This window comes from Kordiimonas aquimaris (genome assembly GCF_025574485.1).
GTDB lineage: Bacteria > Pseudomonadota > Alphaproteobacteria > Sphingomonadales > Kordiimonadaceae > Kordiimonas > Kordiimonas aquimaris.
Genome location: NZ_JAOBPO010000001.1, coordinates 870,530 through 927,274, shown reverse-complemented (window position 1 = coordinate 927,274; position 56,745 = coordinate 870,530). Strand labels below are relative to the sequence as shown.

The window sequence follows — 56,745 nt, the reverse complement described above, 5'->3', positions numbered from 1 at the left end:
GCTCAATACCGCGCATATAAGCCGGACGCGCCTGCATGCGCTCGACATATGCAACCAAATTCGGGAAATGAACGAGTGCGCCGCTGGAATGCATCGCCTCTATCGGGAACAGCATTTGAATGTCTGCACCAGTAAGCTTACCACCTGCAAAAAATTCCTTACCCCCCAAACTATTGGCAACATAGCTGAAATGGTTTGCTATCTCACTTTGGATACGCGGCTGAAGCGGTGCTGCAGCATCCCCCAAACGGCTGGTGTATAGCCGCAGCAATAAGGGCAACATCAACGACCCTTCAGCATAATGGAGCCATTCAAGGTACGCATTGTAGTCAGCATCACTTTCTGTCAGTGAAAACTGGCCATTGCCGTATGTACGGGCTAGATACTCAACGATAGCGCCGGATTCAGCAATTTTCACATCGCCGTCTTCCAACACAGGTGACTTACCAAGCGGGTGTATTTCTTTTAAACTATCCGGCGCCAAGCTGGTTTCCTGGTCGCGCTGATAATGAACGATTTCATATTCACAACCCAGCTCTTCAAGAAACCACATCATACGCTGCGAACGGCTATTGTTTAGGTGGTGAATTTTAATCATAACATATCCTTTTTGTTGCTCTTAGGTGAACTAGAGCATTCCGTGAAGAGGCAAGGTGCATCCCCTTTTTTACTTGGGTATATTTCCGAAGGTGCTCAACAGATATACTGCAAGCGCGCGGCTTTCTTCTTCAGAAAACTCAAATGAAGGCATGGAACTTGGCGGCACTTTAAATAGTTGCTGTAAGGCAGGCACATCATAACGTACTGCGAGGCCCTTCAGCTCTTTAACTGCAACACCTTCAGCACTTGCCGATGCATCATGGCAACTGGCACAACCATAATCGCGAAATGTTTCACTGCCTGCCTCTGCAAGGAATTCAACATCGGCATCACTATAATCAGCTAGTGGGTCCACAACCTCTTTAGCCACAGCCTCAAAGCCCGGCACGACCATGTCACCCCAGCCAATTTTATAGATTGATCCTGAATAATCATCTGACACATAAATCGCACCATCTTTGCCTTGAATGATTTCAACGGGTCGACCAATCACATCTTCATCTAACTCAAAGCCTGTCAAAAAATCGCGTTGCTCCACCGCACCATCTTCTGCGAAATGAAGAGAAACAACTTTATAACCTGCAAGTGTGCTGCGATTCCATGAACCATGTAATGCAACAAGTGCTGCATTTTCATAACCTGAAGGCGCATTTTCCGGGTTTAGAAATCGTATGCCAAGCGGTGCACGATGCGCGCCAAAGCCGTGATACATAGGGCGAGAGGCAGCAACGCGGCTTTCATTACCTATACCGTAATCAGGGTCAATCTGACGGTCATCATACGCAAAGGGCCAGCCATAGTCTGCCCCCTCTTCAATTAGATTAAGCTCACAGTGCGGTGTATCATCACCGAGAAGGTCGCGCCCATTATCGGTTGCAAACAGGTTGCCTGTACCTGGCTGCCAATCAAACCCCACACTATTGCGAAGGCCTGTAGCGTATGTCTGCACGTCATTACCTTCAGGCGTCATGCGCAACATAGAGGCACGGTATGGTTCTTCCTCGATGCACACATTGCAGCTTGAACCAACAGTGATATATAACATCCCGTCAGGTCCGAAAGCGATTGTCCGCGTTGTGTGGTTCCCCCCAAGCGGCATACCCGTAAACACCGTTTCCTCTTGACCAACCAAGCGGGCAGCAGCGTCAAACGGAAAACGCACAACCCGATCCGTATCCGCCGCATACAAATACCCATCATGCAGTGCAATACCATGCGGGTGATTACGACCGGCAGATAAAACTGTTCGACCATCAGATGCGCCGTCACCATCTTCATTGCGGTGCAGTAGCACAATTTCATTGCCACGCATGCTGGCAGCAACAATATCGCCAGTTTCTGTTATCTGGAGTGAGCGTACATTATTAACATTCCCTGCAAAAAGACCGATACGAAAACCAAGTGGTAAGTTAAAGCGTGTACGCATGATTTCTGTTGTTGGTGTTTCCGCTTGTTTGCCTGTTATGAAGTCAAGGAGCGGACCATTAACCGCGAAATTCTTTGGCCAAAACACCCACAGCCCTGCGATAGCTATAACGAGTATAATTAACACTGATTTCGGAATTTTCTTCAACATGTTCGCTCCTTAATCATTAGTTATAGCCCAATCACACAGCTCATTTGTCACAAGAAACCGCTCAATTATCTCAATGCCATTGCGGTACAGGTATTTTACATTACATGATACTTACCGGAAGAATGCACTATCCAAGAATATAAGAAAACAAAACTATAGCCTCAACGAAGGCGCACGACATAGAGGAAACAAAATGAACATCTTATCCCAGACAATCTTTAATGATGAGCAAGCTCAAGGTTGGCTACCTTGGGGTGCTTTGGCCCCAATCTTGGCATTTGCCATAATAATTCTAACATTGGTTGGCACTGGCAAATTGATACTTGAACCACTTGGTTTCGTGGATAGTGAACTTGATCACATTGGCCCAATTGGCCTATTCGCAATGCTAATTGTATCATTTGGTTTCACCGGCATTCTGGTCATTCTATGGGTAAAGTTCATCGAGCGAAGGTCTCTTGCCAGCATTGGTATGTCCGCTGGCAACTGCAATAAAACATTCTGGTACGGGCATGGTATCGGCATGGCTATGATGGCCGGTATTGTTGCTACAATTTGGATGCTCGGCGCATACGAAACAGGCACAACTGCCCCCGCTTTCGCCTCGCCAACTTCTCTACTGTATATTTTTATGCTTTTAATTGGCTTTGGTATTCAATCGAGTGTTGAAGAGCTGATCTTCCGTGGTTGGTTACTTTCTGTGCTTACGAGAAAATTTAACCTGCTTAGTGCAATTATTGTGAGTTCGGTGCTCTTCACATTAATGCACTTTAACCCTGCCAACCCTTGGTACGACAATATTCTGACTGCCGTTTTCTCTCTGTTTGCCTGTGCCTGGGTTATTCGCACGGGCAACATCTGGGGCGCAATGGGCTGGCACGCAGGATGGAATTGGTTCACAGCTGTCGGATTTGAATTACCCATAACCGGGCTTGATACTGGCACACCTGCCCTGTTTGTTCAGCTTAAGCCGGTAGGAGACCGCCTACTGCACGGCGGAAGCACTGGACCAGAAGGTAGCCTTGTGTGTATGGCAGCACTTGTACTTGGCACGCTATATCTGCTTTGGCAGAAACAAATGCCGACAGCATCAGGAACAACACCAAGCTAACACGGCGCAGCAAAAACAGAATGTGTGCCCTGCCTACTTTAAATGAATAGTTGGCAAGGGCACCAAATCGGGGTGTAGCGTATGCGCCAACAGCTCCAAGCTATCTATAATCCGTGGTCCCGGATTGGAAAACAGCGACTTGCCATCAAGGATATGAACAATCGTTCCCTTCACGCGCAATTCTTCAATAGCTGTTTCGGCCTGCGTGCCATTGATCTCACGCAGTGTGCGATCTAATGGAAAACCACAACATGCAACCATGAGAACATCAGGTGCTTGCTCAATAATGTGCTCCCATGTCGTCTCTACACTAGGTGCGCCAATGTTGGACATAATGTTGGTAGCACCTGCATATTCTATAAGATCATGCGTCCAATGCCCGGATAAAAACGGCGGGTCCGTCCAGTCGATAAACATTAACCGAGGGCGCGCACTTGCGTTCGCTGTCGCTTCTCGCACCGCATCAATACGCGCTTGAAATGCACTGACAACTTCTGCTGCTTTAGCGGAAACATCTGCTGCGTCGCCAACTGCCGTTATGGTTGCCAGCACATCCACCAGTGAAAATGGCTCAAGGTTAACAAGTACCGGTCGCGGATCCAGCTCGGAAAGCACCTCACTTACCGTACGACCTGAGACAGCACATACATCGCACACGCCTTGGCTGATAATCAGATCAGGCTTCAATTCTTTAAGTTTGGGCGTTTCCAAAACATATATGGATTCTGTCGACGCCGCATCTGTTTTAACTGCTGCATCAATCACCGCAGCAGGTGCATCAACATCAATCCGGCAGCGCGTCAATTTTGGCAACGGAATAACCGAGGCAGGAAAATCGCATGAATGCGACACCCCTACTAACTGGTCCGCCAAACCAAGCGCATCAACAATCTCTGTTGCACTTGGTAAAAGCGAAGCAAGCCTCATGCTTGATGCCCTTCCTCTGATGCCTTGGCGCTTTTGAGAATGTACTGACCACCAAACAACACTGTTGCATATACACTGTCGCCAACAAGGCTCACGCCCAGATACGGTAAGCCGTTAACATAGCAAGTGATTAAACCAGTCATTGAATGTTCGTAGTAAGTAATAAAAGAGCCAAAGTTTGATATCAGATAAAATGCAACAGCGTTTAACGCGACCCCACCAGCTACGGTCGTGATGCGAATCCGCCCGGCGATCAGATAACGGCCGATCAATGGTGCACACATATGGCCGATATATACCGCGATAAATACACGCAAATCATAAAACCCGATTAACGCATCACCGATAAACAACGGCACGAACGGTATCAGCAGCGCCATGCGCAGCGACACATTTGCACCTGCAAACAAACCGACACCACCAAGGGGCGTGAAGCCCCATGGATGTGGTATCGCGCGTCCTATTGCTGCTAGCATAATCAGAAAGATATGCATGATGTATCTCCCTAGAATTTCACTCTTACGCCGCCAAACACGCCGAGACCCGGTGTATTAAAGCCAAAAACATTCTCATAATTTGTATCAAAGAGGTTTTCTGCGCGACCGTACACAGTGACAGTTTCATTTACAGCATACTGCCCCGTGATGTTCACAAGTACATAGTCATTAAGAGTCACTCGCTCACTTGGCTGCGGGAACGGAGGGAAGAAAGTGTCAATCGCTTCACCGGTGTAGCTTGCATTGGCTGTAACACTGAAAGCGTCCGTTGGCTGGTAGCTTACAAAGACATCCGCACTATGACGCGGGCGCCGCACTTCTTGCTGCAACACGCCGCCAGCATCTGGTTCGCGTGAACGAAGATATGCGTAGTTAGCGCGCAATGTCAGCGCCTTATTAACAGTCGCATCAAGCTCCAGCTCAATACCTTCTCGCGTTGAGCGACCATCAACATTATCTGCCGTAAACTGGAATGTTACAGGGTCAAAAACAAAGCCGTTAATTTCATTACGCAAATTCGCTGAAAAATACGTTGCACGTGTCATAACACGACCATCCAACCACGTTTGCTCAATACCTGCTTCATAGTTGGTTGAGCGTTCAGGCTCCAGATTTGGATTACCAATAAATTGATCAGCAAAAAAGCCAAATAACTCAAGGAAGGTTGGTGCTTTTTGACCGCGCGCAACATTTGCAAATAGGCGTGTACCAGTTTCAGGGTAGCTATATGACGCACCAAAACGCCAACTTGTGAAATCGTCCAACCCATCATTATCATCGCGGCGGATACTTGCTGTAACCGTAAAGTTAGGCACCCATTGCCCCGTATAATCGGCACCGTAACCCGTTACAGAACGCTCCTGATCCTGATTAGGATCACCAAAAGGCGAAGCAACACCGCGTTGACTGAAGTCGGACTCTTCATGATCGAACAGCAAAGTGAGTGCATGATTATCGTCAAGCTTCAACCGGGCATCGGCATAGAAACTGAAACGCTCTGCAGCTGTTGCACCGTTTGGAGCACCACCAGCAGTGTTTTCTATTTCCGTGTCTAACCATGTTATGCGTAAACCTTGTGTCCAGGCGCCGTCCAGGAAAACACCTTTTACACCAGCACCAAATACAGTACTGCGCGTGTCGGTTACATTGTCACTATCAGCCGGAAGGCCTGTGACCAGAAAATCAGCTGCATCAGCCTCATTTTCTGCGTCTGTATGCCGGATACTTGCATCAAAAGATATTGTATCGGTTATATCGAACCCACCGCGTACATTCGCTGTTACATTACGGTAGCCGTCATCTTCATCGCCAACACGTGAAACGTTCGTGCCTGATGCGTCAAGATAATTAAATCCGCCATTCAAGTGCCAACCGTCACCGCCACCGCTAGCAGTGAAGCCACCATTGAAAGTACCAAAACTGCCTGCTTCAGCATGTGCACCAAGTGACAAATCACCAGTACCCTTTTTGGTAACAATATTAATGACACCAGCAAGCGCATCACTACCCCATGCAGCAGACTGCGGCCCGCGGATAATTTCTATACGCTCAATACCTGTTGTAACAAGGTGCTCCAACTGTACTTCATCGCCTGCAGCCGGATCATTGGCTTCAACACCATCAATAAGAATGAGTGTCTGATTTGCTTCAGCACCGCGCAGTCTTAATTGCGTTTGACCACCAACAGAACCTGTGCGCTGCACAGCAATGCCAGGGAGTGTTGCAAGCACATCAACAAGCCGAACAGTCTGGCGTGCTGCCAGTTCTTCTGCTGAAATAATGGTAACCGGACTTGCAATATCAGAGACCCGCGTTGGAATGCGTGTACCGGTTACAATGACATTTTCTACATTATCATCTGCCGCGTCGGATTGCTGCGCACCTGCAGATGCGGCGCAGAACAGACTCAGTACACTTAAAGGATACGATAGAGAGTATTTCATTAGTTGCTCCTCAAGAAGCTTTAGGCCGCATTTGCAGCCAGGCTTTAAAATACCGCGAGGAGATATGGAGTTTTGGTCCAGAACCCGCACGCGACAACACATAAGTATCGTCAGTACGGTTGGAACCGTCCCTCTATTGACTAACCCGGCCAGAGGATCGACGACGGCGTGGCAGGCTTCCTGACTTACGGGTCACGGTAAATTTTTCTGCCTTCCCGGATAAATCCAGTGGCATATATGAAAAACTCACTCGCCGCTTACAGTTGCGGGTACAGTCGCGGATTTTCACCGCGTTTCCTCTTAGCCTAAGGAGAATCTGCCCAAGGCACCAAGCGAGGTCAGAAATGGCATAGATCACAGGCGATGACAAGCACCCTGTTTTGGCTAATCGCTATACAGGTAACAAAAAAGCCCGGCAAATGACCGGGCTTTTTCATAATGTCATATACGAAAGAAGGTTACTTCACTTCCCACGTTTGGCCAGAATAGATAATATCCTTCAGGCTACGCTTACCTTTGACAGCTTCTACCTGGCCAATAACAGCGTCTGTATAAGCAACTTCGGCTTGCTCTGCATACAACACACCCATGGCCATTGGTTCACTAGGGTTACCTCCTAGTTCAGCAAGCATACGCGCAAGCTGCAAGTTGCTTTCATCGTGGGTCAGCACATCGTCTTCGGTGATGCCGCCTTCGCCAACCACCACAACTTCAAGGGCGAAAGTGTCCGCATTGAAACGAATGCCTTTATTGCCTTCGGCGCCAAACAACATTTTTTCGCCGTGCTCAAGCAGCAATTGCTTGTCTGCAACAACAGATTTTTCGGTCACGCCTGCCCACGTTGCGTCATTGTAAACAATGCAGTTCTGCAAAATCTCAACAAACGCTGCACCAGTGAAACCGTGCGCACGCGTAAACACACCTGGCATATGTTTCAACGCTGTATCAACAGTGCGCGCCACAAACCTTGCACCAGAGCCCAGTGCAAAAATGATTGGGTTAAGGCTTGGATCAACAGAGCCTTGCGGTGTGGACGGCGAGCGCGTTCCAACATCAGATGTTGGTGAATATTGCCCTTTTGTCAGGCCGTAAATCTTATTATTAAACAATAGAATATTGATATCAACATCGCGGCGCAGCACGTGCATAAGATGATTACCACCGATAGACAAACCATCACCGTCACCAGTGATCATCCATACATCAAGCTCAGGATTAGCAAGCTTAACGCCCGTTGCCACCGCAGGTGCGCGGCCGTGGATTGTGTGAAAACCATAGGTATCCATATAATATGGGAACCGGCTTGAGCAGCCGATACCTGAAACAAACACCGTATTTTCACGGGTAACACCCAGTTCTGGTAGTGTGCGCTGCATGCATTTCAGGATGGCATAATCACCGCAACCAGGGCACCAACGTACTTCTTGGTCACTGGTGAAGTCTTTGATAGTTAATTTCTCATTTGGAGCAGTCATCTGGTTCATTTCCCTTACTCCTTCACGAACTAACTTCAGCGCGGATAGCGCTTAAGATATCTTCAATTTTAAACGGCAAACCTGAAACCTGATTAAGTGGTTTGGCATCAATCAGGAACTTGTCACGTAGAACCGTTTTTAGCTGACCTGCATTCATTTCAGGTACCAGTACTTTATCGAAACCACGTAAAACACTTTCAAGATTACGCGGGAACGGGTTCAGGTAACGTATATGCATATGACTAACGTTCAGGCCTTCTGCGCGTGCGGCTTTCACCGCTTCAGAAATTGGCCCGTATGTTGAGCCCCAACCAACAACAACCAGTGTGCCTGTATCATCGCCTTGTTCAATAGTTTGCGGCGGAATATCGTCAGCGATATTATCAATCTTAGCAAAGCGCGTATCAGTCATCTTCTGGTGATTATCAGGATCATACGAGATATGCCCAGTATCGTAGCTTTTCTCAATGCCACCAATACGGTGCTCCGTGCCTTTCACGCCCGGAATGCCCCAGTTGCGCGCCAACGTTTTATCGTCACGTTTAAATGGATTAAAGCTTTCGCCTTCAGCGGGTGTTGCTGCGAAATCGACCGTGAACGGCTCAAGTGCATCAATATCAGGCAACTTCCATGGTTCAGCAGCATTTGCGATGAAGCCATCCGTTAGCAACATAACTGGTGTCATGTATTTAACTGCCAACCGGCATGCTTCAATAGCGGCTTCAAAACAATCACCCGGACTACGGGTTGCAACAACCGGCAGCGGCGCATCACCGTTACGACCATAAATTGCTTGATAAAGGTCTGATTGTTCAGTTTTTGTTGGCAAACCGGTTGATGGGCCACCACGCTGGCTATTGATAACAACGAGCGGCAGCTCTGTTGAAATGGCAAGACCTAGCGCTTCTGTTTTCAGTGCGATACCTGGCCCTGATGAGCTGGTCACACCTAGCGCACCTGCGTATGAAGCGCCAATGGCCGCACATATTGCAGCAATTTCATCTTCAGCCTGGAACGTCGTAACACCCAGTTCTTTCATCCCCGAAAGGGTATGCAAAATTGGCGATGCCGGTGTAATCGGGTAACTACCCAGCATAATATCAAGGCCCGCAAGCTCACCGCCAGCAGCAATACCCCATGACAACGCCTGACTACCTGTCACTGTACGATAAAGACCAGCTTCGGTTTTATTTGCGCCAATTTGGTAACGTTTAATGTGTGCAGACAATTCAGCTGTTTCACCAAACGCATGACCAGCATTGAGCGCAGCGATGTTTGATTGTGCAATTTCAGGCTTTTTGGCAAACTTACCGTTCAACCAGTCAACAACTGGAGCACGGTTGCGCGAGAACATCCAGAGCATAAGGCCAAGAGTCCACATGTTCTTACAGCGCAGTGCCTCTTTGTTACCAAGGCCAAACTCTTTAACTGCTTCCAGAGTCATCTTTGATATATCAAGGTCGATGACCTGATAATTATCAAGCATCGGCGTACCAAGCGGGTTTGTTTCAAAGCCAGCTTTTTGCAAGTTACGCTTGGTAAATGCACCAGAGTCGACCACCAATAAACCACCAGCACGCAAATTAGCGATATTGGTCTTCAGCGCTGCTGGGTTCATTGCAACCAAAACATCAGGTTGATCACCAACCGTTTTAATTGAACGCGCGCCGAAATTAATCTGAAACGCAGACACACCAAATGTTGTGCCCACTGGCGCTCTGATCTCCGCCGGGAAATCAGGGAATGTTGCCAGATCGCTACCCGCAAGTGCGGTGGATGTAGTAAACTGACTGCCCGTCAGCTGCATGCCATCACCACTATCGCCCGCAAAGCGAACTACCGCTGATTCCAATGTTTGAATATCTGATGCCATCCAACCGTCCTTTGCATCCGTTTAGCGTATTCCTATACGCTTTTCATATGCCGCTTTTGAAGCGGAAGCAATCTTTACACTGCCCCACCTCGTATGCACGACATATATTTTCTATCTCTTGGCTATAAATAACCTTTTGAAGAAAATATATTCTAATAAATGCGAATTCTTCTTACTAAGATCGCGAGTTTCGCATTAAAACAAACTCTTCAGCCGATGAAGGGTGCACCGCAACCGTCTGGTCAAACTGCTTTTTGGTTAACTCAGCCTTCACCGCAATACCAATTCCCTGAATAATCTCAGAGGCATCCAGTCCAATCATGTGTGCACCAACAACCTTGTCCGTTGCCTTATCCACAATCAATTTTGTAAACGCACGTTCATCGGAACCTCCAAGCGTATGCTTCATTGGACGGAAATCAGAAGTGAATACTTCGATTTCATCGTACTTTTCACGCGCTTGTTCTTCGGAAACACCAACAGTACCAATAGGCGGCTGGGAAAACACAGCAGTCGGAATGGCGTCGTGCTCAGGTGAAGTTGGCGTATCGCCAAACACAGTCAAAGCAAACGCATGACCTTCCTTAATCGCAACCGGCGTTAACTGAACCCGGTCAGTTACATCCCCAACCGCATAAATGCTATCAACATTTGTTTTACCGTACGCATCAACTTTAACAGCACCGTTTTTATTAAGCTCAACGCCTGCAGTCTCCAAACCAAGACCATCAACCTTAGGCTTACGGCCTGTTGCATACATAACGGCATCAGCTTTCATCGTCGTGCCATCCGTTAATGTGAGTGATAGACCATCATCTGTTTTTTCAATGGCGGTAATGTTCAGCTCAGTGCGCAGATCAATGTCTTTTTTACGCATCTCATCGGCGAGGTGATTTCTGATTTCATCATCAAAACCACGTAGGATTTGCTCGCCGCGGTACAGTTGCGTAACCTTCGCCCCCATACCGTTAAAGATACCTGCAAATTCAACAGCAATGTAGCCGCCACCCACAACAACAACATGATCCGGCAAATCTTCCAGATGCAACGCCTCGTTAGAGGAAATTGCATGTTCGATACCTGGCACATCAGGCATTGTGGGCCAGCCACCAACCGCAATCAAAATAGTTTTTGCTGTATATACCTTATCGCCAACACGGACACTGTGCGGACCTTCAACAGTTGCGCGTCCATTGATAATTTCCACACCTGCACCGTCGAGGGTCTGAATATAAAGACCGTTCAGACGGTCAATTTCAGTATCCTTGCGGGCAATCAGCGTTTTCCAGTCAAACTTGCTTTCACCAACATCCCAGCCGTAGCCGCGTGCGGTTTCAAAATCCTCGGAGAAATGACTTGCATAAACGAGCAGCTTCTTGGGCACACAACCTCGGATAACACAGGTACCGCCGACCCGGTATTCTTCCGCTACAGCAACACGCGCACCAAACTGGGATGCAATCCGACTGGCGCGAACACCACCAGAGCCTGCCCCTATCACAAATAGATCGTAATCATATTCCATCGCTTTTCTCCGCATCGGCTTGAGCTAATCGCCCTTACCATATTTCACTGTGCCATATGGTATGCCGCATCGTATTACCAAGGATAAACGCGACAACATGTCATCACATTTATATGATCACGGCCTTTGCTTAATGTCTATAACGCGTGTGAATACAGAAAGAAAAACAAGATCATTCAATATTAGTAATCTACCGCTTGATATCTGATGCCCTGCACCGGTATGGTCGCGCCGTAATTATGCATGCATCAGGAGAGCTATCATGGACATCAAAGGCAAAACAGCGCTGGTTACTGGCGGCGCATCCGGGCTGGGACGCGCTACGGTCGAAGCATTTGTTGCAGGCGGTGCTAACGCAGTTATCGTTGATTTGAATGATGAAGCAGGTAATGAGCTAGCAAGCCAACTGGGCGCAAAAGCAGTCTACGTTAAAACAGATGTGACAAGCGAAACTGATGTCGAGCAAGCCGTGGCCGCAGCAATCGAGACATTCGGTCAATTAGATATTGCCGTAAACTGCGCTGGTGTCGCAACACCTCAAAAAGTTCTTGACCGTGAAGGCAAGCGCACATCGCTGGATGTGTACCGCAAGATTGTGAACATTAATCTTATCGGCACGTACAATGTTTCGTCGCAAGCTGCTGAGGCAATGGCGCGCAACACAGCTGGCGAGGACGGCGAGCGCGGTGTGATCATTAACACAGCATCTGTTGCTGCTTATGAAGGGCAAATCGGCCAAGCAGCTTATGCATCATCCAAAGGCGGCGTTGTTGGCCTGACATTACCTATTGCGCGTGAGCTTGCTCGTTACGGTGTTCGCGTAATGTCTATTGCACCTGGCTTTATACATACACCGCTGTTTGATGGCCTACCTGAAGCAGCTGTTGAAAGCCTCACAGGTCAAGTTGTGTTTCCGAAAAGACTGGGCAAACCAACAGAATATGCAAAACTTGCTCGCCATATCGTTGATAACATCTATCTTAATGGTGAGACAATCCGGATGGACGCAGCAGCACGCATGGCACCCAAGTAGGTATTTTGCCTGAATAGCGTTTCATCTAACTGAACACAGAGGGAATGATGGGACCGTTAGCAGGCTACCGTATTATTGAAGTTGTGGGCATAGGCCCTGGCCCATTTGCAGGGATGATGTTTGCCGACATGGGAGCGGATGTTATTGCTGTTGATCGCGCCGGGCAAGACGCCGGCATCCTCAGTGTAGACATTAACCGGCGCGGCAAACGCTCCATTGCACTTGACCTGAAATCTCCAAAAGATAGAGAAATCTTCCTAAAACTATGTGAAACGGCCGATGCTTTGTTCGAAGGTTTCCGACCTGGTGTTATGGAAAAATTAGATCTTGGTCCCGATGATATTGCAGCCATAAATCCAAAACTTATATACGGCCGCTTAACAGGCTGGGGCCAAACCGGCCCGCTATCTGATACTGCCGGTCATGACATAAATTACATCGCACTCTCGGGCGCATTGCACGCAATGGGCCCCAAAGACGCACCCCCAACGGCCCCGCTAAATCTGGTTGCAGACTATGGTGGTGGCGGCATGATGATGGCGTTTGGTCTTGTATGTGCGCTGCTTGAGGCGCAAAAATCAGGACGCGGGCAAACCATTGATGTTAGTATGGTCGAAGGTTCATCCGCGCTGATGTCAATTTTCCATTCCCTGAAAGCAAGCGGGATGTGGGCACCAGCACGCGGCGTTAACCTGCTTGATGGCGGGGCACATTTCTACGGTACCTTTGAAACAAGTGATGGAAAGTATGCATCGTTTGGTGCAATCGAGCCTCAGTTCATGCAGGTGTTTATTGAAAAAATCGGTCTGGATACTACTTGGATGAACAAGCATATGGACCCTGCCGAATGGCCTGCATTGCGCCTTGAACTTGAAGAGATATTCAAGTCAAAAACACTAGCTGAATGGGAAGGCTTGCTTACAGGCAGCGATGCGTGCTTCGCGCCTATTATACCGTTTTGGGAGGCACATGAACATCCGCACAACCAAGAACGTGACAGCTTTATTAAAGTTGACGGCGTTAGACAACCTGCGCCGACACCAAAATTTTCACGCACTGTAGCGGAAGTGAAAAACTCCCCGGCAAGACGCGGTCAAGACACAGATGCTATTCTAAAAGAACTGGGGATCAATAGCGAAAACTAGTTTTCGCTTCCAGCACCTCCTGAAGCACCCTCAATGGAGACACCCTGCGTTTTGAGAAAATTGTCATACCGCCCAAGTAGCTGACCAGCTAGCGCATTAGTTACAGCTAAATGGCGTATAAACTTTCGCGTTGCAGTTTGGGGTGCAGCACTTTCTTCGATGTCCGAGATCAGATCAATATAGCGTTGGAAGAAGAAATTGAGGTAATCCGCATAATACGCCTGCGTATCATACAACGCAGCAAGCTCGACAGTGACCTCTGGTGATATGCGACTAACTGACGTTGACATACGCGCTGACTGCCATGCGGCATTGCTTGTTGTACCACCATCAACTTTTAAATGTGGGGCCAACAAATTAAACGACAAAGCCTCTTCATTTAAGGCAGCACTTAAAGCCTGAATATAAGATTTATGAAGAGCGATTGAAGCCACAAGGTCTGCTCGGTTTTGAGTAATCTCTGTTACCACACGGTCCAGGTTTTCCTGCGCCAGATACTGTTGTTCAGTGTCTTCACGCCAACCTTCCAGCCAAAGTGCCAGCAAAACAGCAAATACAATGCTGGCAACTTCAACACTTGCTTTGCGCCAATTAACCTTTGCCGTTTTATCCACTATTTTCGCTCCCCACAGTATAAAGCCAATTACACTATACAATAGGTTGGACTTTCCAAGTCGAATTACAACTCCATAATCCGGTCGATATCACGTGGTAGGGGTTTTGGTTTCTCCATTAACGATACGCCAATGAACAAAATCATTGAGGTTAACATTGAAACAAAACCGCCGGACATAGCGTACGGGATTTGTACTTGCCATATCTGAAGTGCAAAATTGATAAGCAAGCTAACGGATATCGCAACAATCGCCCCTCGGGCGGTTGCTCCTTTCCAGTTTAACCCAATTATGACAACAGGCACCAAGGCTGCGGCAAACGTTCCCCAGCCAAAAGCACCAAGCAACGCAACTAGTTGATCACTTAACAAAGCAATTGAAGCCGCAATGATTGAAAGAACGATGGTGGCCACGCGTGCCCAAAACAACTCGTTTTCGAGGGAGCGCCCGCGAATAGCCTTCGGGATATCGTGTGTGACAGCCGCGGCGCCAATGTTGAGAAAACCATCTGCCGTTGACATGATCGCGGCAAACAAGCCTGCAAACACAACACCAGCTAAAATTGGATGTGCATAAGTTGACAGGAATACCGGTGCAGCCTGATCAGCAGAGCCAATAGGCAATTGCACATCACCAAGCACCAATGCACGCATGACAATGCCTACAGAAATCCAGAGCATTGCGGCGATCAGGTAACCAAACACCGTCATTGGCAAAATGACGCGGTTATCTGACAGGTTGCGGTTCATCATCATTTTGGTCGCCACATGCGGTTGCCCCGCAAGACCAAGACCAAACATGAAATACCATGAAAGGGATGCCATAACACCCAGTGTTCCAAAGGGCATAATGTCTGCACCGTCATTAGTGAGCAACACACTGGAAGCTTCAGCAAAACCACCTTCAAAAACATTAGCTGCGGTAATTACCACGAGTGCACCAGCAAGAATCATAACGATCCCCTGCACCAAGTCTGTATATACAGAAGCCAAGATACCACCCGTAACACAATAGAAAATAAGCACGGCAGAAGACACAACGACACAGGCAAGCAAACTGATATCTGCGAACATTTCCGTCGCTGACAAAATGGATTGCAACACCAGCGCCATAGCGAGAATTTGGGTGGCCAGATACCCCAAAACACCCAGTAATATCGTTCCTGCTGTCAACAGTCTTGCAGCTTCGCTGCCGTAGCGCGCGTAAACCACATCGGGCAAGGACATCGTATCCCGAACCTCGGCAACCATTCGGATACGTTTCGCGACCAGATAAAACCCAGTGGCGTAGCCAAGCGCAGAACAAACTGCCATCCATATCGAACTAAGCCCTGTCGCATAGACAAGGCCAGGCCCACCAACAAAACCAAATCCCGATAATGTAGATGAGAACACCGCAAGGCTGACAACAACAGGCCCCAAGCCACGGCCTGCAACAAAAAAATCACTGGCGGATTTTGTGCGGCGCATAGCCCAAATACCGACCCATATGCATATGCCCATATATAATGCGACAAAAGCCAAAATGATTGGTTGGCGAAACTCTTCCATTATAAGGCTTCCTGTTCTGATTTGATTTCACGAACAAGCGCATCAAAGGCGGCTTCATCCTCTTTAGGCAAAAAATAACGCCGAAATGCCACTACGTAAAAAAGATCAAACACAACAAAGCTACCCCAAATACCCCAAAGCATCCATGTTGTGGGTACAGGAAACCCAAAAGCAATGTTACTTTCACCAGTGGCGAGGTATGCTTCATATCCTGTGTAGACCATCGTCCAGACAAAAAGCGCAAACCCTAACCCAACAGCAAAGAACAGTTTTAACTGTGCATCACGCCTATGCGGCGCAATTCCCATATAAAGCATGGCACCAGCAAGCAAAATTACAGCAACTTGAAAGTAATACGGCGCATTGCCAAGCGCACTTACCTGACTGCCTCTGTCGCCACCGACAGATAGTCCGTTAATGCTTGTATGCTGCAATCCCGTTGCACCGGGAGGTTGCTCCGCCATGAATATATATGCGGTAATGCCAGCAATTATCAGCAGCAGTACAAAGACAAAATGTATAGATTTCAAAGCGGCCTCCCTCCACTACCACCGTAGGTACGGAGGATTTAGATGTTGGGATGAACCTAAAAGAGTTTTTAGCAACGGGTCAAGGGTGATTGATGTAATTTTTCAACGATCGTTCAATTTTGCGCACTATAAGCCTGTATTGGGGTCAATGCGTAGTAAATCAATCTTTTTCTGTTCTATCGTTGCAACCGCCTGCAACACTGCCCTGTATGGTTCTTCGGCTTCTTCAATATTGTCCAGCCCGACAACAAGGCGTTTATGTAAACCATGAATCCGCCAGTCATTTTCGGTCCGGAAAACATACACGAGCTCTTCGGGTGTTGTCATAACATAGTAAGGGGCTTGAGAGGTCAGCGGTAAATTACGCGAATACCGCGGGAAGAAGAAAGCCACCCCAGCCGGGCTTACAGGCCCACGTATACCACCGATGATACAGTCAGTAAAAGTGGTGTCACTGACAAATGACCCCTGCAAGTCACAACACGTCATATTGCAAGAGATAAACTCACAACCTTCAATGTCACATGCACGCAGTGATGCGCCGGAAAAATCGCATTGGAAGAAAATTGCGCTGGATACCATCATTAGATGAAACTGCGCTTCAGTGAAGTCACAGTTAACAAAGATGGTATCAGACCAATTAAGCAGCGTTTTCGTTTTAAGCGTACTTATATGTTCCTGAGCATACTGCTCGTTCATCACAAGCTTATGCGATGGAAACATATTGGTCAGCGTCTTTAAGTCCATTAAACTTCCCCAAAAGCCAATGAGTAGGTGTTTCTTTAACACACACATGATTACAGGGCAAAGAATACCAAAATCCTATTCACGTATCGTAAATATTTAACTCAAATTTTAGCTAAATTAAGACAAAACATAACAATGTACGCTGTTCATAAAAAAACCCGTTACCTAGGTAACGGGTTTACATAAATTGAACCGGTTTTATTTTCCCAAGCGCTATTCAAAAGCGTTAGATCCGGATCGTATCTTCCGTCAAACCAGCAAGTTCGGCTGAGGTTAAAGCAAGTGCACCGCATACCATATTAAAAAACTCAACTTCAAACGGACTGACTTTGCCATCCACTTTAATTAAGTGAGCCAAGGAACGTGCTATCATCTGGCGTTCGCTAACATCAAGTTTGGCGCGAACTTTAGCAAGATACTTATCAACGGTTGCTTCTTTAAACATATCAGAAAGTGCGGCAACACGAATATCAGCCAAGCTAACGTCTGCACCCGTAACTTCTTTCATGATTGTTTGAACAGTCGCAACTTCAACCGAATCGATGTTGCAATCAGCGCTTGTCGCGCGTGCAAGCGTCATCAATAAAGCTTCTTCTACAAGTGCTTTCTTATCTTCATCAGACATACCTTTATCGCCGAACTTAAAAAACTCTACGATATGACTAAGGCTGGCAATACCCACAACAGTTTCCTTCCCCTGAAAATAACATCTTAGACCCTATCAACCTTCACTTAAGGCCAAACAATTCGGATCAAGGTAATAATTAATCGCTAAAGCACTCAGCTTTGCGCCCCAGTTTCCACAACTAGATACCATCTTAAAAAACGTGACGGGTCAAGTATAGGTCTGACTAATCTTTAATTTTTCTCAAAAAAACTTATAAATCGAGCATCTTTTTGCTGATATCCCACAATTTTTCCGCTCCGCTCTCATCAACAGCCCAAGGTGCCACGCCGATATATCGCGGCGTATCTTCATCAGCCAGCACAGCAATATCGCAGTCTTCGCAGTAAACACCGCCCTGTCCTGTCAGAGCCTCTGATGTCGCACACCACACGCTTGTTGCAGCACCGCCTTCAGGTGATTTAAACATTTTTGCGGCCACTTCAGAAACACTGCCATCTGCCTGTGTCCACCCCAGCTCCATCATTTCATCGTTAGTAAGATGGCGCTGTAAAGGCGTTAAAATACCGCCAGGATGCACAGCAAAAGCATCCAGGCCTTCGCTGGAAAACTGTTGCTGCAGTCCCAAAGCAAATAATGAGTTAGCCGTTTTTGCTTGTCCGTAAGCAGCCCATTTATCGTACGCGGATTGTTCAAAATGGATATCATCCCACTGGATACCGCTGCGCTTGTGACCAATGGACGATAAACTAACCACCCTTGGGGCATTAGCTTTCAATACTGCAGGCATCAGAAAATGAGTCACCAAAAAATGACCGAGATGATTGGTAGCAAACTGTGCTTCCCACCCTGCACCAACCCGTGTTTCAGGACATGCCATAATGGCAGCATTATTGATCAAGATATCAAGCGCAGCATCTGTAGCAACGAAATCTTCCGCGAATCGGCGCACACTGGCAAGGTCAGATAAATCCATGGAGCCAACAGATATATCGCCCTGAATATCTGACAAGGCAGCACCTGCAACATCTGGTCGTCGCGCAGGAACAATGACTTTTGCACCCGCACCTGCCAGCGCTTTCACTGTTTCCAGCCCCAAGCCAGAATAACCACCCGTGACGACAGCTGTTTTCCCATCAAGGCGCATACCTGCAATCACCTCAGACGCTGTAGATTTCGTGTCGAAGCCAGAAACTAATGCTTTTTGCTTCTCTGCTGCCATATCCAACTCCTCATTATTCAAAAATGATATAGAACGGCACTTGCCTTTTTAAAGCACTATTACGCAGGCCAGCATATCTCTTGCATATCAGCCTGTTAATGCCCATGTTTTGTGTGCATAAGGCAATCTATGGAAGAATGAACAAAATGACGCGACGGTTACCTGATATCTTCGAAGACATGCGGCAAGCATTGCTTGGCCAAAAAAAGGATCATTCATGGACATCAAGCGCTAATGACGCTTATTCAGCAACAATTGGCGGCCTTAAAGAATTCAGCGGCGACACACTGACAAAAACTGCAACACGGTTTAATGAAGCGCTGCCATACATCGAACGCGCAGGCTATGAAGTAACCGAAATTGAAGTTGGCTTGGGCTTATCCCCCAAAGTTGTCCCTCACTTGCGCATGCGTGAACTCATTAGCGACGAAGAGCAACTTGCCTTGCTTGCGGAGACAAAAGAAAAGAAGCTTGTTAATACTATCCTAAGTTCACTTTTCAAAGCCAGTGCGGCGCGCAGCAAACTTAAATTCAAGAAATTTCATTTCACTGACATCGAACTTGAGCTCAGTATTCTACCAACTGTTGTGTTGAAATTCCGCCCCAATATGGACGCAGAAATTTCTGAAATGCTGTCCGACCAAACCAATGACACAACAGCATTAGAGAAATAGAAGCTCATTGTTGTTTCTGTGCTCTTTAACAGCGACCTTATGCGCAGCCGCTTCCTCAACATAATAGCGTGCACCAGCCAGCATACCCAAATCTTCGCCTTCCTTCAGGTCACGGAACTTACGTGCTGGCAATCCAGCCCACATCTCACCTGAAGGTAATCGCTTGCCACCACCAAGAAAGGCACCTGCAGCAAGAAAACCGCCCGATTCTACTACGGCACCATCAAGCACTGTTGCACACATGCCGATAAAGCCACGATCTTCAATCGTGCAGCCATGCAACATGCATTTATGACCAATCAATACGTCTTCACCAATAATACATGGCAGACCATTCTGTGATGGCTCGTCCACATGAACGATTGTACCGTCCTGAATGTTGCTACGAGCGCCAACAACAATTTTGTTTGCATCACCGCGCAGCACCGAACCATACCAGACACTCGCATCTGGACCGATCTCAACATCACCGATAATAACAGCACCAGGAGCGATGAAAGCGCTTTCATGAATTTTGGGCATTTTGTCATGAAACGGCATAATTAAAGGCTGCATAGTATGTCTCGGCTTGTTGGATTACATGAACTCAGACTATGCGAACATTCACCATGAAACACAAGCATCCCTTATGGGCATTATTGCCTGACTACTTGCTATCAACCCTCACTCGCATGAATGTGAAACAACCGTCATTCGCGCCTATTTCATTATTCTGCTTTACTCAAGGCACTGGTTTACCGCGTAAAATAAGGGCCACAGAATGCTACATGCTACGATAATAAAACAAGTAAAGCGCAGCATAAAAGAACAGTTACATACGATAACCTTGATTGCTGTGCTTATGATTGCGTGCATCCCCGTGGCAGCACAGCCTTTGAAATACGAAAAGCCGGAACCTTATAAAGTTGACGAAGCTTACCTTGAGTTTGCATTCTTGCATTCGTTGGCAAGCATTACCGAACCGGACGCGATTGACGCGGCCATCATTCGCATTGATGCAACATGGAAGCCTTCGCATACGTCCGCCTTGTTGGAGAGTGCCATTTATGCCGCTTCACGGCGATTATCGGCAGAAATCCTGTTTATTCTGGAGCGCAAACACAACGTCAAAATCGGTGGTGATATCAACGATTGGTACCAATGGCTATGGAACCAGCCCGAAGATATTATTGAAGGATACGCTGACTTCAAAGCAGGCCTGTACCGCGTTATTGACCCGCGTTTTGAAGCATATTTTAATGGCCGCCAAAACACTGCACGGATCAGGCTGGATGAAATTCGGTGGGGCGGTGTTCAGCAAGACGGCATTCCGCCACTACGTAATCCAGAGATGATTACAGCATCAGATGCGAGCTATCTCGATGATAGCAATGTTGTTTTTGGTATTGAAATTAACGGCGATGCCCGCGCTTACCCCAAACGCATTTTAGCATGGCACGAAATGTTTGTTGATACTGTTGGCGGCGTTGACATTGCTGGTGTTTATTGCACGCTGTGCGGGACCGTTATTCCCTATAAAACTGAGTTTAACGGCGTTAAACACACACTTGGCACCAGCGGCTTCCTCTATCGCTCCAACAAATTGATGTATGACAAAGAGACACAGTCCCTTTGGAACACTATTAAAGGAGAGCCTGTGCTTGGACCGCTTGCAGGTAAAGGTATCGCACTGGAATTCTTGAGCGTGGTTACAACCACATGGAGTGAATGGAAGCGACGCCATCCGGAAACAACCGTTTTGTCGCTTAACACAGGTCACCGCAGAAACTACGGCGAAGGTGTTGCTTACAACGACTATTTTTCCACCGATGAACTCATGTTTAACACACCCTTTAACGACACTCGTCTTGAAAATAAGCAAGAGGTATTGGCGTTACGGTTTTTCGCAAGCCCAAGTGACCAGCTGGCAATAGACACTAACTTTTTAGACAATACCCCGATTTATACCGATCAGGTAGGGCAACAAAAGCTGGTAGTGCTGACAGATGCATCTGGTGCGAACAGAGTTTATGACCCTAAAGGCGTTGTATTTACAGATTACGACCGTCAATCCATGGCAACAGATACTAATGGCAGGAAATGGCGACTGAGCGAAAGCAAATTAGAAGCTGATGACGGCACTATTCTCAATCGCTTGCCGTATCATAGGGCCTTCTGGTTTGGCTGGCATGCAACCTATCCTGAAACAAGACTGGTCAAGTAAAACAAACATTATCGAATCAAGTTGGACCAAAACCAAGATACAATGCTGTGATACTCCAGGTATCTATCAGGCCGTGTGCAACAATGGGTGCAAAAAGGTTGCGTCCCGAATACCGGAACAAAATAGCCATTAGAAAACCAACAATGGCTGTTCCGATAATACCCGTTAGCCCTTGATAAAAATGCAAGGCACCAAAGGCCCCTGCCTGCAACGCCGCAGCCAGCCACCAACCACCAGTTACACCAGCAAAAACGCGTTCCATCCGGTTAAGGAGAAAACCCCGCGCAAACATCTCTTCGCCAATAGCTGCACTGCCCCAAACGACAAGCACCATAAATTGAATATAATTGAGTGAATTACCACTCAAAAGATTGCTCAGCACAGATACATCAGGGCGCGGCAAACCAAAAGAGGTAGTTATGGCTATCATGGCTGCAAACAACACAAAACCAACAATCATACCAAGAACACCAATACCGATCGAACGCATTATACTCTGGGGTTTTTTCAACCCCAAGTCAGCCCATCGGCCACCACTGCGCCATAAAAACACATTGGCGATCAACACAGATATAAGGATACCCAAAGGCGGTAAAGCAGGGCTGTTGATGCCTAGAGATTGCGCAACGAAAGTGATGAAAAATATAGCGAAAGGAACCGAAGCAAGCACAACAAGTGCCTGAATGAGAGCACCACTGCGACCAACGGTACGCGTTGTTTTTAGCTCTGTATTATCCTGCATGGTTATTTCCCCGACCATTATTGCTTATCACTTTGGTTGATATTCAGAGATAGCTGATAATCAGGAGACGCAAATCACAAATCGTCAGAATGTTGCATAGTACGGTCAAACTGTGCCCCGCAAAGGTCATACTAACGGGCGATACCGCTACTTAGAATTCGAAAATAACTTGCCATGCAGCTATTGCATGAGGAATGATGCCTTCAGGTTGTACTTCAGGGGGAAGTGATATGACCGAAAGCTATCGCTACAAGGCATTTATCAGCTACAGCCACAGGGACAAAGCCGCAGCTGATAAATTATTGAAAGACATCGAAAACTACCGCATGCCCAAACGGTTGGTTGGTAAAGCCGCTTTGGATGGCACAATCATTCCCGATCAGGTTGGGCAAATATTCCGGGACCGCGACGAATTACCTGCTGCAGAAGATCTGACGGCAGAAGTTAAAAAAGCACTGACACAGTCAGAGTTCATGATTGTGCTCTGCTCGCCCGTTGCCGCTGCCTCGCGCTGGGTTAACCGTGAGATCATCGAGTTTAAAAAACTGACCGGTGAACGGCGTATTCTGTCCGTTATTCTATCTGGCGAACCATTTGCATCAAACCAAGACCGTCCTGAAGAAGAATGTTTTCCGCCAGCACTGCGGTTCAAACTGGGTAAAGGGGGGGCGCTTACAACCAAACCCGCAGAACCATTGGCCGCCGATTTCCGTGCGATGGGGGACGGCCCACGCCGCGGCAAACTAAAACTGATTGCGGGGCTACTCGGCATAGGCCTTGATGCACTGATCGAACGCGATCTGCAAAGAAAAATGCGCCGTGTGATGGCGGTCACAGCAGCGAGTGTGCTGGCAATGGTAGGCATGGCATCACTCACTTATGAAGCCGTAACCGCCCGGCAAGATGCCGAGCGCCACCGCGGTGAAGCCGAAGGACTGATTGAGTTTATGCTAACCGACCTCAGAGATAAGCTGGAGCCCGTAGGACGGTTGGACGTGCTTGACGTTGTCGGCGAAAAAGCGGTCGAATATTATGATACGCAACCACTCGATGAAATGCCAGATGATGCACTGGGCCGCCGCGCGCGCGCCTTTCACCTACTGGGCGAGATCCAAAACCTACAGGGGGCGAACGACAACGCACAAAATATGTTTGAAAGAGCCTCGATGGCAACGAAAAATATGCTGTCACGAGACCCTCACAACCCACAACGTATCTTTGAACATTCTCAAAGTGTATTTTGGGTCGGGTATAGATATTGGCAAAACGCCGATTACAGTAACGCAGAAGTCGCATTTCTTGACTATAAGCACTTAGCGGAAAAACTAGTTGAGGTGGATTCGAATCAAACCCGCGCCTACCTAGAACTATCGTATGCAAATAGTACACTCGGCACCCTTTTTCTCAGACAAAAAAGAAACCTAGATGCCGCCATAATGGCATTTGATAAAGCTCGCACTGCTCGGCAGCTCAGCTACAATTTGATTGTGGTGCAAGGCATCAATGAAGCTGAAAAAATTAGCCTTGTAGACGACCTTTCAGACTATGACGCATGGATCGCTGACACATATTTAATTCTTGGGGATTTTCAAAAAGCTCGCGAATTTAGATCGAATGAAATTGTTCGTTATGGCAGTTTACTAGAATTAGACCCTTATGATTTAGACGCTCTTCAAGAAAACGCACCCGATAACCTTGAGGCAAGCATTCAACTCCTAAATGCTCGTTTAGCAGCATCACAGATTGATTTCATTACAGGTAAACATCAAGCAGCCCAACGTGATATACGTATGGTTACCGATACTATGTACTCCATAGTGGAACAGCAGCTTGCATTATGCAAAACTACCTACTGTATAAGCAGCGAATGGCTCAAATACAGCGCGCTCAGTTACGTAGCAATGGCTGATGTCAATGTTTCTTTAGGCCGCTTAGAGGAAGCCATCACTGATCTGCAAAAAATCAAACTACTGCTTCAGAAAATGGGCAATAATTATAGTAACTTAGCCGAAGTAAAAACCCGCATAAGCTATCCGTATGAATATTTTAATGCAAAAATCGATTATCTTAAAAGTAATTATGCTAACGCGAACCTGAGACTCGACGCACTTTTATCTAAGTTAAACGAAAACCAGTTAGATCTTCACACAACCAAAGGTGGCACATACATTTGGGCCCGTTCCACAATGCTTGAGGCAAATCTACATAGCACAGCAAACGAGATTCGCGCGTCATGCGCTGCATGGAACAACATTATCGAGAGATTAGGTGCCTCTAGGCAAACATTATCCCCATACAACAAACATATTTTAGCAAACGCACTCATCCAAACAGGCAAGTCTGGCAACGATCGTGATCGTGCTTCAAAGATTATTACCGAGCTAAATATAATGGGTTTTTCACACCCTAATCCCATGTTTGATCCACAAGATATTATAACAACATGCTCATAGGAGAGTCAAAATGCCAACCCATAAGAACTGGAATCCGGCACATCAAACCCCTTCCCCTTCTTCTCATGATGAAGACCTTAACTACACGCCAGCAGAGCCCTCTGTAAGTGAAGAAGAAAATACTGAAGAAGCATGCAAAGATGACGCAATACCAAATGGTCAACAGCCTTGTAAATTAATCGTGGTTAAAATAGGAACAGTAACATGGTCCAGAGGTGATACCGAATTCGAAATCGACGTCAACCCTAGCAATGACGACCTCACGCCAGCAATTCGCAAACACATTCTCAGGCGATTTCGGCACCGCACCCCTACAGGGACTGTAGGGAAGGACCTAATTCATGACTATGAAGATGCGATGGATAAGACAAAAGCAAAAATAACTCGTTCAGTAAATGGTGGGTCAGTTTTCAGTATCTCAATTAAAGAACCAACCTATATCATCTATACTACGTCAGTATATAATTGGTATTTTCGAACAGAAAAAGACGAACAGATACCACCAAAGCTAATACCTCCAATGGTTCCAAAGAAACACCCCCTTGGCCAATATGATCCAGACCCAAAATGTTTCGATCCTGTAGATATCATAGAAAGTGTGTGGGAAAGCTATAAATCCAACGACCCCGATAATGGAATCTTTTCATATGGAATTAATGTGAAAGAGGCACCTGACCCAAAGCATAATGATGAAGAAAAATATCAATTCGACATCAATATGTCAGTATTCCAATCCTTCCATAATCCTGAAAATGATGAACTCGTTTTGCAAGAAACTAAAATCATTATTGATCCGAAAATTGGAAACCCATAGCCTAAGGTTTGACCTTTATGTTTGGTAATTTAACATCAGATGCCGCATAAAATTACATACTCTTCATGTTTCTCAACTCTTATATTAAAATAATAACTAGCAATTTTATTTAACATGAATTCACAACATGATCACATCCTTACCCTTCTCCGCTCTGGTGCTCTTGAACAAGCGGAGAAGGAATATCTAAGGCATGGCCTAGACACTGACCAGTCCAGCGAGGATGTCATGGCGCTGGGTGGGCGCATTCTAAAAGCTCGCGCGCTGGAACATGACGGAGTTGAGCGCCAGCGCCTGGCCCTGCAAGCGGCAGAAAAATACGAGGCGGCACACACAAAATTCAATGGCACTTTCAGTGGTATCAACACAGCCGCACTCTATTTAGTTGCAGGACACATCGAGCAAGCGCAGAAGATTGCACGCAGCATCCAAACCCTACTCAATAGGAGCTCACCAAAACCTGGCGCTGATGCCTACTACCACATGGCAACATTGGCCGAAGCTTGGTTGATTTTGGGCGACCATCACCGCGCAGAGCACATGTTTGCTGATGCTATTCCGCTTGACCCGCACAATTACGATGCACACGCCAGCACAATAAAACAGTTCGAAATGCTGCTTGCTGCACTCGACCAACCGAATGAATGGCTTGCCCAATTCCGGCCACCCAAGTCTCTGCATTATGCGGGTCACTTATTCGGCCTTAAAGAAGGAAAAAACTCGCTCGACAACAGTGCAATCTACGGCCTTGAAAAAGCGATAGATGATTTTCTGGAAACAGATAATTACGGCGTTGCATACGGTGCACTTGCCGCTGGATCAGACATTATCATTGCCGAACGCTTGCTTGAAAAAGGCGTTGAACTAAATGTTGTTCAACCCTGTCCAGACCAGCTTTTCAGTAGACTATCATTAACGCCGTTTGGGAGCGGCTGGCAGACACGCTTTGACGCCTGTATACACCGCGCTGCAAGCATTCGTTATGTTTCGCAAGATGAGACAGTGTGCGATAGTCTCACCACTACATTCGCAAGTGAAACGGCCATGGGCTTAGCGGTTTTGCACGCAAACCGGTTAGCTACCAATGCAGAACAACTTCTTGTCTGGGACAATGATTTAACTCAAGCCACTGCCGGCACAGCAAGAGACGCCCAACTTTGGCAAAAAACAGGCCAGCAACAACACGTCATCCCTTTTCCGTTTACGCGTAATACCCGAAGCAATAGCTTAACTAAAAACAACGATACACGTAGCTTGAAAGCCATGCTGTTTGCCGACGTAAGCGGGTTTGGTAATCTGTCAGAGCAAGAAATACCATTGTTTGTAAGCCAAATATTAAGACCTCTTGCTGAGCAGTGCCACGCCGCACAAGCAGAGCATATCAACACATGGGGTGATGGTTTGTTCATTGTGTTTAACAGCGTAGCCGCTGCAGCAAAAACGGCGACAGACCTTCAAACCAGCTTCCGATCAATCAACCTTTCAAGCGCAGGTTTACCTGAAGAATTAGCGCTTAGAATTGGTGGTCATTACGGGCCAGTGCATTCATTGGAAGACCCATTTCTGCACAAATCCGGCATTTTCGGCCGCGAGGTTACTGTCGCAGCCCGGATCGAACCCGTTACTGCACCAGGCTCAATTTTTGTGAGCGAACCATTTGCCTGTGCACTCGTGCTCAACAATCAACATGAATTTCGCTGCGAACCTATGCCTGAGCCCGTATTTGGTAAAAACACCGGGCCAATGACCTTATTTAGTTTGCGCAGAATAAAACCGGCAAGAAATCAGTCCTGACCAAGCCTTTGAACAAGAACTTGCGGATTGGTGATAAATATATCTGTTCCACGCTTTTCAAGGATCGCATCATCTTTCAAACCGTTCACTGTTCGCGACACAGTTTCACGGGCAACACCAAGTTTCTTAGCAATATCGCTGATAGACGGGGCGTCTGTAATTTTCAGCACCTCGGCCTCACTTTGCGGCTGAGCTAACCGCATTAACTCTGCATAAACCCGCCCTTTTGATGACAGCGTTGATTGCTCAAACATGCGCCGTGTTGTTTGCTGAATGCGCGCGGCAAGAAGCCTGCTGACCCTCAACCCGATCTTCCCGTGCTTTTCCATCAAACCAATAAAGGTGGGGCCAGAAAACACCATAAGCCTAACGTCAGTAAGCGCATATATATCAGCAGTTCGCATACCGTCCCCAAGCACAGCCATTTCCCCAATCAAATCACCAGAAGTGAAGCTGTCAATGAACACCTCCACACCTGAAACAGAGTAACGCAAGGCACGCGCCTCGCCTGTCAGGATAAAAAAAACACTATCATCAGTATCACCTTCGGCAACAATCATTGATCCAGCCAGGTACGTACTTTGAGTGGAAAGGATGCTCAGGTCTGCAAGTACATCTGGATCATCACCAAAAAAGCTAGCCAGGGTTTCTGTCATCATGTGCACCTCACAGATTTCATCATCTACATTCTAATTAACATGGGAGATAAATAGCAAGGATGGTGGCCTATTAAAAACGAACACCCACAAGAGGTCATTATTGTACCAATGCCTTTTACATGTTCAGATAATTTCATCTTCATCAAATAAAGGTTCTGCATCTAGTTGACCCATAAGGCTCTCGATATTGTCTTCTGCTGTTGTGTTTTGTGTATGCTTGGCAATATGGAAGATTGCATCGCCCTCATTAACAACAGGCAAGTTAGCCCGACCAATGATTAACCCGCCATCACTTGCAATAACTTCCGTTTCCATTTGTCCAAATGGATCAGAAATTGCGCCAATTACATCACCGGAATCAACTTCTTCCCCTATAGTACGATAGGTTCTCAAGAGCCCACCCTCAGGAGCGCGCAGCCAATAGCTCTTTTTTGACATGATCGACTGCGTTTTCAATGCAGGGACACCTCTAGACGCAATCATCTGCATCTTGTGCATCACGCGCAAAATACCACTAACGCCAGCACGCACCGCAAATTCATCAAATCGCAAACCTTCTCCTGCTTCATACAACAGAATGTCCACCCCTTCTTCATGTGCTGAATACCTGAGCGAACCCTCTCTTGTCTTGGAGGTCAATATAACAGGTGCACCAAATAATTTTGCCAGCTCCATGGTTTCAGGCTTGGACGGCGAAACTCTGATTTGTGGCAGGTTAGTACGATGAATGGCCGCTGAATGCATATCTATGCCAACACTGGATTTCCTGACAATTTCATTCATAAACAAGTTAGCCAGACGCGAAGCTAAGGCACCTTTTGCACTACCGGGAAAACAGCGATTTAGGTCTCGCCTATCAGGCAAATACCGTGAATGGTTCATAAACCCCAGTGAATTAACAATGGGAACGGCAAGAAGGGTACCTGCCAGTTTATTCAAATGTTTAGTGCGAAGAAGCCTGCGAACAATTTCCACACCTATAATCTCATCACCGTGAATAGCAGCACTGACAAACATTGTGGGGCCATCGCGGCGACCATGAATGACATGGACAGGCATCGTAACCGGATAATTTGCTGAAGATGTGCTAACGGGCAGGTCTATTGTCTTACGCGTGCCTGGCTCGACACTAATGCCGCCAATTTCAAACGATCTTCGGTTTGGCATTAACCTTTTCCTATCGTTTTAGTTTTGCCCGGCTTTGCTTTCTTTTCTATGAGTTCAATAATCTTACCGGCGATATCAATATTTGTTGCTTTTTCAATACCTTCCAAACCCGGGGAAGAATTAACCTCCATTACCACAGGGCCATGATTAGAGCGGAGCAAATCCACACCACAAACATTAAGCCCCATTGCTTTGGCACTACGAATTGCGGTTGATCGCTCTTCCGGTGAAATTTTAATTTGCATGGCGCTTCCACCACGATGCAAATTTGAGCGGAAATCGCCTTCTGCACCAGTGCGTTTCATAGCCGCCATAACCTTGCCGCCAACTACCAGGACACGAATATCTGAACCACCAGCCTCTTTAATAAACTCTTGCACAAGGATATTAACATTTGCGCCACGAAATGCTTCAACTACTGACTTTGCTGAACGGTCAGTATCAGCAAGCACCACCCCAATACCTTGCGTTCCTTCAAGTAGCTTGATTACCAACGGCGCCCCTCCGGCCTGCGCAATAACTTCGTCGGTCTGCTTAGGGTCATGAGCAAAGGTCGTGACCGGTAGACCAACACCTTCGCGGGAAAGAACCTGCAATGACCGTAATTTGTCTCTGGAGCGGCCAATAGCTACGCTTTCATTGAGAGGGAAAACCCCCATCATTTCAAATTGCCGCAACACAGCAAGGCCGTAAAAGGTAATAGACGCACCAATCCGGGGAATAACCGCATCATACTCGGGCAACTTCTCCCCTCGATAAAATATAGAAGGCCTTCGGGATGCAATGTTAATATAGCATTGCAACGTGTTGATCATATCCAACTGATGCCCGCGCTCTTCGGCAGCTTCTTGTAACCTCTTGTGCGAATAAAGATTATGGTTCCGTGCCAGCATGGCTATTTTCATAGGTTTTACCTTTTATTCGTGCATCAATTATTTCCACCGCCTGACAGGTGAATATACAATAACCCTGCGCGCTAGTCCGAATTGTTAGATTGCAGAATAAATGTCCTGGATGGGTCTACTAGTAGACGATCACTCATGCCCTCGCGACCCAGAAGCATAAGATAACTCATATCTGATCTATCCGTCAGTGATATTTCAATTGGCCATGCGTCTTCTGCTAAACGCAATAATGTGGTTATCACGTAACGCTGTTCGGTCGCACCATTAGATGATTTAACACGACGTATATCACTGAGAGGCGCTTCAACATTCATTACATGTGCAACATCGTAGATATCGGGGTGGATATCAAATTGTATCCAAGGCTTGCCATTCTTGGTGATCTTTTTAAGGCTATCCACATGCAGGGAAGATGTTTTTGCCCCAGTATCCACACGAACCTGCAAATCCTCAATGCCAAGCTCGGGCAAAGCACATGTTTCCAAGCATCCGACAATTATTTTTTCAATCATGCGCCCCCAACCTACTGGCTACTTTTATCTGTGATCGTACTATGCCTTAAACAGCTACAAAGCATACATTAATAACTCTTAGTAGTTTAATAAACGATATTGTATGAGACATTATATAAAGATCCACGTACTGCCCTATTCACGGGTGAACAAATACAGCTAGTGAAAACAGATTAATTTATTGTGTCAAAATATTAGATGGTGCCCCCGGTCGGAATCGAACCGACACTCCCAAAGGGAACGGGATTTTGAATCCCGCGCGTCTACCAATTCCGCCACAGGGGCCTGTTGAGGATTGTCCGGTAGTACGGCGGCGCATCATATACGCCTTTTTCTCGCCGTCAAGCCAGTAAACTCACCGCGATAAAACGATAACAGAACAACGACCCAACACGCCGCCGTATCAATGTTTGTTCTCGCTCTCTGCATCTGTTAATCAGTTAATCTATTTTACCATGGGAGAACTTCGTTGCTGCAAAAGCTTTACGATTGGACCATTGAGAAAGCACAACGCCCTTCGTCTGAAAAATGGCTCGGTGCCATCTCATTCGCAGAATCAAGCTTCTTTCCCTTGCCCATAGACCTGATGCTTATCCCCATGATTTTGGCTAATCGCCTTAAGGCTTTTCGCCTGGCCACAATCACGCTCATCACCTCTGTTCTGGGCGGCATGGCAGGTTACGCCATTGGCGCACTTGCCTTTGGTGTTGTTGGACAGCCTATTATTAACTTTTACGGGTATGAAGAAGCATTTTCAGCCTTTCAAAGATATTATATTGATTATGGCATTCTTATTGTTCTGGTCGCCGGGTTTACACCGCTTCCCTTCAAAGTTGTCACGATCGCAAGCGGTGTCATTGGCATGAATCCATTTGTCTTTTTGCTCACCTCCATCCCGGCACGCGGCGCACGGTTTTATCTTGTTGCCGGCTTGCTATGGAAATTCGGCGACCCAATTCGTGAGTTTATTGAAAAACGTTTAGGACTTGTGCTAACCGCATTTATGGCGCTTGGTATTGCAGGGTTTATTGTCCTGAAGTTTATTGGATAGAGGTATGTTAAAAGCAATCATTAATAAAGCGAATGCCCAGCCTGTTTTATTTGCAGGGGTTGCTGCAGCAACCATTCTGGGAACTGCATTTGGATTTCAACTTGCGGGGTATCACCCTTGTGAAATGTGCTGGTGGCAGCGCTACCCTTATATGGTCATTATGGCAATTGCGCTTATTCACCAGATAGCGCCCCGCATCCCTCAAAAAATTATACTTCTCTTGTTAGCCATCGCTTTCGCTGTTGACGCAGGTATCGCAGGGTTTCATGTCGGCGTTGAACAACGCTGGTGGGAAGGGCTTACAACATGTTCAAGCTTTGTTAGTGTAACCGATGACGTAAACGCAGCGCTTGCCGCTATTATGGACGCACCGCTTATTCGCTGCGACGAAATAGCATGGTCCTTGTTTGGTATATCTATGGCAGGTTATAATTTCATTGCTGCATCAGTAATGACCGTTTTTTGCGTTAAGCGCATTAGTGGAAGCAGCAAATAAGCTTTATTGCCAGTCAGGATTACGCATGTCTGATCAAACAAAACCCACCAGACCATTGCCTGGTGACCGCTCGCAAGAGGCAGATACAGAGCGCATGGTACGTGTTGACCATGCCGGAGAGTTTGGTGCCGTACGTATTTATGCAGGCCAGCGGGCTGTTCTCGGTGACAATCATCCGAAGGCCGGACTGTTACGCCACATGCATGAACAGGAAAAAGCGCACCTTGATCGTTTTAATGCCATCGTCAATGAACGCCGCGTGCGGCCCACTTTGCTCGCGCCGTTCTGGGATATAGCAGGTTTTGCGCTGGGTGCAGGCACGGCGCTGATGGGTGAAAAGGCTGCTATGGCCTGTACACAAGCTGTGGAAGAAGTGATTGACGAACACTATGAGGAGCAACGCCAAAAGTTAAAAGGCAAAGACCCTGAACTAGAAGAAGTTATCCGCGAATTTCAGGCTGAAGAAGTCGAACATAAAAAGATAGCTGAAGCCCACGGTGCAGAAGAAGCTATTGGATACCCTGTATTATCGGCAACCATCAAAGCAGGTTGCCGTGCCGCCATTTGGCTTTCTAAACGCGTTTAGAAAGCTTGTTTATTTAAAAATGACGCGCCCTTTTGGCGTATTCAGCATCATCCATACACCTTTGCGGCCAGCAGGCTGCAATACGATAGGCAAACGTTCTTCCTCAACAATCTTCTTCAAGGTTCTAACACCGTCACCAGCAAGTGTAAGAGTCACTAATGAAGCGCCTTCAGGCGAAGTAGTTGCGGGGTGAGGTTCGCTTAACCAATTGATAACGAACTGAAATTTCCCAGGTCCAAGGTCAAGATCAACAAGACCTGCTGTGCGCCATGCAAGAGCAGACCCATCAGGTTTGATACGGCCACCTTCATTAATCGGTCCAAGGTTAATACCAAGCACTTTCATTGCCGTTTCACTGGTCTCACCTAGATTATAGCGGAAAGCAAAACCTGCAATATTGGGCTCAGCGTAACCACCAGCACGGTCACCAAGGTCGGCAAGGTTTGCACCTGCTTTTGGCCCAACAATTTCCATATATAGGCATGGTCCCAAAGATGCGAGGTAATTAGCGGTAACACCGTTCGTGTGTTCGCCGCCATACACAGGGTCAATGCCTGTGCGTTCACGGAAGTCCTGGACACCCACCTCAAGGTCGGGCACAGCCCATATAATGTGATCAAGCGCAATTGAAGCGCCGGAGCAAGATTGAGCCGAGGCATTATAAGAAAATAATGCCAGCATCACAGATATTATAAATTTAGCTTTCAAGTTCGATATCCCAATACAAATAATCACGCCAGCTTTCGTGCAGATAGTTTGGCGGAAACTGGCGCCCGTTAGCATTTAATTCATGAGTCGTCGGGCGCATTGGCTTGCGCCTTGGATACATGCTGGATTCTTTCGGTGTGCGGCCACCTTTGCGCAAATTACACGGTGAACAAGCAGCTGTAATATTAGTCCAGCTTGTCCGACCACCCTGACTGCGCGGAATAACATGATCAAACGTCAAGTCATCAGTAGAGCCACAGTACTGACACGTAAATTGGTCTCGCAAAAATAGGTTAAACCTTGTAAAGGCCGGGTATTCAGGCTGCCTGATGTAATCCTTGAGTGCTATTACACTAGGCAAGTTCATCGCGAGTGAGGGAGAATGAACACATGTGTCGTATTCAGAGACAATGTTCACTCGCTCTAAAAAAACCGCTTTCAACGCTGTCTGCCAATTCCAGATACTTAACGGATAATAACTAAGAGGCCGATAATCAGCATTAAGCACAAGAGCCGGACATGTTTCCGGCGATGACGCATGCATGTGGGGCGCAAAGGCAACACCCATTATGATCTCCCCTGATCACTGGAAGATGCACCGACAACTATCGTCGGTCACTTTCATCCCATAAGGGCTCTTCCGACATGTTCAAAATCAAGATACAGTGTTACATGCGTATGACAAGACCTTATATTGTATGTATATAAGGCGTTATCATACTCAAACGGTTATGTTTGGACGCATTCTAGCAATCAAAATGCACCTTTCTTTGCAGCAGTTGACGCTATAGGGTTTTACAATGGTCACAGAAAAAAACACTGCAGGTCATTTTGTAACCAGATTTGCCCCAAGCCCAACAGGCTTCCTTCACAAGGGGCATGCCTTTGCCGCGATGACAGCTTATCGGCGCGCTCAAAAGGAAAATGGTACCTTTTTGTTGCGCATTGAAGATATTGACCAAACCCGTTGCAAATCAGCGTTCGTAAATGCAATATATGAAGACTTATCCTGGCTCGGCCTAACCTGGCCTGAGCCTGTGCGCATTCAGTCGGAGCATTACGGCGATTATAAAAACGCCTTGGATCAACTGGAAAACCTTGGCCTTCTTTACCCTTGCTTCTGTACGCGAAAAGATATTCAGCGAGAGCTGAAAGCAGCACAATCGGCACCACACAGTATGGATGGGCCAGTTTATCCTGGCACATGCAAAAAACTGCCTAACAGCGAGATTAAGGCCAAGATTAGCGCTGGCAGGCCCTATGCAATAAGACTTAACTTGAAACGAGCATTATCTTATATCCAAGAGCCAATCGGATGGCATGACGAGATATACAATTACACATCTGCATCGCCAGACATATTGGGTGATATTGTGCTTGCCCGCAAAGATGTGCCAACAAGTTACCATCTTTCTGTCGTTGTTGATGATGCCTTGCAAAAAGTCAGTCACATTATACGCGGGGATGACCTATTGCATACCACACACATTCATGTGGTGTTGCAAAAACTGCTTGAGTTGCCCGCTCCCATCTATCATCACCATTCACTACTGCTTGATGACAAAGGCGAACGCCTAGCAAAGCGGATAGGTGCACCAAGCATACGGGATGACCGCGCCGCAGGAATTACTGCGCAGGAATACTTAAAAAGTATCGGGTTTTAACTAATAGCCTAGCAAAGCCGGGCGTTTAATTACTTCTGGGACAGGTCTATCTCTGGCAAAGCCGGTGCAGCAGGCCAATTCAAATCAGCTCGCTCATCAAAAAAGAAATTATTATCTGACCAGTCATAGGTTATACGGCCAACAACAACATTCCCGCGCGCTTGTGGTGTTGGCATGCCTTCACCTATATTGAAGAGCGTCGAACCACCTTCGCGGTCAGAAATGATGACGTTTTTCTCTAACTTAAAAGAATTTTCAGGATACTTTCTGCTCTCAGGGCCAAATGTTAACAGATGCCAATTAACAGTGTTAGCACCTTCTACAAGTAATGAATTTCGGACAATTACCTCACCACCGTCTGGTGCATCAATCAGATAACTGTCATCGCCCTCTAAAGAGGCTACGACTGTATTTTCAACAAGAGTAATTTCCGCTCTCGATTTTATGCCGTGGCCATTATTTTTGGAATTTAATATACGAGATCTACGTACAATCAGTTGTTTACCGCCGGTAATATACATACCATGCGCCTGCCCACCTTTACCATTATATTCAAAGATACTGTCCTCAATCAAAAGTTTATTAACTTTGTTCCAAGTGAGAATTCCATTTTCACTATGGGAAAAATCAACATCCTTGAGAGTTAGGTTAGCACTTTCCATCCTAACGCAGGCACCGTTTTTGCTACGCACCCGAATATTCTTACAAGCAATACTTTCTATGGTTACATTATCAGATTGAATGACAAAAGCCGCCTTGCCCTTAACGGCTACTCCATCAAAAACAACGCCCGGTGCACCAATGATAAGCACACCGTCATGGCCCTTTTTCAGCTCACCACCCTCTTTGTAGATACCTGGCTCAATGCGAATTGTACCGCCTGGCTTTACTGCATCAAAGGCATCCTGAAGCGTCGCCATCAAAACACCATCGGCATAGATCGCCTTACCTTGCGCAGATGCAGGCATCACGCTGAAACTAAGAAAAGTAAAAACCAATAAATATCGTAACATTTCTTATCTTCTCCAAACCATGCCGCGCATAAAGCAGTGAACTTGATAATGCCTAAACACACATTTTCATTAGTTAAGTGGTGAGGCACCTTGTCGCGCTTTTGCTTAACAGGGGCTTAATCATTGCCGACAATCATTTGAGCAGTATAGTAAGGCAAAATCATGATTCAAGAGAGTCTCAACATGAACGCATTATTTATTCTAGCCTTAATTTCCGCATTTGCCACACTTGCGGTGATGTTCACCGGTGCAATTGGCATGGCAAAAGGCGGCGATTTCAATAAAAAATACGGCAACAAACTCATGCAAGCGCGTGTTGGCCTTCAAGCCCTAACACTTGTACTACTTGTTCTTGCAGCAGCTGCATAAATGGCATCATTTTAAATGGTAAAGCTAACTAAAATATACACACGGGGCGGCGACAAAGGCCAAACATCGCTTGCTGATGGCAAACGACTCGATAAAGATGCACCGCGTGTCGCGGCATACGGTTCGGTCGATGAAACCAATGCCTGCATTGGCCTTGTGCGTTTAACAACCACCGGCGAGGTCGACAGCATGCTTTCCCGTATTCAAAATGATTTATTTGATGTTGGCGCAGATTTAGCAACGCCCGGTGACGATTTTGTTCCCGGTGAGATGACCTTGAGAGCAACAGAGTCTCAAGTGACACGGCTTGAAAACGAAATAGATGCCATGAATGCGCACCTTGAGCCTCTTACCAGCTTTATTCTACCCGGTGGCAGCAAAGAAAGTGCTTATCTGCATTTGGCTCGCACCGTTGCGCGCCGTGCTGAACGCGATACGATTACAGCCGCCAAACTGGAGCCGATAAATCCAAATGCAATAAAATATTTGAACCGGCTGTCAGACCACCTATTTGTTCTTTCACGGCATTTAAACAAAGACGGAGTTGACGATGTCTTGTGGGTGCCTGGTGCTAACCGATAAAGTCAGTGTAAATGTTGGCTGTAAAGCCTCTATTTTCTGGGTCTGGATTGACTCAGCATGACCGATCCGGTAACGCTGGCATCATACGAATTCAAGGGTTAACGTCATAGTGTCGTTAGCTCACATGACCAGGTTCTTAGAGCAAAACTCTAACAATAACTCGGGAGAGAAAACCCATGAAAATCATGGTGCCCGTCAAGCGGGTAGTTGATTACAACGTGAAAGTTCGCGTTAAATCAGACAATACAGGCGTAGAGCTCGCCAATGTCAAAATGTCGATGAACCCTTTTGATGAAATTGCTATTGAAGAAGCAATTCGCCTCAAGGAAGCTGGCAAGGCAGAAGAAATTATTGTTGTATCCATTGGCCCCAAAGCGGCTCAGGAAACAATCCGGACAGGTCTTGCAATGGGAGCTGATCGCGGTATCCTTGTTGAGCATGACGGTGAAGCTGAACCACTTGCAATTGCAAAAATTCTCAAGGCGATCGTTGCAGAAGAAAACCCCAACCTTGTCTTTCTGGGCAAACAGGCAATCGATGGTGATAACAACCAAACGGGTCAAATGCTTGCGCAACTACTTGGTTGGCCGCAAGGAACGTTTGCATCAGAAGTTGCTATGGGTGACGATACAGTAAATGTCACTCGTGAAATTGATGGTGGTCTTGAAACTGTTAAACTAAACATGCCTGCTATTGTTACTTCTGATCTGCGCCTTAATGAACCACGCTATGCCTCTCTTCCAAATATTATGAAGGCAAAACGTAAGCCCATTGATGAGAAAACCCCTGCGGACTACGGCGTTGATATGGCACCCCGCGTAACTGTACTTAAAGTTGAAGAACCACCAAAACGCGAAGCGGGCATCAAAGTAGAAAGTGTCGAGGAACTGGTTTCCAAACTTAAAGAAAAGGGAGTTATCTAATGACTGCTCTCGTAATTATTGAACATGATAACGCTTCAGTTAAAGACGCCACGCTTGCCGCAATTACAGCTGCTAAAGCATTCGGCGATGTACACGGCCTTGTTGCTGGTGCTGACTGCGATGCCGCAGCACAAGCAGCAGCAAGCATTGAGGGTGTAACCAAGGTTCTAGTCGCCGATGATGCCGCATATGCTCACCCACTTGCCGAAGAGCTCGCCGCTGTCGTCTTGTCGATCGCTGACAGCTACGATGCCATCATCGCGCCGGCAACAACAACTGGTAAAAACTTTATGCCGCGTGTTGCTGCTGCACTTGATGTCGCGCAAATCTCGGATATTGTTGAAGTCGTAAGCACTGACACTTTCAAGCGCCCCATTTATGCAGGGAACGCCATTGCAACTGTGCAATCAAGCGATGCCAAAAAGGTCATTACTGTGCGCGGCACCGCATTTGACAAAGCAGCAGCAGGCGGTACCGGTGTAGTTGAAGCGATCAGCGCAGCCGATAAAGTTGGCATATCTGAGTATGTTGGTGCAGAGCTTTCAAAATCTGACCGTCCAGAGCTTACATCTGCGAAAATCATCATTTCTGGTGGGCGCGGTATGGGGTCTGGCGAAAACTTCAGTATTATTGAAGCGGTAGCAGACAAACTCGGCGCTGCGGTCGGTGCATCACGTGCCGCTGTAGACGCAGGCTTTGTACCTAATGATTATCAAGTCGGGCAAACTGGTAAAATTGTTGCCCCTGAACTTTATATTGCTGTTGGCATCTCGGGTGCAATTCAACACCTAGCCGGCATGAAAGACAGTAAAATCATTGTTGCCATCAACAAAGATGAAGAAGCACCTATCTTCCAGGTAGCTGATTATGGCTTGGTCGCAGACCTGTTTGAAGCTGTACCAGCACTTGAAAAAGCGCTTTAAATAACAAACAATAGGGCGCCTTCATTTGGCGCCCTTTTTATATATACTAACACAGTTTAAAATTGCTGATTATCAGCAAACACAAGAGAACGAGATATGGTTGATACAATAGGCATTATCGGCGCAGGTCAGATGGGTAACGGCATAGCACATGTTTGTGCGCTAGCCGGTCTAAGCGTTATTTTAACCGATGTATCAATGGAGCAGGCCGAAAAAGGGCTCTCGGTTATAAAAGGAAATATGGAGCGGCAGGCAAGTAAGGGAAAAATAACAGATGCTGAACTGTCAGCTGCACTTTCGCGCATTTCCCTTAGCGACAACTTGTCAGCACACACCGCAAGTGACCTGGTCATTGAAGCTGCGGTTGAAAACGAAAGCATTAAAACCGCAATATTCAAAGACCTGTGTCCCCACTTGAAAGCAAACGCACTTATTGCGTCCAACACATCCTCCATATCAATTACACGCCTCGCCGCGAGCACAGACCGGCCTGACCGCTTCATGGGCGTTCACTTCATGAACCCGGTCCCTATCATGAAATTAGTGGAACTTATTCCCGGTATTGCAACATCAGATGAAACGTTCGAGAAATTTGCGGCCTTCACTGCAAAACTGGATAAAACCACCGCGGTATCTGAAGATTTCCCTGCCTTCATCGTAAACCGCATTTTGATGCCAATGATCAACGAAGGCATATACACATTATACGAGGGTGTCGGCAGTGTTGACGCGATAGATAATGCTATGATGCTGGGTGCCAATCATCCAATGGGACCGCTCACACTTGCCGATTTCATCGGTCTTGATACCTGCCTGTCGATCATGCAGGTACTGTATGATGGCCTTGCTGACAGCAAATACCGCCCTTGCCCGTTGCTGGTTAAATATGTTGAAGCTGGATGGCTTGGCCGCAAAACTGGTCGTGGATTTTATGATTACGGGGGAGATATCCCTGTACCGACACGTTGATTAAGTAACTACCTCAATTTCAAGATGTAACATCGCTAATGCCCTACGTTCAAACGGGAAATATTAGCGTGATGCACCAGTATTTCTGATTTGTTCATAACCTGTGCCAGTGATAGCTATCTAGCCTTCAACGCACAGGAGTGAGACATGTCAAACCTAAAGCTTTTTATCGGTAATAAAAATTATTCCACATGGTCAATGCGCGCATGGCTTGCTCTCAAGCACACGGGCATCGATTTTGAAGAAATCAAATTCAACCTCTACACACCGTCATCCAAAGTTGAACTCACCACACACACACCGGCAGGCTTGGTTCCGGCTCTTCAGCACAATGATATTAGCGTTTGGGATAGTCTTGCTATCATTGATTATTGTGCGCGTATTGCACCTGACAAGCTCTGGTGGCCTGAAGAAAATGCAGCATATGCTCTTGCGCGCAGTATGACAGCAGAAATGCACAGTGGGTTTATGGCTCTGCGCACACATGCATCGATGAATATACGCAGAAAATGGCAAAACCTGTCACTCAGTGATGCCGTTGAGCGCGACATTAGGCGCATTGAAGCCTTGTGGGATCAGGCACAAATTGAGCGCGGCGATAAAGGACCATTTTTGTTTGGTACCTTTTCCGCTGCTGACATGATGTTTGCACCCGTTGTCATGCGGTTTAATACATATGGCTTCAACATCAATGATAATGCAAAACGCTATGTGTCCGCCATGCTAGATCATACTTACATGAAAGAATGGATTACAGACGCATTAACCGAAACAGCCGAGATAGAAGCCGCCGAATACCCTGACGACCTCTCTCATATCGGCTAAGTATGATGCTCAAACAATGGTGGGATAGCGCTCAAGACTATTAGATGTCACCGTTTTTCAGGGCTTCAAACAATTCAAGCGCTTCTGGCTTGTCCCACGCTAGCGGGCCTAAAAACAGGGCTTGCACATTACCAGCTTTATCAACAACAAAACTGGTTGGCAGTGCACCTTCGGCAAGGTCAAATGCGATTTTCATTGTTGGCTCGGCATAAAGTGGCAGTCCTTCAACGCCCCATTCCTCAAGTGTTTCTCGCGCTTGTGGAATACCACCACGATCCACATTAATAGCAACAACTTCAAACGCGTCATCGCCGAGCTCTTTTTGAAGATTAGCCAGCTCTTTCATTTCCGCGCGGCAAGGCGCACACCACGGTGCCCAAAGGTTAATCAACATAGCTTTGCCGGCCATCTGAGATAATTTCTTGGGGTCACCATTTTCGCTCATAATAATATGATCTGAGAGCGTTTGCGGCGCCTCAGGTATTGTCAGCTGTGCCATTTCACCCTTCAAAAACGGTGTGATACCACCTTCCGGCGCTGGCTGCTCAAACAACATTAATCCCGCACCCGCGAGCAGCGCAACTAAAGCAATAACACTCAACATTGTCTTAGACATTAAATCACCCTTATCTCAATACACCGTGTGAATGGATTGAAAACCCAACCATAGCCACCTATAAGCGTGGCAGACCATAAAGAATAGCGTCAGAAAGACAAGCCAGTGACTCATCAAAAAAACGCGATAAACAAACAAACTGATACATCAAAAGGTCAAAGCATTTGGGGCGGACGATTTGGTGCTGGCCCATCTGCCGTGATGCGCGAAATTAATGCATCCATTCATTTTGACCAACGTATGTACCGTGAAGATATTGCTGGTTCAAAAGCACACGCGTCCATGCTGGCTAAGCAAGGCATCATTTCCGCAGAAGATTATACAGCAATTCACACCGGATTAGACCAAATCCAGACTGAAATTGCAGCAGGCAAAATGCATTTTGATCCTGCTCTTGAAGATATCCATATGCATATTGAGGCGCGGTTGCGTGAATTAGTCGGTGATGCTGGTGCTCGCTTACATACTGGCAGATCGAGAAATGATCAGGTAGCAACTGACTTTCGCCTCTGGACAAGAGGTGCCATAGATCAACTTGATAAATTATATATTGGGCTTGCAACTGCGCTATTGGATCAAGCTGAAAAGTATGCAGCGGCACCAATGCCCGGCTTCACGCATTTGCAAACGGCCCAACCAGTAACACTTGGTCACCATTTAATGGCATATTTTGAAATGTTTGCGCGTGACCGCGCGCGTTTGCAAGATTGCCGCAAGCGCCTTAATACAAGCCCCCTCGGCGCTGCGGCCCTTGCGGGCACCAGTTTTCCATTGGATAGACACGCTACAGCTGACGCGCTAGGGTTCGAAGAACCGATGGCAAACTCGCTCGACGCTGTATCTGCAAGAGATTTCGCTATCGAATTTCTGTCTGTACTTTCGATTGGTGCGATGCACTTGTCACGTCTCGCCGATGAAATTGTGTTGTGGGCCACATCAGCCTTCAATTTTCTTGAATTGTCAGACAGCTTTTCAACTGGCTCATCTATCATGCCGCAGAAGCGCAACCCTGATGCAGCCGAGTTAGTGCGTGCGAAGGTCGGGCGCATCGTCGGTGCACAAAATGGCTTGTTGATTGTTATGAAAGGCTTGCCCCTTGCTTACTCCAAGGACATGCAGGAAGATAAAGAACCTGTGTTTCAAGCCGTTGACGATTTTGAGTTATGCCTTGTTGCCATGACCGGCATGCTGGCTGATTTCAAGCCGAATTTAGAAAAGATGAAAAGCGCTGCCGGTGAAGGATATTCCACTGCAACAGACCTGGCCGATTGGCTTGTTCGTGTACTTAACCTGCCATTTCGCGACGCACATCACGTTACAGGCGCTATTGTTAAAACCGCCGAAGAACAAGGTTTGGCGTTAACTGATGTGCCATTGACCGCAATGCAAGCAATCGAGCCACGCATCACAGCGGATGTCTTTGATGTGCTGTCTGTTGAAGCATCTATTGCCAGCCGTGTATCTTATGGTGGTACTGCGCCTGATAATGTGCAAAGAGCAATTAAAGATGCAAGAAAGGTGCTTTCATGAAATTTATAATTAAAGCAATTATTGCCGCAACAATGGCCTGGAGTGTTTCAGCGTGCGGCGTTAAAGGTGATGTGAAACCACCTTCTTCAACCACATCAACTTCCAACTTTATTGCACGATAAAAGGCATATCGCCCAATGGATCATTTTAGTTATAAGAACGGTCAGATGTATGCCGAAGATGTAGCGCTGCAGGATATTGCAAGCGCTGTTGGCACACCCGTTTATGTTTATTCCACTGCCACACTTGTGCGGCATTATACTGTATTTTCTGAAGCTTTTAGTGGCCTTGACACGTTGATATGCTTTGCAGTTAAAGCCAACAGCAATCAAGCCGTTCTAGCAACCTTGGCTCAGCAAGGCGCTGGCGCAGATGTTGTTAGCGCAGGAGAGTTAGAGCGCGCACTCAGAGCAGGCATTCCGGCTGAAAAGATCGTATTTTCAGGTGTAGGTAAGAAGCCTTATGAAATGCGGGCAGCGATCACCGCTGGCATAAAACAGTTTAATGTCGAAAGCGAAGTAGAACTGGAAGCTTTAAACGCTGTAGCACAGGAAATGGATGTAATTGCGCCAGTTTCCGTTAGGGTCAACCCTGATGTAGACGCAAAAACACATCATAAGATTTCCACTGGAAAGTCAGAAAACAAGTTTGGTATTCCGTGGGCACGAACCGATGAAATTTATGAACGTATCGCGGCACTATCACACGTGTCCGCGACCGGCGTTGATGTGCACATAGGGTCACAGTTAACTGACCTCACCCCGTTTCGCACTGCCTTTGAAAAAGTAGTTGGTCTGGTCAAAAACCTACGCGCAAATGGGCACGATATTCGCCATATTGATCTAGGTGGCGGTCTCGGCATCCCATACGACCCTGAAGCAGAATCACCGCCTAGTCCAATTGCTTACGGCGCCATGATCAAGGAAGTACTGGCCGATTTGGAATGCTCCATAATAATGGAGCCCGGCAGGCTTATCGCTGGTAACGCTGGTGTACTAGTCAGTGAATTACTATACGACAAGAAAGGTGAGAATCGCAGATTCTACATTCTGGATGCTGCAATGAATGACCTGATTCGACCAGCTATGTACGATGCTTTCCATACAATCGTACCTGTCAAGGAACCTGATAACGCAGCAAAAATAACAGCCGATTTTGTAGGGCCTGTTTGTGAAAGCGGCGACACCTTCGCAAAAAACCGTGAAACATCACCGCTTGTGCCAGGAGACCTAGTGGCATTCAAGTCAGCTGGCGCATATGCAGCGGTCATGTCATTCACTTATAACAGCCGTGAGCTCGTACCTGAAGTTCTGGTTAATGGTGACAAGTATGCTGTTGTGCGCAAACGTCAAACACTTAACGATCTCATTGGGTTAGACAGTGTACCGGATTGGCTGAAAAGCTAGGCGCTTTTATTTTGATCAGAAGGGCGCTTATTTAGCGCCTTTCTTTACTTTTGCTTCAGATGATAAGGCCTTGTTCACTGCAGCAACCAATTGATCTTTATTGAATGGTTTCGCGAGTAATTCTTCAATTAAAACAGATAAGTTATGCGCACGCTGACTTTCGTTCGCATAACCTGTCATCAACACAATAGGCACATGCGGTCGCTCAGAGCGCACCTTCAATGCCAGTGAAATACCATCCATAATCGGCATCACAATATCAGTAATAAGCAAATCGAAGTGATGTGTGTTCATTAACTCAACAGCTTTGGCGCCGTCGGTGGCTTCTATGACACTATGGCCATGCAAAACCAACACGCGCGAAACAAACTCGCGCACAGAATCATCGTCTTCTGCAAGCAATACTTTTGCCACAACTTCTTCTCCCCCCATCAAGACTCCCCCGAGCCGACGATTATGGAAAGATACCTATATTAAGCGCGGCCCATTTTCCCAATAAAGGGCAGCTCACGATATCGATACGCTATGTCCATTCCGTAACCGATTACAAAAATATCAGGGCACTTAAAACCCACAAAATCCGGTTTCATATTAGTGTTGCGACCATCACTTTTGTCAAGCAATACAACACTCGTAACCGATTGAGCACCTAGTGACATATAATGCTCGTGAGCAAAAGAGAGCGTGCCACCATCATCATATATGTCGTCAATTAACAAAACATCCCGGCCTTTAACTGGCAAATTTGAAGCAGCTGTGAAGTTAGCTTCCTTTGTTGCCCGGTTTTTTTCAACCTGTATAAAGTCCATCTCCATCACACATCCACGCACAGACATGGCACGGGACAAATCAGCTGCAAACATCATAGCGCCGTTCATTAAAACCTGAGCCACAGGTTCTTCATCAAACCAACGCGTAAGACGACCCGCAAGGTCATCAACCTTGGCAACAATTTCGTCGGCAGTAAACACAGGCTCAATACCATGGTGTGCATCACCTGCCTTATTCCAATCAAAAAATGGGTTCATAATTTTGATTCAGCTTCATTGGTAGAACGTGTCCCTTCGAGAGAACGTACCTCTACCACATTTGCACCAGAAGGAATTGGGTACAGCATTGTTTCAAACTCAAGTTTGGACCGACGCCTTAGCACAAGGCCTTGCGGCGCATAGTTCCATTGCTCGATAACTGTACCGCGTCTATCTTTAACACTAATTTCTACCAAAGGTACATTAGCGGCCCTGTTTCCCGTGTTTTCTACAAAGCCTCGAATAACCAATTGCTGTTTGCCGTCAACCGTCTCAACACGTGTACGATCACCGTGCAATTTGGCGGTAACATAAACCTCTGTCTCAGTAATTGGCGGCGTTAAAGTTTCACCTTCTTCAGGCCGAAATCGGTCCGCATAATCAGCGCCAGAGAAAAACTCATACAGTTGAGTGCTAGCGGGAAACGCGCTTGTCAGTGTGTCTTTCATGAAAATTGGTACGAGCAAAACTGTTAGCCAGAAAATTAGCAACAAAGACCACCCTGCAGTTAAGAGCTTTCGCTTGCGCGCGGATGATTTTCTTTCTGCATCACGACGCAAATCACCGCGGCGGCGCGCAAGAATATCGTCTTCATCATCTTCAAGATAATCACTCTCAAAATCGTCATCTTCTATATCTTCCGGATAATCCTCAGAAATGCTGGTGTCCTGCTCACCGAAATCATCTTGAATGTTAACGTCATCACCATCGTCCGGAATATTTACTGCAACACCTTCATCGTAAAGATCATCCTCTACTGCAGGCGCAGGAGGTACTTCTTCTTCCACTACGGCGCGCCTTATAGCCGCCGCTTTTGCAGCCGCTCCGGCATCAACAACAGGAGGTTCATGCTGCTGCATTGCAGGGCGAACGGCAGTGCGTTTGGGGGCAGCAGGTTTTAACTCATTAGCCTTGGTCGCATGCCAGCTATTTTTACACTGTGCACAACGGACCCTGCGTCCTTCAGGCGGTATTGCACCGTCAGGAACATTAAATTTTGATTCACAAGTTGGACAAACAAGGATCATAGCGTGCACAAATTCCAGAAAAGCTGCATGTTTGGGCCTAAAGTTAGCCTGATTTAGTTAAGAAACTGTCTTCAAGCGAACTCTATAGGAAATCTGCTGAAAAACACAAGCATGCGCTTATTTTCACATCAGTATTTGCAAACTATGGACGCACAATGTCCCTTGTGCAATGGTACACATAATGATGAACAAGGCTGATGTGAATGATCACTTTTGAGAATGTAGGCATGCGATACGGCATGGGGGCTGAAATCCTTCAAGACGTTTCCTTTTCTCTCGAAAAAGGATCCTTTCATTTTCTGGTAGGCCCGTCTGGTGCTGGAAAAACAACACTCCTGAAATTACTATATCTAGCGCACCGCCCTTCTCGTGGTTTGGTAAACTTCTTCGGTAAAGACCTTGCAACTGTGGACCGAACAGAATTACCGCGCCTGAGGCGCCGTATCGGGATTGTGTTTCAAGACTTTCGTTTGTTTGATCACCTGACAACATTTGAAAATGTTGCCTTGCCGCTACGCATAAAAGGGGCAACAAAAAATCAGGTTGCCGATCATGTTGAAGAACTTCTGAGCTGGGTAGGCCTTGAGGACCGTATGCATGCCAAACCTGCAACATTGTCAGGTGGCGAAAAACAACGCGTTGCAATAGCGCGTGCTGTTATTAACAAACCTGACCTGTTGGTGGCAGACGAACCAACGGGAAATGTTGATCCGGAAATGTCCGAAAGACTTATGCATCTTTTTGTTGAATTAAACAAAATAGGTACAACAACAGTTGTTGCAACGCACGATAACACATTGGTAGAAGCCATCGGCGCACCGATATTAAGTTTGGATAAAGGCCAACTAAAATTGCCGAACAACGATAAAGCAGGGCACTGATCATGTGGGGTCGCACACTACAATTTTTACCAAATGCCAAAGACCGAGAAGGTTTATTGCCATGGGTGATTGGGGTCATGCTCTTTTTATGCACACTTGCTGTTGCCAGTGCATTTGCTATCAACAGTGGTGTTGCAAGGTGGAGTAGCGGGTTAACATCCAACATTACCGTGCAGATCATTGTGGCAGATGAAGCCGCACGCACCCAACAAACCGAAGCTGCTCTGAGGCTTCTGGAAGCAACACCCGGTATTGTTTCTGCTGAAATATTGGCTTCCTCCGAGGTCATGGCATTAGTATCACCATGGCTTGGTGACCTGCCCCTTGATGCTGGCCTTCCTGTACCTAACCTTATTGACATCACACTAGAGCCAGAAGCCAACATCAATATACAAGCCCTTGGTGAACGCCTCCGAGCAACAGCCGCAGGTGCTGTGATTGATGACCATCAGGCATGGCTCAGTCAGATTCTTGATTTGGCTACAATGATCCAAGTGATCATGACTGCTGTTGTGTTCATGGTCATTTTATCGACTATCGCGATCGTTATTTTTGGCTGTCGTGCAGGATTGGCAACACACGCAGATTCCATTGAAATAATGCACCTTATGGGCGCGGAAGACCGTGTCATTTGCCATGCATTTGACCTAAAATACCTGAAACACGGCCTTAAAGGCGGCATACTAGGTGTTGTTCTTGCCGGTATTACCTTGTGGCTGACCAGTAGTATTGCTACCGATCTGGGTGAAGGGCTTGTCTCTTCAGTGCTGCCTTCCAACAATGGAAACGTATGGCTGCTGCTTCTGCCACTAGCCGCCGCAGGCCTCACCACAATTACTGCACGACTGACTGTACATCGTGCTCTTCAGGATATGATGTAGGAGCCCGCGTTGACGCAAAACAAGATAATGCGCGCGCGAACAGTACTTACAGCAGCTGCTGTAATCATAGGCTTATGGGCATTAGGGCTGTTGCTTTTTATTAACTCAGCACAAACACCTAAAACAACCGAAGACAAAAGCAGCACAAATACAACTGGAATTGCTGTTTTAACCGGAGGTTCAGGGCGCCTGGAGACCGGTTTACAATTACTTTCAAACGATAAAGCGCAACGCCTTTTGATTTCCGGTGTTCACACATCTGTAACCATAGATGATCTTATTCGTTTATCTGGTGTAGAGGCAGAAATATTTAACTGTTGTGTCGATATAGACCGTGCATCAACAAACACTATTGAGAATGCAGTAGCATCTGCTTCGTGGGTGCAAAAAAATAATTATACGACACTTTATCTTGTAACATCAGCTTATCATATGCCACGAAGCCTTATGTTGTTTGAATCAAAAATGCCCGAGATCACAGTTATCCCCATTTATGTTTCAACCTCTTTGTCATTTTCTGCCATTATTGTTGAATATAACAAATACCTATTCACGTCCGCGCGTCTATTCTTATAAGCACGGCATTATCATAATACCCAGAGGCTACAATGAACCCTGCTCTCAAATTTAAAGCTGTTATTGGCACATTAGTATTGCTGATTATTGGCTATTCCGGCCTTTGGTATACGTCTGCCTTTAAGGCACAAAAGGACATGACCGCTACATTAAGCATGTGGCGGGACAGCGGTCTCGTGGTTGAGCATAAATCTGTTGAATTATCAGGATTTCCCTACAGATTTGTCCTCACTATTCCTGATGTTTTAGTGGGAACTCGAGAAGATGGCCTCATCTTCGACAGCCAATCCGTCACGTTAATATCTCACCTTTGGACACCCGATCACTGGATTGCAGAAGCAACCAATACACGCATAAGCCTTGCAAGTGGTGCTGCTGTATTTGAAGAAGGTTTTATGCAGGCAAGCTACCGTATACACGGCGGTGATAAGCTGGTTATCAAAGTTGATTCTGCCGGTAGCAATGACTTCAACTGGATTAACAAAACCAACCTGCCAGAACCTGATGCCTGGACATTACTGTTGGGGTTTGACGAGAGTGAAACGGAAAGCAAGTCTGGCCTTTATGAAAAAAGAACTCTCGAATTTAAGTTTTACGGTGAGAAAAACGGCGACACAATTGATGTTACCGGCGGCATCAGTGGCCCACCAGTGCGTGATTGGACGCCTTCACAACTTGCCGTTTGGCGCGACGAAGGTGGGTTGCTCGCTATTGATAACCTTGTTTGGCAAGCAGCAAACATGAACCTGAAAATGAACGGAGACATCACTCTAGATGAGATTTTTCGTCCGCTTGGCAGCGCATCTGTTGTTATTAATGACTGGGATACATTTACTAAACTGGCCCCGCGTATTGGGCTACTTCCTGAAGAAATTGCACCTGATCAAACATCATTAACTCTGCAAAATGGACTTATACAGCTAGGTGATCAAACTATCGGCAGAGCCACGCCACTGTTTAAATAAATCAACTAATGCTTACGGCCAAAGTCAGGTGCATTTTCATCCTGTCCCGCATCAATAATGCTACGGCGAATTTCGCGTGTACGCGAAAATAACTCAAACAGTGCGTCCCCGTCTTCCCAGCGAATGGCACGCTGAAGGGCAGTTAAGTCTTCACTAAACCGACCCAGCATTTCAAGTACAGCTTCCTTGTTGTTAAGAAAAACATCACGCCACATAGTTGGATCAGAAGCAGCAATCCGTGTAAAATCGCGAAAGCCTCCCGCTGAATACTTGATCACCTCGGAACGTGTGACAGTTTCAAGGTCATTAGCCGTACCCACAATATTGTATGCGATCAAATGAGGTACATGGGACGTAATGGCCAACACCAAATCGTGATGCGGTGCAGACATAACCTCAACTGTACTGCCCAGCTGCTCCCAAAATGCTTTCAATGTGCTGCACGCAGCGGCGTCCACGCCATCAGGCGGCGTCAAAATACACCACCGCCCATCAAAAAGACTGGCAAAACCTGCTGATGGTCCCGACTTTTCAGTCCCTGCCACTGGATGCCCCGGGATAAGATGCACATGATCCGATATTATCGGCGCAAGAGCCAGCAAGACGCTGTTTTTTACAGAGCCAACATCACTGACAATTGAGCCGCTCTTCAGATGCGCGGCAATATACTCGCCTACTGACGCCATAGCCCCAACTGGTACAGCCAGAATCACCAGATCTGCATCCTGCACCGCCTCACCAGCATCATCAAAATACCCATCTGCAATAGCCAAGGCTTGCGCTTCATCCAACACAGCCTTGTTCTGGTCAGCAATGATTATAGACTTCGCGGCACAATATTGCTTTGCGGCTCGTGCAACCGATGACCCAATTAACCCAGCACCTATTATGACAAGCTTATCGACAACTGCCGCCTTGCTATTTGCTATATCATTCATTGCGGTGATCCATTCATAAATTCAGTCAAAATAGCAATGACCGCATTATTCTGCTCCGCCGTGCCCACAGATATACGCAAGTGATCAGGCAAGACAGATAGTGCCCGCACGATATAGCCATGCTCATTTAAAAATTGGTTTGCAAGATTGGCCGTCTTGTCGCCTTCAGCAGGAAAACCAACCAATATAAAGTTCGCCTGGCTAGTTACAACATCAAGCCCCAACGCAGTTAGGCCCGCAGTCATGGCAGCGCGCCATTCATCATTAAAGGCAACAGATGCGCGCAAATGATCCTCATCCTGCACAGCTGCTGCAGCAGCTGGTTGCGCCGAGACACTGACATTAAAAGGCATGCGAATACGGTTCAACATGTCAACGATACGCCGTGGACCATACGCCCAACCTACACGCAAGCCTGCCAAAGCATACATTTTTGAAAAGGTACGCGTCATAACTACATTCTCGGCGCGTTCCACAAGCCTTTCGCCAGCGCAATAGTCTTTTGCCGTGACACATTCAGCGTATGCACCATCCAGAACGAGGAGAACATCTTGCGGCAACCCTGCGTGTAACCGTTCTATTTCACGCTCACAAAGATAAGCACCTGTCGGATTATTAGGATTATCAACAAAAACAAGCTTTGTATCTTCACTAACTGCGGCCAGTATACCGTCAACATCAGCGGCCCAATTTTTATTAGGCACTGCAACACCTGTGGCACCAACAGCCTCTGTTTGGACAGGATAAAGTGAAAATCCATATTCCGAGTATATAATCTCGTCACCAGGGCCAGTGTAGGCGTGGATAAGCAAGGTTAAAATATCACCAGACCCTGTACCACAAATCAAACGGTCCGCATCAAGCTTGTAAACGTCTGCAATAGCGTGGCGCAATTTATCTGAACCACCCTCAGGGTAACGGAGCATGGTTTCCGCCGCATCTGCAAATGCCTGTACTGCTTTAGGGCTGGGACCATAAGCGCATTCATTTGAAGACAATTTGACCGGGTTTTTAACACCTGACACTGATGATTTGCCTGGCACATAGGGTGCCATATCAGCAATCCAATCGTGCGCTTTAGGACCAGACATGTCTGTCTCCATTATAAAATGCATAAATTACTGCCGTTAAACCTGCGTGAAAGCCGCAGTAAACGCCCGCATACAATTAGACGCCGAGAAAGGCAAAGGCAAAGGAAAGTTTGTCTTGGTTGACAAGTTGCCGCCGGAAGGGTTTTCTGAGCGCCTCAATAGCGCCGGAGCCGTTCACGTGATCAACCCTAACAGCAATCGTCTTACTCTGTTTAAAGACAAGCCCTTAACGCTTGATGGCGGCGCAGAACTTTCACCTGTGGACGTCGCCTTTGAAACATATGGCACTTTGAATGCCGAAGCCTCAAATGCAGTACTCATTTGTCATGCTCTTACCGGTGATCAATATGTCGCGAGCGCACATCCAATCACCGGTAAGCCCGGGTGGTGGGGGCGTTTAGTAGGGCCCGGTAAGCTGATTGATACTGACAAATATTTTGTTGTTTGCTCCAATGTGCTTGGCAGTTGCCTGGGCACCACAGGGCCAGCTTCTGTTAACCCTGAAACCAACAAATCATGGGGTATTGATTTTCCCGTTATTACCATCCGTGACATGGTTAAAGTACAAGCCGCATTAATCAAAGAACTCAACATTGATCGCTTATTGATGGTGATAGGTGGTTCCATGGGCGGCATGCAAGTTCTGGAGTGGCTAACAACATACCCTGAAAGATTGCACAGTGCTGTTGTCATTGCCTCTGCCGCAAGACATACAGCACAAAATATTGCGTTCCATGAAGTAGGCCGTCAAGCAGTGATGGCAGACCCGAACTGGTCCACCGGCGCATATTATGAACATGATGAAAAGCCTGCCAAAGGTCTTTCTGTTGCACGCATGACAGCGCATATAACTTATCTGTCTGAGGATGCATTAACCAAAAAGTTTGGCAGAAACCTGCAAGAACGTGACACGGTAACCTTCGGTTTCGATGCTGACTTTCAGGTAGAGAGCTACCTTCGTCATCAAGGCTCCACGTTTGTGGATCGTTTCGATGCCAATAGTTATCTCTATATTACACGCGCAATGGATTATCTGGACATACCGGGACGATACAACGGGCGCCTTGCAGATGCGTTCACAGGTGCAACACATGTCAGGTGCTGTGTCATTAGCTTCACCTCCGACTGGTTATACCCAACTATAGAAAATAAACGAATCGTCCACGCACTCAACGCTGCTGGTGTGCCTGTTAGCTTTGCAGAAATTCAATCCGCGCACGGCCATGATGCCTTCTTATTGGAAGCACCTGAGATGGACGCTATGCTAACGGGTTTTCTCGACTCGGCTGCCAAATCATATGCACCTTTGCCAAAAGGAGCAAAATCATGACGGATTATAGTAAACCCGAGAACACACTCAGGCCTGACCTCAAGCTTATTGCAGATCTTATAGAATCCGATAGCCGTGTCCTTGATGTAGGCTGCGCTGATGGCAGCTTATTGTCTTTTCTGGTGCACCATAAAAACATTGACGGACGAGGCATAGAAATCAGCCAGGGCGGTGTAAATGCCTGTGTTGCAAAAGGGCTGTTTGCCATTCAAGGGGACGCTGACAACGACTTGAGTGAATATCCTGACGGTAGTTTTGATTATGTTATTCTTTCACGCACACTACAAGCTGTCCATCGCCCCAAAAATGTCTTGCTCGAATTATTGCGCATCGGCAAGAAAGCAATTGTAACCATTCCAAACTTTGGGCAATGGCGCGTACGCCTAAGCCTGATGACACGCGGTCGCATGCCGGTTACGCGCACACTTAAAAAGACCTGGTACAATACAGATAACATCCATTTCTGTACCATATTGGACTTGTTTGATTTGATGCATCAGGAAGGTATTAAAGTGCGCGAATTTGTGCCGCACTCAAAAGCGGGCAAACGTTTGCAAATGGGGCCTGCACGCGCAAATCTATTTGCAGACCAAGGTTTATTTTTAATTGAACCAGGCGAAACCAGCGCCAAATAATAGTCACTCTTGCTAGAGTGACGGCAGTTCGCGGCACACAACAACGCCGTCACCGTCTGCAATAACCCAGTCACCGGGGTAAATAAGAATACCGCCTATTGTCACAACCGCATCTATTTCGCCGCGATTTTGCTTTTCACTACGACGCGGACAGGTACCAATGGCCTTAATACCTATATCCTCACGATATAGTTCATGCACATCGCGTACGCAGGCGTTCAGTATAACCCCGGCCCAGCCATTTCCAGCAGCCATTGCAGCCAGATTTCCACCCAGCAAGGCTGACCGTTCGCTGGCACGACCATCTACAACGATGACGCGCCCTTCGCCCGGTGTGCCAACCAATTCTTTTAGCTTCGTATTGTCATCTAATGTGCGAAGTGTAACAGCAGGCCCAGCAAAATCCAGCCTGCCGCCATAATCATTGAGTGAAAGATCAAGCACAAGCGCATCCACACCTTTAGCATCGCAAACATCTGCAGTTGCAAGTTTTGGTGTTGGTATATCGCGCATGAAACTGTTCTCCCGCGGAAAGGGCCGCGTTAACTTTGCTTATGAATAATAGGAACCAGCATGTCGCCCCATGCACCAGCTTCGTCGTGGTAACGAGATGCGCGCATCAATTCAACAGTTACTCCCTGCCCCACAGCACTAATAACGGCGTCATTCAAACGGTGTAACGCATTGGCAACCTGACGTATTGCCATTTCTTGATTTTCAGCCATTTTGGTTTCTTTTGGGGCATCACTCATTTCGATAAACTCCGGATCAAATAATACGTTAATTTCAATAGATCAATTTTGTAATTTTATGACACAAGTGCCAAGCATGAAGCAATTATAATACAACATCAGCGCGCGAATAAAGAGCTATTCTGCGTCTTTTTTATCACGGAGGTCTTTCTGAAAACCAGTTAACACCGGCTGTGTTCGTGGTTGTATATATTGCTTCGGTAACGCCCCATATACCTGCTTGCGTGCAGAAACGATAAGGGCGCCACCCATATTTTTACCAAGCGCGTGCATAGTACGCTCTGTTATCCGCATCATTTTTCCCACACCCGGCCATCTAAACGGCGGCAACATCAAAGCGGTATCCCACGTCTCCGGTGGCAGCATTTGTTCTTTCATCAAGTTGTATATCTGACTCCGAGAATACGGACGACCATGTCCAAATGGTGTTGTATCAAGGGCAGACCAAGTGCGCCGACGGTTAGGTGTCACAACAACCACTTGCCCGCCAGGTGCCAATACCCGCCAAATCTCACGGAAAAAATGTGCCGGTCGGTGTGTATGCTCAAGTGCATGAACCACCAACAAGCGCTCTACAGCTGAGTCCGCAAGCGGCAGATGATATTCATCAACAAGAGTTGTTGCATTATTCTGCATACTCGGCCAATGGCACACACCTTGTGCCGCAGGCATCAAAGCAAAGGTTTTTTGCGGGTTCTCATCATCATTAGAAACAGCAAGGCGGTCTAGATAAGGCAACGCAAACCCTAAGCCGTATGTGGTAGCGTTGGGCCGAATCGACCAAAGCGTACTAATGCGCGCATGGATAAGTTCACAAACAGCATTGCCGATAGCGCTCTCATAAAACCTGTGTAATGTTAAAACATCAGGACGCACCTTGATTCCTTATCATTTACAGCCTACCTAACTAACCGCGTAGTAACCTTTAACTAACGCACATCTGGAATTAAGACTGACACAGATCGCTTTCTCCCTCAATACAGTGGTAAACAAAGCGCGATTTTCAAGGACCGCCATTATGCCTGTTATACTGCTGGCAATTTTTATCGACCTCGTCGGATTTGGTATGATCTTGCCGATCCTGCCTTTCATTGCGCAAACATATGGCGGTGACAGCATCACCATTGCCGGGATTATGTCTATCTATGCTTTTACGGCCTTCACTATTGGACCTGTTTGGGGGAAATTATCCGACAGAATTGGCAGAAAGCCAGCTCTTGCAATTACGTTTCTCGGAGCAGCGCTTGCATATTTAATGTTGGCTCTATCAACAAGTTTATGGATGATATTTGTGGCAAGAGCGATATCAGGGGCTATGTCCGGCAACATCGGTATCGTCATGGCATCAATGGCAGATATCACTGATGAAAGTAACCGCGGCAAAGCAATGGGACGTATTGGTGCCGCTTTTGGTTTAGGTTTCGCATTCGGGCCTGGAATAGGTGGTTACCTCAGCACAATTGGTGGTGAAACGTCCATCTTTTGGCCCGGCCTTGCAGCAAGCGTGCTTTCTCTTATTGCATTGATACTAACGGCCATTTATGTGCAGGAAACAAACCCGAGCAAAAGCAAAAACGTGGTAGATAACATTGAAGCCGGTTTACCGGAGATCGGGCAGCAATCCGAATTTCATGCTCAACCGGAACCACAAAAAACAAAACCTCAATGGCGGGAAATAATTTCAGCCCCTGAGCGTGCACCTTTATTTGCTATGTTCATTATTGCCGCAGTTGGTCAAAGCATTAGCTTTCTAATCGTACCTTTATGGCTGGATACCACGCTTGGATGGACAGCAAGAGAGGTTGGCTTCTTGATGATGGCTGCTGGTGTTTTCGTTTTCATACAGCAACTGTGGACCGTGGGACCAATGTTCAAGGCATTCGGCGAAGTAAAATCACTTCAATATTGTGCTGTTGTTCACATTACCGGCTGCTTAATCGTTATATTTGGACCGCCATCAAGTATTACGGCAATCATTGGATTCCCGCTTGTTTTGGGTGCTCTCGCCATGAGCTATCCAGCGCTTAACAGCCTACTGTCACAGCGAACACAAAAGGAACGGC

At 46.8% G+C, this 56,745-nt stretch carries 60 protein-coding genes, 1 tRNA gene and 1 riboswitch (2 of these 62 only partly in view); of the genes, 28 read left to right on the top strand and 33 right to left on the bottom strand.

The genetic code is table 11. The annotated features are described in order from the left end of the window. Both OEU88_RS04415 and OEU88_RS04410 read right to left on the bottom strand, forming a co-directional pair. A protein-coding gene (locus tag OEU88_RS04415) for a glutathione S-transferase family protein (protein ID WP_262693897.1) crosses the window boundary here: on the bottom strand, positions 1–598 show its 5' portion. Its footprint begins 35 nt before the window's first position; only the first 598 of its 633 coding nucleotides appear in the window; its start codon is at positions 596–598; the stop codon falls past the left edge of the window. Between the two features lie 69 nt (positions 599–667). Next, the gene (locus OEU88_RS04410; protein ID WP_262693896.1) at positions 668–2,176 is read right to left on the bottom strand and encodes a PQQ-dependent sugar dehydrogenase; all 1,509 of its coding nucleotides are present in this window, start codon (positions 2,174–2,176) and stop codon (positions 668–670) included. Positions 2,177–2,369: 193 nt separating this feature from the next. Between OEU88_RS04410 and OEU88_RS04405 the strand changes: the two genes are divergently transcribed. Then, positions 2,370–3,287 carry a CPBP family intramembrane glutamic endopeptidase gene (locus OEU88_RS04405; RefSeq protein ID WP_262693895.1) on the top strand — a complete coding sequence of 306 codons (918 nt, stop codon included), beginning with the start codon at positions 2,370–2,372 and terminating at the stop codon, positions 3,285–3,287. Positions 3,288–3,320: 33 nt separating this feature from the next. Here the strand turns inward: OEU88_RS04405 and OEU88_RS04400 are convergent, their stop codons facing one another. The 6 genes from OEU88_RS04400 to gor all read right to left on the bottom strand — a co-directional run bounded on the left by OEU88_RS04400 (position 3,321) and on the right by gor (position 11,527). Then, on the bottom strand, positions 3,321–4,214 hold the full coding sequence (locus OEU88_RS04400) for an ABC transporter substrate-binding protein (protein WP_262693894.1): 894 nt from the start codon (positions 4,212–4,214) through the stop codon (positions 3,321–3,323). After that, complete coding sequence (locus OEU88_RS04395; protein WP_262693893.1) at positions 4,211–4,708, bottom strand: DUF6580 family putative transport protein; 498 nt, start codon at positions 4,706–4,708, stop codon at positions 4,211–4,213. The genes OEU88_RS04400 and OEU88_RS04395 overlap by 4 nt, the downstream gene beginning before the upstream one ends. Before the next feature lie 11 nt (positions 4,709–4,719). Next, entirely contained in the window at positions 4,720–6,654 is a 1,935-nt protein-coding gene (locus OEU88_RS04390) for a TonB-dependent receptor plug domain-containing protein (protein ID WP_262693892.1), read from the bottom strand. 152 nt (positions 6,655–6,806) lie between these two features. Next, positions 6,807–7,002: riboswitch (cobalamin riboswitch) on the bottom strand. Between the two features lie 110 nt (positions 7,003–7,112). Further along, positions 7,113–8,138, bottom strand: a complete 1,026-nt coding sequence (locus OEU88_RS04385; protein ID WP_262693891.1) for a 2-oxoacid:ferredoxin oxidoreductase subunit beta — start codon at positions 8,136–8,138, stop codon at positions 7,113–7,115. Positions 8,139–8,151: 13 nt separating this feature from the next. Continuing rightward, positions 8,152–10,002: a 2-oxoacid:acceptor oxidoreductase subunit alpha gene (locus OEU88_RS04380; RefSeq protein WP_262693890.1), complete on the bottom strand. Its 1,851-nt coding sequence runs from the start codon at positions 10,000–10,002 to the stop codon at positions 8,152–8,154. Between the two features lie 175 nt (positions 10,003–10,177). Beyond that, positions 10,178–11,527: a glutathione-disulfide reductase gene (gene gor / locus OEU88_RS04375; RefSeq protein ID WP_262693889.1), complete on the bottom strand. Its 1,350-nt coding sequence runs from the start codon at positions 11,525–11,527 to the stop codon at positions 10,178–10,180. Between the two features lie 262 nt (positions 11,528–11,789). On the opposite strand from gor, the gene OEU88_RS04370 reads away from it, so the two are divergent. Then, complete coding sequence (locus OEU88_RS04370; protein ID WP_262693888.1) at positions 11,790–12,560, top strand: SDR family NAD(P)-dependent oxidoreductase; 771 nt, start codon at positions 11,790–11,792, stop codon at positions 12,558–12,560. 44 nt (positions 12,561–12,604) lie between these two features. After that, a complete protein-coding gene (locus OEU88_RS04365; RefSeq protein ID WP_262693887.1) occupies positions 12,605–13,705 on the top strand; it encodes a CaiB/BaiF CoA transferase family protein in 1,101 nt (366 codons plus the stop codon). Here the strand turns inward: OEU88_RS04365 and OEU88_RS04360 are convergent. From OEU88_RS04360 to OEU88_RS04335, 6 genes are all read right to left on the bottom strand, one after another. Next, on the bottom strand, positions 13,702–14,319 hold the full coding sequence (locus tag OEU88_RS04360; protein ID WP_262693886.1) for a hypothetical protein: 618 nt from the start codon (positions 14,317–14,319) through the stop codon (positions 13,702–13,704). The genes OEU88_RS04365 and OEU88_RS04360 overlap by 4 nt on opposite strands. A gap of 65 nt (positions 14,320–14,384) precedes the next feature. Next, on the bottom strand, positions 14,385–15,869 hold the full coding sequence (locus OEU88_RS04355) for a sodium/proline symporter (protein ID WP_262693885.1): 1,485 nt from the start codon (positions 15,867–15,869) through the stop codon (positions 14,385–14,387). Continuing rightward, positions 15,869–16,399, bottom strand: a complete 531-nt coding sequence (locus tag OEU88_RS04350; protein WP_262693884.1) for a hypothetical protein — start codon at positions 16,397–16,399, stop codon at positions 15,869–15,871. Before OEU88_RS04350 ends, OEU88_RS04355 begins: the two co-directional genes overlap by 1 nt. A 126-nt stretch (positions 16,400–16,525) precedes the next feature. After that, the gene (locus tag OEU88_RS04345) at positions 16,526–17,146 is read right to left on the bottom strand and encodes a pentapeptide repeat-containing protein (protein WP_262693883.1); all 621 of its coding nucleotides are present in this window, start codon (positions 17,144–17,146) and stop codon (positions 16,526–16,528) included. Positions 17,147–17,372: 226 nt separating this feature from the next. After that, positions 17,373–17,828: a TerB family tellurite resistance protein gene (locus OEU88_RS04340; RefSeq protein WP_262693882.1), complete on the bottom strand. Its 456-nt coding sequence runs from the start codon at positions 17,826–17,828 to the stop codon at positions 17,373–17,375. A 196-nt stretch (positions 17,829–18,024) separates the two neighbouring features. Further along, positions 18,025–18,993, bottom strand: coding sequence for an oxidoreductase (locus OEU88_RS04335; protein WP_262693881.1), 969 nt, complete (start codon positions 18,991–18,993; stop codon positions 18,025–18,027). Positions 18,994–19,139: 146 nt separating this feature from the next. Between OEU88_RS04335 and OEU88_RS04330 the strand changes: the two genes are divergently transcribed. After that, positions 19,140–19,667, top strand: coding sequence for a hypothetical protein (locus OEU88_RS04330; RefSeq protein ID WP_262693880.1), 528 nt, complete (start codon positions 19,140–19,142; stop codon positions 19,665–19,667). Here OEU88_RS04330 and OEU88_RS04325 read toward each other — a convergent pair. Then, positions 19,656–20,222, bottom strand: coding sequence for a gamma carbonic anhydrase family protein (locus OEU88_RS04325; protein ID WP_262693879.1), 567 nt, complete (start codon positions 20,220–20,222; stop codon positions 19,656–19,658). The two genes, OEU88_RS04330 and OEU88_RS04325, sit on opposite strands and share 12 nt — an antisense overlap. A 205-nt stretch (positions 20,223–20,427) precedes the next feature. On the opposite strand from OEU88_RS04325, the gene OEU88_RS04320 reads away from it, so the two are divergent. Beyond that, the gene (locus tag OEU88_RS04320) at positions 20,428–21,870 is read left to right on the top strand and encodes a DUF3179 domain-containing protein (RefSeq protein WP_262693878.1); all 1,443 of its coding nucleotides are present in this window, start codon (positions 20,428–20,430) and stop codon (positions 21,868–21,870) included. A 16-nt stretch (positions 21,871–21,886) separates the two neighbouring features. Here OEU88_RS04320 and OEU88_RS04315 read toward each other — a convergent pair whose 3' ends face one another. Next, entirely contained in the window at positions 21,887–22,612 is a 726-nt protein-coding gene (locus tag OEU88_RS04315) for a CPBP family intramembrane glutamic endopeptidase (protein ID WP_262693877.1), read from the bottom strand. A gap of 230 nt (positions 22,613–22,842) precedes the next feature. On the opposite strand from OEU88_RS04315, the gene OEU88_RS04310 reads away from it, so the two are divergent. From OEU88_RS04310 to OEU88_RS04300, 3 genes are all read left to right on the top strand, one after another. Next, positions 22,843–25,065: a toll/interleukin-1 receptor domain-containing protein gene (locus OEU88_RS04310; RefSeq protein ID WP_262693876.1), complete on the top strand. Its 2,223-nt coding sequence runs from the start codon at positions 22,843–22,845 to the stop codon at positions 25,063–25,065. Positions 25,066–25,075: 10 nt separating this feature from the next. Beyond that, on the top strand, positions 25,076–25,879 hold the full coding sequence (locus tag OEU88_RS04305) for a hypothetical protein (protein ID WP_262693875.1): 804 nt from the start codon (positions 25,076–25,078) through the stop codon (positions 25,877–25,879). 114 nt (positions 25,880–25,993) lie between these two features. Beyond that, positions 25,994–27,673, top strand: coding sequence for an adenylate/guanylate cyclase domain-containing protein (locus OEU88_RS04300; protein WP_262693874.1), 1,680 nt, complete (start codon positions 25,994–25,996; stop codon positions 27,671–27,673). On the opposite strand, the gene OEU88_RS04295 is transcribed toward OEU88_RS04300, so the two are convergent. The 5 genes from OEU88_RS04295 to OEU88_RS04275 form a co-directional block, all read right to left on the bottom strand. Beyond that, entirely contained in the window at positions 27,664–28,332 is a 669-nt protein-coding gene (locus OEU88_RS04295) for a Crp/Fnr family transcriptional regulator (protein WP_262693873.1), read from the bottom strand. The genes OEU88_RS04300 and OEU88_RS04295 overlap by 10 nt on opposite strands. A 123-nt stretch (positions 28,333–28,455) precedes the next feature. Further along, positions 28,456–29,499, bottom strand: a complete 1,044-nt coding sequence (locus OEU88_RS04290) for a succinylglutamate desuccinylase/aspartoacylase family protein (protein ID WP_262693872.1) — start codon at positions 29,497–29,499, stop codon at positions 28,456–28,458. Continuing rightward, positions 29,499–30,404: a 30S ribosomal protein S6--L-glutamate ligase gene (gene rimK / locus OEU88_RS04285; protein ID WP_262693871.1), complete on the bottom strand. Its 906-nt coding sequence runs from the start codon at positions 30,402–30,404 to the stop codon at positions 29,499–29,501. The genes OEU88_RS04290 and rimK overlap by 1 nt, the downstream gene beginning before the upstream one ends. Before the next feature lie 71 nt (positions 30,405–30,475). Next, on the bottom strand, positions 30,476–30,916 hold the full coding sequence (locus tag OEU88_RS04280; protein WP_262693870.1) for a putative ATP-dependent zinc protease: 441 nt from the start codon (positions 30,914–30,916) through the stop codon (positions 30,476–30,478). 199 nt (positions 30,917–31,115) lie between these two features. Next, positions 31,116–31,201 (bottom strand) — tRNA-Leu (locus OEU88_RS04275). Between the two features lie 184 nt (positions 31,202–31,385). On the opposite strand from OEU88_RS04275, the gene OEU88_RS04270 reads away from it, so the two are divergent. From OEU88_RS04270 to OEU88_RS04260, 3 genes are read left to right on the top strand one after another with little or no spacing between them, the layout of a single operon-like run. Continuing rightward, entirely contained in the window at positions 31,386–31,967 is a 582-nt protein-coding gene (locus OEU88_RS04270) for a YqaA family protein (protein WP_262693869.1), read from the top strand. 4 nt (positions 31,968–31,971) lie between these two features. Next, positions 31,972–32,463, top strand: a complete 492-nt coding sequence (locus OEU88_RS04265; RefSeq protein ID WP_262693868.1) for a disulfide bond formation protein B — start codon at positions 31,972–31,974, stop codon at positions 32,461–32,463. Positions 32,464–32,488: 25 nt separating this feature from the next. Continuing rightward, positions 32,489–33,049, top strand: a complete 561-nt coding sequence (locus OEU88_RS04260; protein WP_262693867.1) for a demethoxyubiquinone hydroxylase family protein — start codon at positions 32,489–32,491, stop codon at positions 33,047–33,049. A 9-nt stretch (positions 33,050–33,058) separates the two neighbouring features. On the opposite strand, the gene OEU88_RS04255 is transcribed toward OEU88_RS04260, so the two are convergent. Then, positions 33,059–33,757 carry a VOC family protein gene (locus tag OEU88_RS04255; RefSeq protein ID WP_262693866.1) on the bottom strand — a complete coding sequence of 233 codons (699 nt, stop codon included), beginning with the start codon at positions 33,755–33,757 and terminating at the stop codon, positions 33,059–33,061. Beyond that, complete coding sequence (locus OEU88_RS04250; RefSeq protein WP_262693865.1) at positions 33,747–34,325, bottom strand: HNH endonuclease; 579 nt, start codon at positions 34,323–34,325, stop codon at positions 33,747–33,749. The genes OEU88_RS04255 and OEU88_RS04250 overlap by 11 nt, the downstream gene beginning before the upstream one ends. Positions 34,326–34,557: 232 nt before the next feature. Between OEU88_RS04250 and gluQRS the strand changes: the two genes are divergently transcribed. After that, a complete protein-coding gene (gene gluQRS / locus OEU88_RS04245; RefSeq protein ID WP_262693864.1) occupies positions 34,558–35,421 on the top strand; it encodes a tRNA glutamyl-Q(34) synthetase GluQRS in 864 nt (287 codons plus the stop codon). Between the two features lie 29 nt (positions 35,422–35,450). Here the strand turns inward: gluQRS and OEU88_RS04240 are convergent, their stop codons facing one another. Then, positions 35,451–36,434, bottom strand: coding sequence for a right-handed parallel beta-helix repeat-containing protein (locus tag OEU88_RS04240; RefSeq protein ID WP_262693863.1), 984 nt, complete (start codon positions 36,432–36,434; stop codon positions 35,451–35,453). Positions 36,435–36,617: 183 nt separating this feature from the next. Here OEU88_RS04240 and OEU88_RS04235 point away from each other — a divergent pair, with 183 nt between their 5' ends. The 6 genes from OEU88_RS04235 to OEU88_RS04210 all read left to right on the top strand — a co-directional run bounded on the left by OEU88_RS04235 (position 36,618) and on the right by OEU88_RS04210 (position 41,025). Then, the gene (locus tag OEU88_RS04235) at positions 36,618–36,803 is read left to right on the top strand and encodes a twin transmembrane helix small protein (protein WP_262693862.1); all 186 of its coding nucleotides are present in this window, start codon (positions 36,618–36,620) and stop codon (positions 36,801–36,803) included. A 15-nt stretch (positions 36,804–36,818) separates the two neighbouring features. Then, complete coding sequence (locus tag OEU88_RS04230; protein ID WP_262693861.1) at positions 36,819–37,385, top strand: cob(I)yrinic acid a,c-diamide adenosyltransferase; 567 nt, start codon at positions 36,819–36,821, stop codon at positions 37,383–37,385. A gap of 176 nt (positions 37,386–37,561) precedes the next feature. Beyond that, on the top strand, positions 37,562–38,308 hold the full coding sequence (locus OEU88_RS04225) for an electron transfer flavoprotein subunit beta/FixA family protein (RefSeq protein WP_262693860.1): 747 nt from the start codon (positions 37,562–37,564) through the stop codon (positions 38,306–38,308). Then, positions 38,308–39,231: an electron transfer flavoprotein subunit alpha/FixB family protein gene (locus OEU88_RS04220; RefSeq protein WP_262693859.1), complete on the top strand. Its 924-nt coding sequence runs from the start codon at positions 38,308–38,310 to the stop codon at positions 39,229–39,231. The genes OEU88_RS04225 and OEU88_RS04220 overlap by 1 nt, the downstream gene beginning before the upstream one ends. A gap of 96 nt (positions 39,232–39,327) precedes the next feature. Then, a complete protein-coding gene (locus tag OEU88_RS04215; protein ID WP_262693858.1) occupies positions 39,328–40,200 on the top strand; it encodes a 3-hydroxybutyryl-CoA dehydrogenase in 873 nt (290 codons plus the stop codon). 147 nt (positions 40,201–40,347) lie between these two features. Continuing rightward, the gene (locus OEU88_RS04210) at positions 40,348–41,025 is read left to right on the top strand and encodes a glutathione S-transferase family protein (protein WP_262693857.1); all 678 of its coding nucleotides are present in this window, start codon (positions 40,348–40,350) and stop codon (positions 41,023–41,025) included. Between the two features lie 40 nt (positions 41,026–41,065). Here OEU88_RS04210 and OEU88_RS04205 read toward each other — a convergent pair whose 3' ends face one another. Then, positions 41,066–41,641, bottom strand: coding sequence for a TlpA disulfide reductase family protein (locus OEU88_RS04205; RefSeq protein WP_262693856.1), 576 nt, complete (start codon positions 41,639–41,641; stop codon positions 41,066–41,068). A gap of 105 nt (positions 41,642–41,746) precedes the next feature. On the opposite strand from OEU88_RS04205, the gene argH reads away from it, so the two are divergent. From argH to lysA, 3 genes are read left to right on the top strand one after another with little or no spacing between them, the layout of a single operon-like run. After that, the gene (gene argH, locus OEU88_RS04200; protein WP_262693855.1) at positions 41,747–43,171 is read left to right on the top strand and encodes an argininosuccinate lyase; all 1,425 of its coding nucleotides are present in this window, start codon (positions 41,747–41,749) and stop codon (positions 43,169–43,171) included. Further along, positions 43,168–43,293 carry a lipoprotein gene (locus OEU88_RS04195; protein WP_262693854.1) on the top strand — a complete coding sequence of 42 codons (126 nt, stop codon included), beginning with the start codon at positions 43,168–43,170 and terminating at the stop codon, positions 43,291–43,293. Before argH ends, OEU88_RS04195 begins: the two co-directional genes overlap by 4 nt. Before the next feature lie 15 nt (positions 43,294–43,308). Further along, complete coding sequence (gene lysA, locus OEU88_RS04190; RefSeq protein ID WP_262693853.1) at positions 43,309–44,577, top strand: diaminopimelate decarboxylase; 1,269 nt, start codon at positions 43,309–43,311, stop codon at positions 44,575–44,577. A 27-nt stretch (positions 44,578–44,604) separates the two neighbouring features. On the opposite strand, the gene OEU88_RS04185 is transcribed toward lysA, so the two are convergent. Genes OEU88_RS04185 through OEU88_RS04175 form a run of 3 tightly spaced genes read right to left on the bottom strand, consistent with a single transcriptional unit; the run spans position 44,605 to position 46,633 of the window. After that, positions 44,605–45,009 carry a response regulator gene (locus tag OEU88_RS04185; protein WP_262693852.1) on the bottom strand — a complete coding sequence of 135 codons (405 nt, stop codon included), beginning with the start codon at positions 45,007–45,009 and terminating at the stop codon, positions 44,605–44,607. 41 nt (positions 45,010–45,050) lie between these two features. Beyond that, positions 45,051–45,605 carry a phosphoribosyltransferase gene (locus OEU88_RS04180; RefSeq protein ID WP_262693851.1) on the bottom strand — a complete coding sequence of 185 codons (555 nt, stop codon included), beginning with the start codon at positions 45,603–45,605 and terminating at the stop codon, positions 45,051–45,053. Next, entirely contained in the window at positions 45,602–46,633 is a 1,032-nt protein-coding gene (locus tag OEU88_RS04175) for a zinc-ribbon domain-containing protein (protein WP_262693850.1), read from the bottom strand. Before OEU88_RS04175 ends, OEU88_RS04180 begins: the two co-directional genes overlap by 4 nt. A 203-nt stretch (positions 46,634–46,836) precedes the next feature. Here OEU88_RS04175 and ftsE point away from each other — a divergent pair, with 203 nt between their 5' ends. Genes ftsE through OEU88_RS04155 form a run of 4 tightly spaced genes read left to right on the top strand, consistent with a single transcriptional unit; the run spans position 46,837 to position 49,936 of the window. Further along, positions 46,837–47,514 carry a cell division ATP-binding protein FtsE gene (gene ftsE, locus OEU88_RS04170; protein WP_262693849.1) on the top strand — a complete coding sequence of 226 codons (678 nt, stop codon included), beginning with the start codon at positions 46,837–46,839 and terminating at the stop codon, positions 47,512–47,514. A 2-nt stretch (positions 47,515–47,516) separates the two neighbouring features. Further along, complete coding sequence (locus OEU88_RS04165; RefSeq protein WP_262693848.1) at positions 47,517–48,395, top strand: cell division protein FtsX; 879 nt, start codon at positions 47,517–47,519, stop codon at positions 48,393–48,395. A gap of 9 nt (positions 48,396–48,404) precedes the next feature. Further along, positions 48,405–48,971 carry a YdcF family protein gene (locus OEU88_RS04160; protein ID WP_262693847.1) on the top strand — a complete coding sequence of 189 codons (567 nt, stop codon included), beginning with the start codon at positions 48,405–48,407 and terminating at the stop codon, positions 48,969–48,971. A gap of 32 nt (positions 48,972–49,003) precedes the next feature. Continuing rightward, positions 49,004–49,936 (top strand): DUF2125 domain-containing protein, encoded by a 933-nt coding sequence (locus OEU88_RS04155; protein WP_262693846.1) that lies wholly within the window; start codon positions 49,004–49,006, stop codon positions 49,934–49,936. Between the two features lie 5 nt (positions 49,937–49,941). On the opposite strand, the gene OEU88_RS04150 is transcribed toward OEU88_RS04155, so the two are convergent. Then, positions 49,942–50,874 (bottom strand): prephenate/arogenate dehydrogenase family protein, encoded by a 933-nt coding sequence (locus OEU88_RS04150; protein WP_262693845.1) that lies wholly within the window; start codon positions 50,872–50,874, stop codon positions 49,942–49,944. Further along, positions 50,871–51,965: a histidinol-phosphate transaminase gene (hisC, locus tag OEU88_RS04145; protein WP_262693844.1), complete on the bottom strand. Its 1,095-nt coding sequence runs from the start codon at positions 51,963–51,965 to the stop codon at positions 50,871–50,873. The genes OEU88_RS04150 and hisC overlap by 4 nt, the downstream gene beginning before the upstream one ends. Before the next feature lie 178 nt (positions 51,966–52,143). Between hisC and metX the strand changes: the two genes are divergently transcribed. Further along, positions 52,144–53,295, top strand: a complete 1,152-nt coding sequence (metX, locus tag OEU88_RS04140; protein WP_394805227.1) for a homoserine O-acetyltransferase MetX — start codon at positions 52,144–52,146, stop codon at positions 53,293–53,295. Next, positions 53,292–53,930, top strand: a complete 639-nt coding sequence (gene metW / locus OEU88_RS04135) for a methionine biosynthesis protein MetW (RefSeq protein WP_262693842.1) — start codon at positions 53,292–53,294, stop codon at positions 53,928–53,930. The genes metX and metW overlap by 4 nt, the downstream gene beginning before the upstream one ends. 12 nt (positions 53,931–53,942) lie before the next feature. Here the strand turns inward: metW and rraA are convergent, their stop codons facing one another. From rraA to OEU88_RS04120, 3 genes are all read right to left on the bottom strand, one after another. Next, the gene (rraA, locus tag OEU88_RS04130) at positions 53,943–54,443 is read right to left on the bottom strand and encodes a ribonuclease E activity regulator RraA (protein WP_262693841.1); all 501 of its coding nucleotides are present in this window, start codon (positions 54,441–54,443) and stop codon (positions 53,943–53,945) included. Positions 54,444–54,472: 29 nt separating this feature from the next. After that, positions 54,473–54,682, bottom strand: coding sequence for an SMc00767 family acetate metabolism repressor (locus OEU88_RS04125; protein WP_262693840.1), 210 nt, complete (start codon positions 54,680–54,682; stop codon positions 54,473–54,475). A 117-nt stretch (positions 54,683–54,799) separates the two neighbouring features. Next, positions 54,800–55,558, bottom strand: coding sequence for a class I SAM-dependent methyltransferase (locus OEU88_RS04120; protein WP_262693839.1), 759 nt, complete (start codon positions 55,556–55,558; stop codon positions 54,800–54,802). A 106-nt stretch (positions 55,559–55,664) separates the two neighbouring features. On the opposite strand from OEU88_RS04120, the gene OEU88_RS04115 reads away from it, so the two are divergent. Then, positions 55,665–56,745 carry the 5' portion of an MFS transporter gene (locus tag OEU88_RS04115; protein ID WP_262693838.1) on the top strand. Its footprint extends 200 nt past the window's final position, so only the first 1,081 of its 1,281 coding nucleotides appear in the window; it begins with the start codon at positions 55,665–55,667; its stop codon lies beyond the right edge, outside the window.

Excerpts from the sequence above, each read along its gene's own strand:
- OEU88_RS04410 (WP_262693896.1), bottom strand. The coding sequence starts at position 2,176 with ATGTTGAAGAAAATTCCGAAATCAGTGTTAATTATACTCGTTATAGCT.
- OEU88_RS04405 (WP_262693895.1), top strand. The coding sequence starts at position 2,370 with ATGAACATCTTATCCCAGACAATCTTTAATGATGAGCAAGCTCAAGGT.
- OEU88_RS04400 (WP_262693894.1), bottom strand. The coding sequence starts at position 4,214 with ATGAGGCTTGCTTCGCTTTTACCAAGTGCAACAGAGATTGTTGATGCG.
- OEU88_RS04395 (WP_262693893.1), bottom strand. The coding sequence starts at position 4,708 with ATGCATATCTTTCTGATTATGCTAGCAGCAATAGGACGCGCGATACCA.
- OEU88_RS04390 (WP_262693892.1), bottom strand. The coding sequence starts at position 6,654 with ATGAAATACTCTCTATCGTATCCTTTAAGTGTACTGAGTCTGTTCTGC.
- OEU88_RS04385 (WP_262693891.1), bottom strand. The coding sequence starts at position 8,138 with ATGAACCAGATGACTGCTCCAAATGAGAAATTAACTATCAAAGACTTC.
- OEU88_RS04380 (WP_262693890.1), bottom strand. The coding sequence starts at position 10,002 with ATGGCATCAGATATTCAAACATTGGAATCAGCGGTAGTTCGCTTTGCG.
- gor (WP_262693889.1), bottom strand. The coding sequence starts at position 11,527 with ATGGAATATGATTACGATCTATTTGTGATAGGGGCAGGCTCTGGTGGT.
- OEU88_RS04370 (WP_262693888.1), top strand. The coding sequence starts at position 11,790 with ATGGACATCAAAGGCAAAACAGCGCTGGTTACTGGCGGCGCATCCGGG.
- OEU88_RS04365 (WP_262693887.1), top strand. The coding sequence starts at position 12,605 with ATGATGGGACCGTTAGCAGGCTACCGTATTATTGAAGTTGTGGGCATA.
- OEU88_RS04355 (WP_262693885.1), bottom strand. The coding sequence starts at position 15,869 with ATGGAAGAGTTTCGCCAACCAATCATTTTGGCTTTTGTCGCATTATAT.
- OEU88_RS04345 (WP_262693883.1), bottom strand. The coding sequence starts at position 17,146 with ATGGACTTAAAGACGCTGACCAATATGTTTCCATCGCATAAGCTTGTG.
- OEU88_RS04335 (WP_262693881.1), bottom strand. The coding sequence starts at position 18,993 with ATGGCAGCAGAGAAGCAAAAAGCATTAGTTTCTGGCTTCGACACGAAA.
- OEU88_RS04330 (WP_262693880.1), top strand. The coding sequence starts at position 19,140 with ATGACGCGACGGTTACCTGATATCTTCGAAGACATGCGGCAAGCATTG.
- OEU88_RS04325 (WP_262693879.1), bottom strand. The coding sequence starts at position 20,222 with ATGCAGCCTTTAATTATGCCGTTTCATGACAAAATGCCCAAAATTCAT.
- OEU88_RS04320 (WP_262693878.1), top strand. The coding sequence starts at position 20,428 with ATGCTACATGCTACGATAATAAAACAAGTAAAGCGCAGCATAAAAGAA.
- OEU88_RS04315 (WP_262693877.1), bottom strand. The coding sequence starts at position 22,612 with ATGCAGGATAATACAGAGCTAAAAACAACGCGTACCGTTGGTCGCAGT.
- OEU88_RS04310 (WP_262693876.1), top strand. The coding sequence starts at position 22,843 with ATGACCGAAAGCTATCGCTACAAGGCATTTATCAGCTACAGCCACAGG.
- OEU88_RS04305 (WP_262693875.1), top strand. The coding sequence starts at position 25,076 with ATGCCAACCCATAAGAACTGGAATCCGGCACATCAAACCCCTTCCCCT.
- OEU88_RS04300 (WP_262693874.1), top strand. The coding sequence starts at position 25,994 with ATGAATTCACAACATGATCACATCCTTACCCTTCTCCGCTCTGGTGCT.
- OEU88_RS04295 (WP_262693873.1), bottom strand. The coding sequence starts at position 28,332 with ATGATGACAGAAACCCTGGCTAGCTTTTTTGGTGATGATCCAGATGTA.
- OEU88_RS04290 (WP_262693872.1), bottom strand. The coding sequence starts at position 29,499 with ATGCCAAACCGAAGATCGTTTGAAATTGGCGGCATTAGTGTCGAGCCA.
- rimK (WP_262693871.1), bottom strand. The coding sequence starts at position 30,404 with ATGAAAATAGCCATGCTGGCACGGAACCATAATCTTTATTCGCACAAG.
- OEU88_RS04280 (WP_262693870.1), bottom strand. The coding sequence starts at position 30,916 with ATGATTGAAAAAATAATTGTCGGATGCTTGGAAACATGTGCTTTGCCC.
- OEU88_RS04265 (WP_262693868.1), top strand. The coding sequence starts at position 31,972 with ATGTTAAAAGCAATCATTAATAAAGCGAATGCCCAGCCTGTTTTATTT.
- OEU88_RS04260 (WP_262693867.1), top strand. The coding sequence starts at position 32,489 with ATGTCTGATCAAACAAAACCCACCAGACCATTGCCTGGTGACCGCTCG.
- OEU88_RS04250 (WP_262693865.1), bottom strand. The coding sequence starts at position 34,325 with ATGGGTGTTGCCTTTGCGCCCCACATGCATGCGTCATCGCCGGAAACA.
- gluQRS (WP_262693864.1), top strand. The coding sequence starts at position 34,558 with ATGGTCACAGAAAAAAACACTGCAGGTCATTTTGTAACCAGATTTGCC.
- OEU88_RS04240 (WP_262693863.1), bottom strand. The coding sequence starts at position 36,434 with ATGTTACGATATTTATTGGTTTTTACTTTTCTTAGTTTCAGCGTGATG.
- OEU88_RS04235 (WP_262693862.1), top strand. The coding sequence starts at position 36,618 with ATGAACGCATTATTTATTCTAGCCTTAATTTCCGCATTTGCCACACTT.
- OEU88_RS04230 (WP_262693861.1), top strand. The coding sequence starts at position 36,819 with ATGGTAAAGCTAACTAAAATATACACACGGGGCGGCGACAAAGGCCAA.
- OEU88_RS04225 (WP_262693860.1), top strand. The coding sequence starts at position 37,562 with ATGAAAATCATGGTGCCCGTCAAGCGGGTAGTTGATTACAACGTGAAA.
- OEU88_RS04220 (WP_262693859.1), top strand. The coding sequence starts at position 38,308 with ATGACTGCTCTCGTAATTATTGAACATGATAACGCTTCAGTTAAAGAC.
- OEU88_RS04215 (WP_262693858.1), top strand. The coding sequence starts at position 39,328 with ATGGTTGATACAATAGGCATTATCGGCGCAGGTCAGATGGGTAACGGC.
- OEU88_RS04210 (WP_262693857.1), top strand. The coding sequence starts at position 40,348 with ATGTCAAACCTAAAGCTTTTTATCGGTAATAAAAATTATTCCACATGG.
- OEU88_RS04205 (WP_262693856.1), bottom strand. The coding sequence starts at position 41,641 with ATGTCTAAGACAATGTTGAGTGTTATTGCTTTAGTTGCGCTGCTCGCG.
- OEU88_RS04195 (WP_262693854.1), top strand. The coding sequence starts at position 43,168 with ATGAAATTTATAATTAAAGCAATTATTGCCGCAACAATGGCCTGGAGT.
- lysA (WP_262693853.1), top strand. The coding sequence starts at position 43,309 with ATGGATCATTTTAGTTATAAGAACGGTCAGATGTATGCCGAAGATGTA.
- OEU88_RS04185 (WP_262693852.1), bottom strand. The coding sequence starts at position 45,009 with ATGGGGGGAGAAGAAGTTGTGGCAAAAGTATTGCTTGCAGAAGACGAT.
- OEU88_RS04180 (WP_262693851.1), bottom strand. The coding sequence starts at position 45,605 with ATGAACCCATTTTTTGATTGGAATAAGGCAGGTGATGCACACCATGGT.
- OEU88_RS04175 (WP_262693850.1), bottom strand. The coding sequence starts at position 46,633 with ATGATCCTTGTTTGTCCAACTTGTGAATCAAAATTTAATGTTCCTGAC.
- ftsE (WP_262693849.1), top strand. The coding sequence starts at position 46,837 with ATGATCACTTTTGAGAATGTAGGCATGCGATACGGCATGGGGGCTGAA.
- OEU88_RS04165 (WP_262693848.1), top strand. The coding sequence starts at position 47,517 with ATGTGGGGTCGCACACTACAATTTTTACCAAATGCCAAAGACCGAGAA.
- OEU88_RS04155 (WP_262693846.1), top strand. The coding sequence starts at position 49,004 with ATGAACCCTGCTCTCAAATTTAAAGCTGTTATTGGCACATTAGTATTG.
- OEU88_RS04150 (WP_262693845.1), bottom strand. The coding sequence starts at position 50,874 with ATGAATGATATAGCAAATAGCAAGGCGGCAGTTGTCGATAAGCTTGTC.
- hisC (WP_262693844.1), bottom strand. The coding sequence starts at position 51,965 with ATGTCTGGTCCTAAAGCGCACGATTGGATTGCTGATATGGCACCCTAT.
- metW (WP_262693842.1), top strand. The coding sequence starts at position 53,292 with ATGACGGATTATAGTAAACCCGAGAACACACTCAGGCCTGACCTCAAG.
- rraA (WP_262693841.1), bottom strand. The coding sequence starts at position 54,443 with ATGCGCGATATACCAACACCAAAACTTGCAACTGCAGATGTTTGCGAT.
- OEU88_RS04125 (WP_262693840.1), bottom strand. The coding sequence starts at position 54,682 with ATGAGTGATGCCCCAAAAGAAACCAAAATGGCTGAAAATCAAGAAATG.